The organism is Geodermatophilus sp. SYSU D00965, assembly GCF_054050075.1.
Genome location: NZ_JBJGYQ010000002.1, coordinates 55690 through 112244 on the forward strand (window position 1 = coordinate 55690; position 56555 = coordinate 112244).

General features: G+C 75.3%; 51 protein-coding genes (1 of these 51 running past the window's edge). 29 read left to right on the forward strand and 22 right to left on the reverse strand.

Translation table 11 applies throughout. From position 1 onward, the window contains the following. Nucleotides 1-12: 12 nt before the first annotated feature. The 7 genes from ACI789_RS01955 (at nucleotide 13) to ACI789_RS01985 (ending at nucleotide 6980) form a co-directional block, all read left to right on the forward strand. Nucleotides 13-984: a helix-turn-helix transcriptional regulator gene (locus tag ACI789_RS01955; RefSeq protein WP_457006460.1), complete on the forward strand. Its 972-nt coding sequence runs from the start codon at nucleotides 13-15 to the stop codon at nucleotides 982-984. 40 nt (nucleotides 985-1024) lie between these two features. Beyond that, complete coding sequence (locus tag ACI789_RS01960; RefSeq protein WP_456919927.1) at nucleotides 1025-1231, forward strand: hypothetical protein; 207 nt, start codon at nucleotides 1025-1027, stop codon at nucleotides 1229-1231. Nucleotides 1232-1306: 75 nt separating this feature from the next. Beyond that, on the forward strand, nucleotides 1307-2113 hold the full coding sequence (locus tag ACI789_RS01965; RefSeq protein ID WP_457006461.1) for an SDR family oxidoreductase: 807 nt from the start codon (nucleotides 1307-1309) through the stop codon (nucleotides 2111-2113). 128 nt (nucleotides 2114-2241) lie between these two features. After that, nucleotides 2242-3261, forward strand: coding sequence for a BMP family protein (locus ACI789_RS01970; protein WP_457006462.1), 1020 nt, complete (start codon nucleotides 2242-2244; stop codon nucleotides 3259-3261). Beyond that, nucleotides 3258-4895: an ABC transporter ATP-binding protein gene (locus tag ACI789_RS01975; protein WP_457006463.1), complete on the forward strand. Its 1638-nt coding sequence runs from the start codon at nucleotides 3258-3260 to the stop codon at nucleotides 4893-4895. The genes ACI789_RS01970 and ACI789_RS01975 overlap by 4 nt, the downstream gene beginning before the upstream one ends. Further along, on the forward strand, nucleotides 4892-5977 hold the full coding sequence (locus ACI789_RS01980) for an ABC transporter permease (RefSeq protein ID WP_457006464.1): 1086 nt from the start codon (nucleotides 4892-4894) through the stop codon (nucleotides 5975-5977). The genes ACI789_RS01975 and ACI789_RS01980 overlap by 4 nt, the downstream gene beginning before the upstream one ends. A gap of 73 nt (nucleotides 5978-6050) precedes the next feature. After that, complete coding sequence (locus ACI789_RS01985) at nucleotides 6051-6980, forward strand: ABC transporter permease (protein ID WP_457006465.1); 930 nt, start codon at nucleotides 6051-6053, stop codon at nucleotides 6978-6980. A gap of 55 nt (nucleotides 6981-7035) precedes the next feature. On the opposite strand, the gene ACI789_RS01990 is transcribed toward ACI789_RS01985, so the two are convergent. The 4 genes from ACI789_RS01990 to ACI789_RS02005 form a co-directional block, all read right to left on the reverse strand. Continuing rightward, nucleotides 7036-8433 carry an FAD-dependent oxidoreductase gene (locus tag ACI789_RS01990; protein ID WP_457006466.1) on the reverse strand — a complete coding sequence of 466 codons (1398 nt, stop codon included), beginning with the start codon at nucleotides 8431-8433 and terminating at the stop codon, nucleotides 7036-7038. 102 nt (nucleotides 8434-8535) lie between these two features. Then, nucleotides 8536-9933, reverse strand: coding sequence for an FAD-dependent oxidoreductase (locus ACI789_RS01995; RefSeq protein ID WP_457006467.1), 1398 nt, complete (start codon nucleotides 9931-9933; stop codon nucleotides 8536-8538). A 72-nt stretch (nucleotides 9934-10005) separates the two neighbouring features. Further along, entirely contained in the window at nucleotides 10006-10944 is a 939-nt protein-coding gene (locus ACI789_RS02000; RefSeq protein WP_457006468.1) for a GGDEF domain-containing protein, read from the reverse strand. A 104-nt stretch (nucleotides 10945-11048) separates the two neighbouring features. Further along, entirely contained in the window at nucleotides 11049-12002 is a 954-nt protein-coding gene (locus ACI789_RS02005) for a S1C family serine protease (protein ID WP_457006469.1), read from the reverse strand. Nucleotides 12003-12106: 104 nt separating this feature from the next. On the opposite strand from ACI789_RS02005, the gene ACI789_RS02010 reads away from it, so the two are divergent. Genes ACI789_RS02010 through ACI789_RS02030 form a run of 5 tightly spaced genes read left to right on the forward strand, consistent with a single transcriptional unit; the run spans nucleotide 12107 to nucleotide 18012 of the window. Continuing rightward, nucleotides 12107-14080, forward strand: a complete 1974-nt coding sequence (locus tag ACI789_RS02010; protein WP_457006470.1) for an alpha-amylase family protein — start codon at nucleotides 12107-12109, stop codon at nucleotides 14078-14080. Beyond that, nucleotides 14077-15213, forward strand: coding sequence for a carboxylate-amine ligase (locus ACI789_RS02015; protein ID WP_457006471.1), 1137 nt, complete (start codon nucleotides 14077-14079; stop codon nucleotides 15211-15213). Before ACI789_RS02010 ends, ACI789_RS02015 begins: the two co-directional genes overlap by 4 nt. A 37-nt stretch (nucleotides 15214-15250) precedes the next feature. Then, entirely contained in the window at nucleotides 15251-16042 is a 792-nt protein-coding gene (locus ACI789_RS02020; RefSeq protein ID WP_457006472.1) for an SDR family NAD(P)-dependent oxidoreductase, read from the forward strand. Nucleotides 16043-16046: 4 nt separating this feature from the next. After that, nucleotides 16047-17330, forward strand: coding sequence for an erythromycin esterase family protein (locus ACI789_RS02025; RefSeq protein ID WP_457006473.1), 1284 nt, complete (start codon nucleotides 16047-16049; stop codon nucleotides 17328-17330). A 7-nt stretch (nucleotides 17331-17337) separates the two neighbouring features. Continuing rightward, nucleotides 17338-18012, forward strand: a complete 675-nt coding sequence (locus ACI789_RS02030; protein ID WP_457006474.1) for an alpha/beta hydrolase — start codon at nucleotides 17338-17340, stop codon at nucleotides 18010-18012. A gap of 99 nt (nucleotides 18013-18111) precedes the next feature. Here the strand turns inward: ACI789_RS02030 and ACI789_RS02035 are convergent, their stop codons facing one another. Continuing rightward, entirely contained in the window at nucleotides 18112-19536 is a 1425-nt protein-coding gene (locus ACI789_RS02035; RefSeq protein WP_457006475.1) for an NAD(P)/FAD-dependent oxidoreductase, read from the reverse strand. 119 nt (nucleotides 19537-19655) lie between these two features. Here ACI789_RS02035 and ACI789_RS02040 point away from each other — a divergent pair, with 119 nt between their 5' ends. Beyond that, nucleotides 19656-20327, forward strand: a complete 672-nt coding sequence (locus ACI789_RS02040) for an alpha/beta fold hydrolase (RefSeq protein ID WP_457006476.1) — start codon at nucleotides 19656-19658, stop codon at nucleotides 20325-20327. Here the strand turns inward: ACI789_RS02040 and ACI789_RS02045 are convergent. Then, nucleotides 20298-20741 carry a hypothetical protein gene (locus ACI789_RS02045; RefSeq protein WP_457006477.1) on the reverse strand — a complete coding sequence of 148 codons (444 nt, stop codon included), beginning with the start codon at nucleotides 20739-20741 and terminating at the stop codon, nucleotides 20298-20300. The two genes, ACI789_RS02040 and ACI789_RS02045, sit on opposite strands and share 30 nt — an antisense overlap. 397 nt (nucleotides 20742-21138) lie before the next feature. Here ACI789_RS02045 and ACI789_RS02050 point away from each other — a divergent pair, with 397 nt between their 5' ends. The 6 genes from ACI789_RS02050 to ACI789_RS02075 all read left to right on the forward strand — a co-directional run bounded on the left by ACI789_RS02050 (nucleotide 21139) and on the right by ACI789_RS02075 (nucleotide 28718). Continuing rightward, complete coding sequence (locus ACI789_RS02050; RefSeq protein ID WP_457006478.1) at nucleotides 21139-22302, forward strand: ROK family protein; 1164 nt, start codon at nucleotides 21139-21141, stop codon at nucleotides 22300-22302. A 226-nt stretch (nucleotides 22303-22528) separates the two neighbouring features. Beyond that, nucleotides 22529-24085, forward strand: coding sequence for a sugar ABC transporter ATP-binding protein (locus tag ACI789_RS02055; protein ID WP_457006479.1), 1557 nt, complete (start codon nucleotides 22529-22531; stop codon nucleotides 24083-24085). Next, entirely contained in the window at nucleotides 24082-25269 is a 1188-nt protein-coding gene (locus ACI789_RS02060) for an ABC transporter permease (RefSeq protein WP_457006480.1), read from the forward strand. The genes ACI789_RS02055 and ACI789_RS02060 overlap by 4 nt, the downstream gene beginning before the upstream one ends. A 125-nt stretch (nucleotides 25270-25394) precedes the next feature. Next, nucleotides 25395-26447, forward strand: coding sequence for a substrate-binding domain-containing protein (locus ACI789_RS02065; protein WP_457006481.1), 1053 nt, complete (start codon nucleotides 25395-25397; stop codon nucleotides 26445-26447). 65 nt (nucleotides 26448-26512) lie between these two features. Next, nucleotides 26513-27697 carry a Gfo/Idh/MocA family protein gene (locus tag ACI789_RS02070; protein ID WP_457006482.1) on the forward strand — a complete coding sequence of 395 codons (1185 nt, stop codon included), beginning with the start codon at nucleotides 26513-26515 and terminating at the stop codon, nucleotides 27695-27697. 13 nt (nucleotides 27698-27710) lie between these two features. After that, complete coding sequence (locus ACI789_RS02075) at nucleotides 27711-28718, forward strand: sugar phosphate isomerase/epimerase family protein (RefSeq protein ID WP_457006483.1); 1008 nt, start codon at nucleotides 27711-27713, stop codon at nucleotides 28716-28718. A 91-nt stretch (nucleotides 28719-28809) separates the two neighbouring features. On the opposite strand, the gene ACI789_RS02080 is transcribed toward ACI789_RS02075, so the two are convergent. The 3 genes from ACI789_RS02080 to ACI789_RS02090 form a co-directional block, all read right to left on the reverse strand. After that, the gene (locus tag ACI789_RS02080) at nucleotides 28810-29295 is read right to left on the reverse strand and encodes a cupredoxin domain-containing protein (protein WP_457006484.1); all 486 of its coding nucleotides are present in this window, start codon (nucleotides 29293-29295) and stop codon (nucleotides 28810-28812) included. Between the two features lie 153 nt (nucleotides 29296-29448). Then, nucleotides 29449-30363: an alpha/beta hydrolase family protein gene (locus ACI789_RS02085; RefSeq protein ID WP_457006485.1), complete on the reverse strand. Its 915-nt coding sequence runs from the start codon at nucleotides 30361-30363 to the stop codon at nucleotides 29449-29451. Between the two features lie 2 nt (nucleotides 30364-30365). Further along, entirely contained in the window at nucleotides 30366-30713 is a 348-nt protein-coding gene (locus ACI789_RS02090; RefSeq protein ID WP_457006486.1) for a hypothetical protein, read from the reverse strand. A 55-nt stretch (nucleotides 30714-30768) separates the two neighbouring features. Between ACI789_RS02090 and ACI789_RS02095 the strand changes: the two genes are divergently transcribed. Continuing rightward, a complete protein-coding gene (locus tag ACI789_RS02095; RefSeq protein WP_457006487.1) occupies nucleotides 30769-31299 on the forward strand; it encodes a helix-turn-helix domain-containing protein in 531 nt (176 codons plus the stop codon). A gap of 74 nt (nucleotides 31300-31373) precedes the next feature. Here the strand turns inward: ACI789_RS02095 and ACI789_RS02100 are convergent, their stop codons facing one another. The 3 genes from ACI789_RS02100 to ACI789_RS02110 form a co-directional block, all read right to left on the reverse strand. After that, nucleotides 31374-31877 carry a hypothetical protein gene (locus ACI789_RS02100; RefSeq protein ID WP_457006488.1) on the reverse strand — a complete coding sequence of 168 codons (504 nt, stop codon included), beginning with the start codon at nucleotides 31875-31877 and terminating at the stop codon, nucleotides 31374-31376. Nucleotides 31878-31981: 104 nt separating this feature from the next. Continuing rightward, complete coding sequence (locus ACI789_RS02105) at nucleotides 31982-33613, reverse strand: DEAD/DEAH box helicase (protein ID WP_457006489.1); 1632 nt, start codon at nucleotides 33611-33613, stop codon at nucleotides 31982-31984. Between the two features lie 214 nt (nucleotides 33614-33827). Then, nucleotides 33828-34826, reverse strand: coding sequence for a GlxA family transcriptional regulator (locus tag ACI789_RS02110; RefSeq protein WP_457006490.1), 999 nt, complete (start codon nucleotides 34824-34826; stop codon nucleotides 33828-33830). Between the two features lie 144 nt (nucleotides 34827-34970). Here ACI789_RS02110 and ACI789_RS02115 point away from each other — a divergent pair, with 144 nt between their 5' ends. Further along, nucleotides 34971-36299, forward strand: a complete 1329-nt coding sequence (locus ACI789_RS02115; RefSeq protein WP_457006491.1) for an MFS transporter — start codon at nucleotides 34971-34973, stop codon at nucleotides 36297-36299. 56 nt (nucleotides 36300-36355) lie between these two features. Here ACI789_RS02115 and ACI789_RS02120 read toward each other — a convergent pair whose 3' ends face one another. From ACI789_RS02120 to ACI789_RS02135, 4 genes are all read right to left on the reverse strand, one after another. Continuing rightward, entirely contained in the window at nucleotides 36356-37186 is an 831-nt protein-coding gene (locus ACI789_RS02120) for a DUF2182 domain-containing protein (protein WP_457006492.1), read from the reverse strand. Nucleotides 37187-37196: 10 nt separating this feature from the next. After that, on the reverse strand, nucleotides 37197-37832 hold the full coding sequence (locus ACI789_RS02125) for a DUF1326 domain-containing protein (protein WP_457006493.1): 636 nt from the start codon (nucleotides 37830-37832) through the stop codon (nucleotides 37197-37199). A gap of 104 nt (nucleotides 37833-37936) precedes the next feature. Continuing rightward, nucleotides 37937-39517, reverse strand: coding sequence for a GMC family oxidoreductase (locus ACI789_RS02130; RefSeq protein WP_457006494.1), 1581 nt, complete (start codon nucleotides 39515-39517; stop codon nucleotides 37937-37939). A gap of 104 nt (nucleotides 39518-39621) precedes the next feature. Beyond that, on the reverse strand, nucleotides 39622-41133 hold the full coding sequence (locus ACI789_RS02135) for an aldehyde dehydrogenase family protein (protein ID WP_457006495.1): 1512 nt from the start codon (nucleotides 41131-41133) through the stop codon (nucleotides 39622-39624). A 131-nt stretch (nucleotides 41134-41264) separates the two neighbouring features. On the opposite strand from ACI789_RS02135, the gene ACI789_RS02140 reads away from it, so the two are divergent. From ACI789_RS02140 to ACI789_RS02160, 5 genes are all read left to right on the forward strand, one after another. After that, nucleotides 41265-42146 carry a PaaX family transcriptional regulator gene (locus ACI789_RS02140; protein ID WP_457006496.1) on the forward strand — a complete coding sequence of 294 codons (882 nt, stop codon included), beginning with the start codon at nucleotides 41265-41267 and terminating at the stop codon, nucleotides 42144-42146. 139 nt (nucleotides 42147-42285) lie between these two features. Beyond that, nucleotides 42286-43197 carry an SDR family NAD(P)-dependent oxidoreductase gene (locus ACI789_RS02145; protein ID WP_457006497.1) on the forward strand — a complete coding sequence of 304 codons (912 nt, stop codon included), beginning with the start codon at nucleotides 42286-42288 and terminating at the stop codon, nucleotides 43195-43197. Then, entirely contained in the window at nucleotides 43194-44087 is an 894-nt protein-coding gene (locus ACI789_RS02150; RefSeq protein ID WP_457006498.1) for an amidohydrolase family protein, read from the forward strand. Before ACI789_RS02145 ends, ACI789_RS02150 begins: the two co-directional genes overlap by 4 nt. Then, nucleotides 44084-45697, forward strand: coding sequence for an AMP-binding protein (locus ACI789_RS02155; protein WP_457006499.1), 1614 nt, complete (start codon nucleotides 44084-44086; stop codon nucleotides 45695-45697). The genes ACI789_RS02150 and ACI789_RS02155 overlap by 4 nt, the downstream gene beginning before the upstream one ends. Nucleotides 45698-45730: 33 nt before the next feature. Continuing rightward, nucleotides 45731-46198: a MaoC family dehydratase gene (locus ACI789_RS02160; RefSeq protein ID WP_457006500.1), complete on the forward strand. Its 468-nt coding sequence runs from the start codon at nucleotides 45731-45733 to the stop codon at nucleotides 46196-46198. A 79-nt stretch (nucleotides 46199-46277) separates the two neighbouring features. On the opposite strand, the gene ACI789_RS02165 is transcribed toward ACI789_RS02160, so the two are convergent. From ACI789_RS02165 to ppk2, 4 genes are all read right to left on the reverse strand, one after another. Further along, complete coding sequence (locus tag ACI789_RS02165; RefSeq protein ID WP_457006501.1) at nucleotides 46278-47873, reverse strand: FAD-dependent monooxygenase; 1596 nt, start codon at nucleotides 47871-47873, stop codon at nucleotides 46278-46280. Then, the gene (locus ACI789_RS02170) at nucleotides 47870-48844 is read right to left on the reverse strand and encodes an ABC transporter substrate-binding protein (protein WP_457006502.1); all 975 of its coding nucleotides are present in this window, start codon (nucleotides 48842-48844) and stop codon (nucleotides 47870-47872) included. The genes ACI789_RS02165 and ACI789_RS02170 overlap by 4 nt, the downstream gene beginning before the upstream one ends. A 127-nt stretch (nucleotides 48845-48971) precedes the next feature. After that, nucleotides 48972-49712, reverse strand: coding sequence for an SDR family NAD(P)-dependent oxidoreductase (locus ACI789_RS02175; protein WP_457006503.1), 741 nt, complete (start codon nucleotides 49710-49712; stop codon nucleotides 48972-48974). A gap of 67 nt (nucleotides 49713-49779) precedes the next feature. Further along, the gene (gene ppk2, locus ACI789_RS02180; RefSeq protein ID WP_456919887.1) at nucleotides 49780-50712 is read right to left on the reverse strand and encodes a polyphosphate kinase 2; all 933 of its coding nucleotides are present in this window, start codon (nucleotides 50710-50712) and stop codon (nucleotides 49780-49782) included. Nucleotides 50713-50769: 57 nt separating this feature from the next. Between ppk2 and ACI789_RS02185 the strand changes: the two genes are divergently transcribed. Next, nucleotides 50770-53790, forward strand: coding sequence for a sacsin N-terminal ATP-binding-like domain-containing protein (locus tag ACI789_RS02185; protein ID WP_457006504.1), 3021 nt, complete (start codon nucleotides 50770-50772; stop codon nucleotides 53788-53790). 33 nt (nucleotides 53791-53823) lie between these two features. Here the strand turns inward: ACI789_RS02185 and ACI789_RS02190 are convergent, their stop codons facing one another. Continuing rightward, complete coding sequence (locus ACI789_RS02190) at nucleotides 53824-54189, reverse strand: hypothetical protein (protein ID WP_457006505.1); 366 nt, start codon at nucleotides 54187-54189, stop codon at nucleotides 53824-53826. Nucleotides 54190-54406: 217 nt separating this feature from the next. Continuing rightward, the gene (locus ACI789_RS02195) at nucleotides 54407-54697 is read right to left on the reverse strand and encodes a hypothetical protein (protein WP_457006506.1); all 291 of its coding nucleotides are present in this window, start codon (nucleotides 54695-54697) and stop codon (nucleotides 54407-54409) included. Between the two features lie 214 nt (nucleotides 54698-54911). Between ACI789_RS02195 and ACI789_RS02200 the strand changes: the two genes are divergently transcribed. Both ACI789_RS02200 and ACI789_RS02205 read left to right on the forward strand, forming a co-directional pair. Next, complete coding sequence (locus ACI789_RS02200; RefSeq protein ID WP_457006507.1) at nucleotides 54912-55280, forward strand: STAS domain-containing protein; 369 nt, start codon at nucleotides 54912-54914, stop codon at nucleotides 55278-55280. 130 nt (nucleotides 55281-55410) lie between these two features. Next, nucleotides 55411-56555, forward strand: partial view of an acetyl-CoA C-acetyltransferase gene (locus ACI789_RS02205; protein WP_457006508.1) — the 5' portion only. The gene runs 67 nt beyond the window's last position; only the first 1145 of its 1212 coding nucleotides appear in the window; its start codon is at nucleotides 55411-55413; its stop codon lies beyond the right edge, outside the window.

Genomic DNA, 56555 nt, shown 5'->3' on the forward strand with positions numbered 1-56555 from the left:
AGGATCGGAGACGTGACCGATCCGGGCGCGCGCACGCTCCGCCTGCTCTCCCTGCTGCAGCAGCGCCGGTACTGGGCCGGCGCCGACCTCGCCGAGCGGCTGGAGGTGTCGATCCGCACGCTGCGCCGGGACGTCGACCGGCTGCGCGACCTCGGCTACCCGGTCGAGGCCCAGCGCGGGGTCGACGGCGGCTACCAGCTGGCGCCCGGTGCGGCCCTGCCACCGCTGGTGCTCGACGACGAGGAGGCGGTCGCGCTCGCCGTCGGCCTGCAGGCGGCGGCGCAGAGCGCGGTCGCGGGGACGGCGGAGTCGTCGGTGCGGGCGCTGGCCAAGGTGGTGCAGGTGATGCCGCCACGCCTGCGCCGCCGGGTGGAGGCGCTGCGCGCGGTCACCGAACCGGCGCCGTGGACGGGCACGCGCGACGTCGTCGAGCCGCTGACCCTGACCGCCGTCGCGCAGGCCTGTCGGGACACCGAGCGCCTGGCGTTCGGGTACACCGCCGCCGACGGGACGGCGACCGAGCGGGAGGTCGACCCGCACCGCCTGGTGGCGCTGGGCCGCCGCTGGTACCTCGTCGCCTACGACCTCACCCGCGGGGACTGGCGCAGCTTCCGCCTCGACCGGCTGGAGCGGCCGCGGCCCACCGGTGCGCGGTTCGCCCCGCGGCGGCTGCCGGCCGAGGACGCCGTCGCCTTCGTCCGCGCGGGGCTGGGTGCGGCGACCGGGACGCGGACGGTGGAGGCCCTGGTCGAGGCGCCGCCGGAGCGGGTGCGCCAGCGCATCGGGCGGTGGGCCACCGTCGAGGCGGACGGGCCCGGCCGCAGCCGGGTGCGGATGGAGACCGACTCGCTGGACTGGCCGGCCTTCGCCCTCGGCTCGCTCGGCGCGGAGTTCGCCGTGCTCTCCCCGCCGGACTTCGCCGACCTGCTGCGCGACTGGGCGGACCGCTTCACGCGGGCCGGAACCGTCGTACCCCCGGCCTAGCGTGCGGGTCATCAGGAGAGGCCCGCTCTCGGAGGTCACGATGACCCGCACCGTCACCAGCATCGACACCCTCGACCTGGAGATCGCCGTCGCCTACATCGCGCTGGGGGTGGCCCGCAGCGCCCGGGCGCACTGCCCGTCCGGGGAGAACGACCGGCGCGTGGCCGAGGCGGTGGCCGCGGTCGACGCGCTGCTCGACGAGCGCCTCGACGCCGCCGGGGTGCAGCCCCTCGACGCCGCGGCCTGAGGACGGCCCGCCTGCCGGGGCGCGCCGCGAGCGCACGGCCCTGCGGCGTCCGGTGGCGCGCCCTAGCGTCGGCCCATGACCCAGACCTCGCCCCGCATCGCGCTCGTGACCGGCTCGGACTCCGGCATCGGGAAGGCGACCGCCGTCGCCCTCGCCGAGTCCGGCTGCGACGTCGGGATCACCTGGCACCGCGACCGCGACGGGGCGGAGGCCACCGCCGAGGAGGTCCGCGGGCTGGGTCGGCGGGCCGAGGTCCGGCAGCTGGACCTCACCCGGCTGCCGGAGGCCGCGGACGTCGTCGACGACCTGGCCGAGGCCCTCGGCGGCGTCGACGTCCTGGTCAACGACGCCGGCACCGGCCACATGAGCACGATCCTCGACACCGACTTCGCCACCTGGCGGGAGGTGCTGGCCACCGACCTCGACGGCGCCTTCCTCTGCCTGCAGAAGGCGGCGCGGCGCATGGTCGCCGCGGGCCGCGGCGGCCGGATCGTCAACATCACCAGCGTCCACGAGCACCAGCCGCGGGTCGGCGCGGCCGCCTACTGCGCGGCCAAGGGCGGCCTGGGGCTGCTCACCCGGGTCGCGGCGATCGAGTTGGCCGAGCACGGCATCACGGTGAACGCCGTCGCCCCCGGTGAGATCGCCACGCCGATGACCGGCCAGGAGGACGAGGACCCGACCGCGCCCGGGCACGAGCGCCCCGGCGTCCCGCTGCGCCGTCCCGGGGACGCCCGCGAGGTCGCCGCGGTCGTGGCCTTCCTCGCCTCCCCGGCGGCCACCTACGTCACCGGCGCGTCCTGGCCGGTGGACGGCGGGATGCTGCAGATGGGCCCGATGGCGGGCTCCCACCTGACCTCGGACGACTGGCGCCGCCCGTGACGCGGATCCGGACCCTCCGGGGCCACATCACGGTTCTGTTGCAGTGCCGCGCGTGACCTCGGCCACAACCTTAGCGCTGAGGTAGGTCTGGGCGGTCTCGACGGTCGAACAGAGGATGGTGCCCGCCCATGCGATCCGCCCGACTCCGCGCGAGCGCGTTCGTCGCCGCGATGACCCTGTCCCTCGCCGCCTGCGGCGGAGGGGACGACGGTGGGGCCGGTGGCGGCTCCGGCGGAGGCGGCGAGGCCCCCCGCATCGCGGCCGTCTTCTCCGGGACCACGACCGACGCCGACTACACCTTCCTCGGGCTGCAGGCCCTGCAGGCCGCCGAGGAGGACCACGGCGCGGAGACCACCTACTCCGAGAGCGTCCAGGTGCCCGACGCCGAACGGGTGCTGCGGGAGTACGTGGCCGACGGCTACACCGTCATCTGGACCCACGGCAGCCAGTTCTACGACGCCACGGTCGCCGTCGCCCAGGAGGCGCCGGACGTCACCTTCATCGCCGAGCAGGACACCCAGCCGGCCGACGTCCCGGACAACGTGTGGGTGCTCGACCGCAACTTCCACCTGGCCTTCTACCCGCTCGGCGTGCTCGCGTCGGCGGCGAGCACGAGCGGCCGGATCGCCTACCTGGGCGGCGTGACCCTGCCCTTCTCCTACTCGGAGGTGCACGCCGTCGAGCAGGCCCTCGCGGACACCGGCTCCACGGCGACCCTGACCCCGGTGTGGACCGGTGACTTCAACGACCCCACCCGCGCCCAGCAGTTCACCAGCCAGCTGCTCGCCGACGGCAACGACGTCGTCCTCACGTCGCTCAACCTCGGGGCGGTGGGCGCCTTCGAGGGCGTGGCCGACGCCCCCGCGGGGGTCCTGATGACGGCCAAGTACACCGACAAGTCCAACCTGGCGCCGGAGCACTACCTGACGTCGGTGCTCTACGACTTCTCGCCGGTGCTCGACGACATCCTCACCTCGGTGGAGGACGGCGAGACCGGCGGCTACCTCGGCATGAGCTACGAGCAGGGCATCTCCCTGCAGGCCCCGACCAACGTCGACCAGGCCGTCATCGACGAGGTGAACGCGGTCGTCGAGCAGCTGCAGTCGGGCGAGGTCGAGGTCGAGCGCGACGTCACGCCGGTCGAGTGAGCACGGCGGCTGTCCCCGGGGCGGCTCGGGTCCCCGGACCCGAGCCGGCCCGGCCGCTGACGATGACCGGGGTCAGCAAGTCCTTCGGGCCGGTGCGCGCGCTGGCCGACGCCGACTTCGAGCTGGCCGCCTCCGAGGTGCACGGGCTGGTCGGTGGCAACGGCGCGGGCAAGACGACGCTGATGAACGTCCTCTACGGCCTCTACCGGCCCGATGCCGGCGAGATCCGGGTGGACGGCCGCGACGTGCACATCCGCTCGCCGCGCGATGCGATCGAGCTCGGGATCGGCATGGTCCACCAGCACCTGCTCCAGGTGTCGACGTACTCCGTGGTCGAGAACGTGGTCCTGGGCACCAGCGGCTCGTCGGGCGGGCTGCGCAACGCCGCGCGCCGGATCACCGAGCTCTCCGACCGGTTCGGCCTCGCCGTCGACCCGCGGGCACGGACCGACCGGCTCTCGGTGGGCGCCCGGCAGCGGGTCGAGATCCTCAAGGTCCTCTACCGCGGCGCGCGGATCCTCGTCCTCGACGAGCCCACGACGAACCTCACGCCGCAGGAGGTCGACGGCCTCTTCGCCTCGCTGCGCGGCATCGTCGCCGAGGGCACCAGCGTCGTCTTCATCTCGCACAAGGTGCGCGAGGTGCTGGCGATCTGCGACCGCATCTCGGTCATGCGTGACGGCCGCCGGATCACGACCGTGGCGCGCTCGGCGACCGACGCGACCGGGCTGGCCTCGCTCATGGTGGGGGAGCTGGCCGCCGAGCCGACCTCGGAGGTGGCCGCCGCTCTCGGCGTCGGCGCGGTCGGCGAGGCCGCGCCGACGGAGGACACCGCGCCGGAGGGCACGACGGGGCCCGCGGTCCGGCCGGAGGCCGAGCAGACCCGGTTGGCCGTCGCCGGCCTGGTCGTGCACAACGACCACGGGGTCCCCGCCCTGCACGGGCTCGACCTCGCCGTGGGAGCCGGTGAGGTCCTCGGCGTCGCCGGTGTGGCCGGCAACGGCCAGGTCGAGCTCGCCGAGGCGCTGGCCGGCGTGCGGGAGGTGCGTGCGGGCAGCGTGCGCGTCGACGGGATCGAGCTGGCCGGGGAGCAGACCCGTCGCTGGCTGTCGGCCGGCGTCGCCTACGTGCCCGAGGACCGGCACCGCGACGGCATCCTCGGAGCGGCCTCGGTGTCCGAGAACCTGCTGCTGGGCGCGCAGCACGACACCGCCTACCGCCGGGCCGGCCTGCTGGACTGGCGGCGGGTCCGCGAGCACGCCCGCGCGACCATCGACCGCTACACGATCAAGACGCCCGGGCCGGACGCACCGGCGGGCAACCTGTCCGGCGGCAACATCCAGCGCCTGGTGCTGGCCCGGGCCTTCGACCGGCAGCCGTCGGTCCTCGTGCTGCAGAACCCGACCCGCGGTCTCGACCTGCGGTCGACCCGGTTCGTCTACGACCGCGTGCACGAGGCCCGCGACCGCGGCTGCGCCGTCGTCCTCGTCTCCGAGGACCTCGACGAGCTCAGCCTGCTGGCCGACCGGATGGTCGTCCTCTACTCCGGCACGATCGTCGGCGAGCGCCGCCGCGGCCACTACGACGTCTACGAGCTCGGCCGGCTGATGGCCGGCGTCCGGGAGGACGCATGACCGCCCCCGTCCTCAGCGAACCGGAGGTGGCGGCGCCGCCCGGTTCCCGGGCCGGCGTCCGGCTGCTCCGGGGTGCGCTGCCCTACGTCCTCGCGCTGGTGCTCGCCTTCCTCGTCTCGGGGATCGTGATCGCGGCACTCGGCTACGACCCGTTCCAGGCGTTCCGCACGATCCTCACCACGTCGTTCCGCACGACCTTCGGGTTCACCGAGACGCTCACCAAGTGGGTGCCGCTGACCCTGCTGGCCCTCGGGTTCACCATCCCGCTGGCCGTGGGCCGGTTCAACATCGGCGGCGAGGGCCAGCTGCTCGTCGGTGCGACGGCGGCGGCCGGGGTGGGCATCGTCTACGCGGACCTGCCGGCCGCGGCGCTGCTGCCCCTGGTGGTCGTCGCCGGCGTCCTCGCCGGGGCGGTCTGGGCGGGGATCGCGGCGCTGCTCATGGGCCGGTTCCGGGTCAACGAGATCCTCAGCACCGTCCTGCTGAACTTCGTCTCCTTCCAGGTCCTCGACTACGCCGCGACGGAGGTGTGGCCCGATCCGGCCGCGGGTGTGGCGGCCACCCAACGGGTCGGCGAGGGCGGCCAGCTGCCCGAGCTCGGCGGCCCACCCGGCGTGCACGCCGGGATCCTCCTGGCCGCCCTGGTCGCGCTGGCCACGATGGTGGTGACCCGCCGCACCGCGGCCGGCTTCGAGCTGCGCGCCTCCGGCGTCAACCCCCGGGCGGCGGCGATCAACGGCATCCGGGTGGAGCGGATCGCGGTGCTCGCGCTGATCGTGGGCGGCGCGCTGGGAGGGCTCGCCGGTGCGCTCGAGGTCGGCGGCGTCCACGGACGGGCCATCGAGGGCATGCAGTCGAACTTCCTCCTGCTCGGCATCATCGTCGGCCTGATCGCCCGCGGCAGTGCCCTGTGGGTCCCGGTGGTCGCCTTCGGCATCGCGATCCTCGAGGTCGGCGCCAGCTCGATGCAGCGCACCGTCGGCGTGCCGGCGGAGATGGTGCTGATCATCGAGGCGCTGATCCTGATCTTCCTGCTGCTCTCCGACGTGATCGCGGGGCGGCTCGCGAGGAGGGTGACGTGACCGAGTCGGCGAGGTCACCCAGAGGCGCGGCACCGTCGGTCACGAGGCCGACGACCGCCGGCGAGGAGGACTCATGACCGAGTTCGCGGCCCTGGCCCAGCTCACGGTGATCGCGATGGTCCCGTACCTGCTGGCCTCCCTCGGCACCATGCTCGGCGGGCTGGCCGGCGTCTTCAGCGTGTCGCAGGAGGGCGTCATGCTGCTCGGCGCCGCCGTGGGCTTCCTCGTCAGCTACGGGACCGGCAGCAACACGCTCGGCGTGCTGCTCGCGGCGCTGATCGGCGCCGTGTTCGGCCTGGCCCTGGGCTGGGCGACCACGGCGCTGCGGCTGGACCAGTTCGTCGTGGGCCTGGCGCTGTTCTTCGCCGCGACGGGGCTGGCCGGCCTCCTGTACCGGATCGTCGTCGGGCAGGGCGCCACCACGCCCCGGGTCGACACGCTGCCCCGCATCGAGATCCCGCTGCTCAGCGACATCCCGGTCGTGGGCGTGGCGCTGTTCTCCCACAACCTGCTCGTGTACCTCGCCCTGCTGCTGGCCGCCGGCCTGTGGTTCTACCTGTACCGCACCCGGTCGGGGCTGGACCTGCGCTCGGTCGGGGAGAACCCCAAGGCCGCGGACAGCCTCGGCATCCGGGTGGCGAGCACCCGCCTCTGGACGACGACCGTCGGCGGTGCGCTCATGGCGGTCGCCGGCGCGTTCCTGCCGCTGGTCTACACCGGCACGTACACCGACACCATCGTCGGCGGCAGGGGCTGGCTGGCGATCGCGCTCACCTTCTTCGGTGGCTGGCGGCCCCAGTTCATCGCGCTGGGTGCCCTGTTCTTCGCCGCCATGGACGTGATCGCGCTGCGGGCCGAGGTGTCCGGCATCGACGTCCCCAGCCAGGTGCTGCTCGTCGTGCCCTACGTCGCGACCCTGCTGGTCATGGTCTTCGCGTTCCGGTGGGCCCGCGTACCGGAGTTCCTCGGCCGCAACTACGACCGCGAGTCCCGCACCGGCTGAGGGCGGCCCGCTGCCCCCGCCGCGAGCTCGTGAGCGGCGGGGGACAGCGGGTCGGTCACCCGGCGAGCAGGTCGAGCAGCTGCCGGCGGTCGGGGCCGGGCGCGACCGGCACCGGCTGGTCGGCGTACTGCGCGAGCCGCTCCCGCATCCCCGGCCGGGCCAGCACCTGCTCGGGCAGGGCCAGGCAGGTGATCATCTCGAGCAGCGCCCGGTAGGCCTCGGGATCGTGGACCGCCGCGGCGAGCAACTGCGCCCGCACCGGGTCCGGCGCCGGGGGCTCGCGACCCTCGCGGATCGCGTCCATCTCGGCGATCCGCACGCGGTCGGCGGCGAGCTGGTTCCGGAAGAACGGTGTCACGTCCCGCTCGGTGGCCTCGTCGAAGGCCCGCCCGAACGCGGCCGGGTCGGAGAGGTGCTCGCGGGCCGTGGCGCGCAACGTCTGGGCGTGCACCATCCCCACCGAGATGCCGCGGCCGGCCGAGGGGTTGGTGCAGGCCCACGCGTCCCCGACCGGGACGTAGCCGGTCACCACCGGCTCCCCGTCGACGACCAGCCGCCGGTAGCAGTCGAGGACGCCGGCCATCGCCAGCACCTCGGTGATCGGCTCGCCGTCCAGCCAGTGCGCCTGGCGCGGGCAGGCGGCCACCACGCGGGTGAACACCTCCGGGTCGCGCAGCGCCTTGAGCGGGGTGTCGTGGGTCGGGCCGAACACGGTCACCGACCAGGTGTCGTTGTCGCCGACCAGCGTGATGACCGAGATGCTCCCCATCGGGGTCAGCTGCGGGCCGATCCGCTGCGGCTGGCGCGGCCCCGTGTAGTAGCGCGTGTAGTAGACGAAGCCACCCGTGTCGCGCTCCACCTGCGGCGGCCGGGCACCCAGCTCGGCCAGCCACTCGCTGCCGCGCGTCCTGCGGCCGGTGGCGTCGACCACCAGGTCGGCGGGGACCGGGCCGCCGTCGTCGGTGCGGACGCCGGAGACGTGCGGGACGCCGGTGACCGCGGCCGCACCGGGCACCAGCCCGGTGGCCCGGACGCCGCGGCGCACGGTGACCCGGGGGTGCTCGGCCGCCATCGTCGCGACGACGGCCTCCGCGACCGGCCGCCGGCCGGTGACGAAGCGCAGCCGGTCGTCCCCGGCGCGCGGCGTGCGGTCCGCGATGCCCGGGGGGAGCGGGTCGGTGTAGTCCCCCCACGCGCACCCGCCGTCGGAGAGCCGGTCCACCAGACCGGGCAACTCCTCCTCGGCGACCACGCGGAACCGCGGGAAGAGCGTGTGCGGCTGCCGGAACTGGGCCACGCCCGTGCGGCGCCAGTCGTCCCACGCCCCGACCGGGGTGTCCGGCGGGTCGCGGGGGTCGGTCTCCAGGACGGTCACGTCGTGCCCGTCGTCGGCCAGCATCAGCCCCGCACACAGCCCGATGACCCCGCCGCCGCACACCACGATCGCTGCCATGCCGACCTCCCCGAGCAGCAGACGGCGCCACCCTCCGCCCGCGAGCAGGGCAACGGACAGGGCACGAGGACCCGGTCGGGCGGGTCGACGGCCGGACCGGGGTCACCCGGCGAGCAGGTCGAGCAGCTGCCGGCGGTCGGGGCCGGGCGTCGGGGGCGGGGCGCCGTCCGCGGCGGCCTCGATCCGCTCGCGCATCCCGGGGCGGGCCAGCACCTCGGCCGGCCGCGCCAGGCAGGTCACCGTCTCGACCAGGGCGCGGAAGACGTCGGCGTCGCGCATGGCCGCAGCGAGGAACCGGGCCTGCGCGGGGTTCGGCGCCGGGGGCTCGGTGCCGGACCGGATGGCCTCCATCTCCGCGAGGCGCGCCCTGTCGGCGGTCAACTGGTCGCGGTAGAAGGGCGCCACGTCGCGCTCGGTGGCCTCGGCGAACTCCCGCGCCAGCCGGCCGGGAGCATCGAGGTGCGCGGCCACGGCCCGGCGGAGCACCTGGGCGTGGACCGCGCCGATCGAGATGCCCCGGCCGGCCGAGGGGTTGGTGCAGGCCCAGGCGTCCCCGACCGGGACGAACCCGGTGACGACCGGCTCCCCGTCGACGACGTACCGGTGCGCGCAGTCCAGCACGCCGGCCATGGCGAGCACGTCGGTGATCGGCCGGCCGTCCAACCAGTGGGCCTGCAGCGGGCAGGCCCCCACGACGCGGGCGAACGCGTCGGGGTCGCGCACCGCCTTGAGGGCGGTGTCGGCGCTCGGGCCGAACACGGTCACCGACCACGTGTCGTTGTCGGCGATCAGCGTGAGGACCGAGAAGCTGCCCAGCGGGGCGAGCGCCCGGCCCCTCAGCCGCGGCGGCTCCGGGCCGGTGAAGTACCGCGTGTAGTAGACGAACCCGCTGTCCTCGCTCTCCACCTCCGGGAGCCGGGCGTGCAGGTCGGCCAGCCAGTCACCGCTGCGGGTGCGCCGACCGGTCGCGTCCACGACGAGGTCGGCCGGGATCTCCTCGCCGGTCGCCGTCCGCACGCCGCGGACGTGCGGCACCCCCGGAAGTGCCGACGGCCCGGGGAGCAGCCCCGACACCCGGACGCCGCGGCGCACCGTCAGGCCGGGCACCTCCACCGCCGCGGCCGCGACGACGGACTCGGTGACCGGCCTGCGCCCGGTGACGAAGCGGACGCGGTCGTCCCCGGGACGCGGCGCGCGGTCGGTGACGGACGGCGGCATCGCCTGGAGGTAGTCCACCCACGGGCACCCGGCCGCGGCGAGCCGGTCGGTGAGCCCCGGGAGCTCGGCGTCGACGACCTCCCGGAAGCGGGCGAACAGGTTGTGCGGCTGCCGGAACTGCGCGACGCCCCTGCGCTGCCACGACGTCCAGGCCTCGGTGGCCGTCGTCGGTGCGCCGTCCGGGTCGGCCTCAAGCACGGTGACGTCGTGCCCGTCGCGCGCCAGCATCATCGCGGCGGTCAGCCCGATCATCCCGCCGCCGCACACCACGACCGACCCCATGGCGACCTCCCCTCGGGGACGCCGACACCGTGCTCCCGGGAGTGCGGCCGCGGACAGAGCCGGACGGCCCGCCTACGCGCTTCGGCGGGCCCGGCGGTGGCGCTTGTTCCGGTACAGCTCGGCGTCGGCCCGCACCACCAGGTCCGGGAGCGTGTCGCCGGGCCGGGCGGTGGCCGTCCCCGCGGACCAGGACGCGGTGTGGCTGGCCCGCAGCCGGGTCAACAGCTCCCCGGCGTGGGACGTGTCGGTGTTCGGCAGGCACAGGACGAACTCGTCGCCGCCCTGACGACCGAGCAGGTCGGCCATCCGCAGCTCGGAGCTCCACGCCCGCGCGAGGGACTGCAGGAGGGCGTCGCCGGCGCCGTGGCCCTGGTGGTCGTTGACGGCCTTGAAACCGTCGAGGTCGATCACCGCCACCGTCAGGGGCTCGCCGGTGCGCTGGGCGTGGGCCAGGCTGCGGGTGGCGTCGGCCTCCCAGGCGCGCCGGTTGGCCAGCCCGGTGAGCGGGTCGGTCCCGGCGGCGCGGTGCAGCTGGGCGGCGATGCGGACCTGCGCCTCGGCGACGGTTCCCACCGTCACCACCATCGTCAGCCACGGCACGGCGAAGCCGGCGGGCACCGCGGCGGCCGCCCCGGCCGTGGTGGCGGCGACCAGGTAACCGACGTGCAGACGGGCGGCGCGGGCGCCGAGGTAGTGGGCGCAGAACAGCCCCACCGCGACCATGCACGGGCCGAGGCCGACGATGCCGACCGCGGTGGCCGACTGCCACGCGAGGACGGCGACCAGCGTCGACATCAGCCCGACCGCGGCGTGCACCGACCGCGCACCGAGCCCGGCCCGGCGCCACCACAGCAGCGCACCGCCGAGCAGGCCGACGCCGGCCAGCACCCAGGCGAGGCCCACGGGGGTGTCCGGGGACATGGGGTTGAGCGCCCCCACGACGCACAGGGCCCCGCTGACCGCGTACAGCAACGCGAGCAGCGCGATCCCCGTCGGCCGATCCCCGCCCACCTGTGCTCCCGTCGTGTCCGTGCTGGTCGCGGAGAGGATCGACCGGACCGGGAACGGTCTGGAGCGCAGCGTGACGGCAGGCCCCCCATCGGGGGAGGAGCGGGTCACCCGCCGGTGAGCTCGGTGGGCACCGTGATGACGTCGACCATGGCGCCGCGCCGGTACACCGTCACCGGCAGGGCCCGGCCGATCGCCTCCTCGAACAGCAGCCGCTGCAGGCTCTGCGCCTCCGCGACCGGCCGCCGCCCGGCCTCGAGCACCAGGTCGCCGGCCTTGAGCCCGGCCCGGTCGGCCGGCGAGCCCGGGACGACGTCGACGACCCGCAGCCCCCGCCGGCGACCGGTGCGCTCCGCCAGCGGTGCCGGCAGGGGAGCCGGGGTGCTCACCAGCCCGAGGAAGGCCCGGCGCACGCGGCCGTCGCGGGTCAGGGCGGCCACGATCCGCCGGGTGGTGTCGTTGATCGGCACCGCGAGCCCGAGGCCCCAGCCGGCGACGGCGGTGTTGACGCCCACGACCCGGCCGGCGGAGTCGGCCAGCGCCCCGCCGGAGTTGCCCGGGTTGAGCGCGGCGTCGGTCTGGATGACGTCCTCCACCACCCGCGCCGTCCGGCCGTCGCGGGTGGGCAGGGACCGGCCCAGGCCGCTGACCACCCCGGCGGTGACCGAGCCGGCCAGGCCGAGCGGGTTGCCCACCGCGACGACGAGCTGGCCCACGCGCAGCCCGGCGGCGTCCCCGAGCTCGGCCGGCGGCGGCGTCGCCGAGCGGGCGCGGACCACCGCGAGGTCCGACAGCGGGTCGGCGCCGACGACGTCGACGTCGGCCTCGGTGCCGTCGCTGAAGACCGCCCGGCCGCGGCGGGACCGGCCGACCACGTGGGCGTTGGTCAGCATCAGCCCGTCGCCGGGGACGACGACCGCCGACCCCGCGCCGCCGGTGACCTGCAGCGCGGCCACGTGCGGGGTCAGCTCGGCGGCGACGGCGGTGACCACGCGGGAGTAGGCGTCCAGCGCGGCGCCGTCCGTGACGCCCTCGGCGGACGGGCCCGAGAGCAGGCTCATGGCGGACCTCCTCGATTACAGGCTTACACGTCTCAGTGAACTCCTCCGGGGGCCGGTGTGGCGGGCGTCATGCCGTGGGCGAACACCGCCCCGATACTGGGCCGATGACGGTCTCGGCGGCCGACCGCAGAGCTGCGGCGGCACGGTCGTGGGCGGCCCTGCGGCCGCGGGTGGCGAAGGAGGCGGTCGCCGCGCTGGGGGAGGCCGAGGGCGACGCGTTCCTCGCCCGGGCCGACCTCGCGGTGTTCGACGTCGGTGAGCCGCTCGCGGAGCTCTACGGGGACGCCGCCGACGAGCTGTTCGAGCGGGCGCTGCGGGTGGTCCTGGCGGCCGCGGCCGAGCGGCCCGAGGAGCTGCGCCGCATCGACCGCCGCCGCGAGATCGACCCGGCGTGGTTCCAGCGGGCGCGGGTGCAGGGCTACGTCTGCTACGTCGACCGCTTCTGCGGCACCCTCGACCGGCTGCCCGACCACCTCGACCACCTCGCCGAGCTGGGCACCACCTACCTGCACCTGATGCCGCTGCTGCGGCCCCGCCCCGGCGAGAACGACGGCGGGTACGCGGTGGCCGACTACCGCGCCGTCGACCCGCGGCTGGGCAGGATGGCCGACCTCGAGCGGGTCGCGGCCGCCCTGCACGAGCGGGACATGAGCCTGTGCATAGACCTGGTCCTCAACCACACCGCCCGCGAACACCCGTGGGCGCAGGGCTGGCTGGCCGGCGACCCGGCGTACGCCGGCTTCTACACCGCCTTCCCCGACCGCACCCTGCCCGACGCCTACGACGCCACCATCCCGGAGGTCTTCCCCGACCGGGCGCCGGGTTCGTTCAGCTGGGTGCCCGAGGCCCGCGGCGGTGCCGGCGGCTGGGTCTGGACGACGTTCTGGCCCTACCAGTGGGACCTCGACTACGCCAACCCCGAGGTCACCCTGGCGATGCTCGGCGAGATCACCTGGCTGGCCAACCGCGGTGTCGACGTCTTCCGCATGGACGCCGTCCCGTTCATGTGGAAGCGGCTGGGCACCTCCTGCCAGAACCTGCCCGAGGGCCACTCGCTGCTGCAACTGCTGCACGCGCTGACCCGGCTGGCCGCCCCCGGCGTCGTCTTCAAGGCCGAGGCGATCGTGTCGCCCGACGACCTGGTGCCCTACCTCGGCGGGCACGACCGCTTCCGGCCCGAGTGCGAGCTGGCCTACCACAACTCGCTCATGGTGCTGCTGTGGAGCAGCCTGGCCACGCAGGACGTCCGGCTGGCCCGGGCCGCGCTGGGCCGGATGCGGCCGATCCCGCCGTCGTCCACGTGGGTCACCTACGTGCGCGGCCACGACGACATCGGCTGGGCGGTCACCGACGAGGACGCCGCCGCCGTCGGCCTGGACGGGTTCGCCCACCGGCGCTTCCTCAACGACTTCTACGCCGGCCGCTTCCCCGGCTCGTTCGCCCGCGGGGCGCTGTTCCAGGAGAACGAGACCACCGGCGACGCGCGCATCTCCGGGTCCGCCGCCTCGCTGTGCGGCATCGAGCAGGCGCTGGCCGACGGGGACGACGAGGGCGTGGAGGCCGGGATCCGCCGGCTGGTGCTGCTGTACTCGGTGGTCTACGGCTTCGGCGGGATCCCGCTGCTCTACATGGGCGACGAGCTGGCCCTGCGCAACGACCCCGGCTACCTGGCCGACCCCGAGCGGGCACCGGACAACCGCTGGATGCACCGGCCGCCCATGGACTGGCCCGCCGCGGCCCGCCGGAACGACCCCACCACCGTCGAGGGCCGCGTCTTCTCGCGGATCCGCCGGCTGGGGGAGGTGCGCCGGTCTGTCCTGGCGCTGCGCGGGGGCGTGGAGTCGGTGCTGCTGGACGCCGGCGGCGACGCGGTGCTGGCGTGGTCGCGGCGGCACCCGCGCAGCGGCACGTTCGTCGGGCTGGCCAACGTCAGCCCCGAGCCGCAGGAGGTCGACGCCGACACCGTCACCGGCTTCGGCACCTTCCCGCTGGTGCACGGCAGCGACGGCCCCCTGGAGGTCCGCGACGGCCGCCTGCTCGTCCCCGGCCTCGGCTTCGCCTGGTTCGCCGAACCGTGACCGCACCGGCCGGCTCGCCGGGCCCGGTGCCGGCCGGGGCCACGCTGGGCGTGGAGGAGGAGTTCCACCTCGTCGACCCGGACACCCTCGCGCTCACCCCGGCGCCGGAGGTCGCCGCGGCCGCGCTGGCCGGCGAGGCCGGGGCGCACGTGCACGCCGAGATCACCACGACCCAGCTGGAGACGGCGACCGGCGTGTGCACCACCCTCGCCGAGCTGCGCGCCGCGCTGGTCGCCACCCGCAGGGAGGTCGCGGCCGCGGCCGCCCGCGGAGGGGTGGCGGTGCTGGCCGCCTCCACCCACCCCTTCGGCACCTGGCGCGACCAGCCGATGACCCCCGACCGGCGGTACGACGACATGGTGGCCCGCTGGGCGGTCCTCGCCCGCCAGCAGGACATCTGCGGCTGCCACGTGCACGTCGGCGTCCCGGACCTGGAGACGGCGGTGGCCGTGATGGACCGCGCGCGGCCCTACCTGCCGGTGCTGCTGGCCATGACCGGCAGCTCGCCCTTCCACGACGGCGTCGACACCGGCTACGAGAGCTTCCGCACGCCGTGGTGGTCGCGCTGGCCCAACGCCGGGCCGCCCGAGCACCTGGGCAGCGCCGACCGCTACCGGGCGGTCGTCGACGCCCTGGTGCGCGGCGGCGTCATCGGCGACGCCCGGCACCTCTACTGGGACCTGCGCCCCTCGAGCCGCTACCCCACGGTGGAGTTCCGGCTCGCCGACGTGTGCACCGCCCTCGACGACGTCGTCCTGCACGCGGCGCTGGCCCGCTCCCTGGTGCGGGTGCTCGCCGCCCGTGCCGGGCACGGCGAGCCGGTGCCCGAGGTGCGGCCCGAGCTGCTGCGCGCGGCGCGCTGGCGGGCGGCGAAGGACGGCCTCGGCGGCGAGCTCTACGACCCGGTCCACGGCGAGCCGGTGCCGGCGCGCGCCGCCGTCGACCGGCTGCTCGCCGAGCTCGCCGACGACCTCCGCGCCCACGACGAGGAGGACGAGGTCGACCGGCTGCTCGTCCGGCTGGAGCGGCGAGGGACGTCGGCGGCCCGCCAGCGACGGACGTGGGAGGCCACCGGGGACCTGCGGGCGGTGGCCGCCGAGCTGGTCAGGGACAGCGCGGTCGGCGACGGCTGACGCGCGTGACCTGCGGCGACCCGGGTAGGGGAGTCCCATGACCGAACCGCGCCCCCTCGCCCTCGTGACCGGTGCCTCCAGCGGGATCGGGCTGGAACTCGCCCGCCAGTTCGCCGGCGCCGGCTTCGACCTCGTCGTCAACGCCGAGGACACCGAGCTGACCACGGCCGCCGCACAGCTGCGCGAGGGCGGGACGACGGTGCAGGAGGTCCGCGCCGACCTGCGCACCGCCGCCGGGGTGGACGCCGTCTGGGCCGCCGTCCAGGCGACCGGGCGCCCGCTGGCGGCGGCCGCGCTCAACGCCGGGGTCGGGCAGGGCGGCCCGTTCGTCGAGAACGAGCTCGACGAGGAGCTCGAGATCATCGACCTCAACGTCACCTCGACGGTGCGGCTGGCCAAGCTGGTGCTGCGGGACATGGTGGCCCGCAACGAGGGGCGGGTGCTGTTCACCTCGTCGATCGCCTCGACGATGCCCGGCTCGTTCCAGGCGATCTACAACGCGTCCAAGTCGTTCATCCAGTCGTTCGCCGAGGCGCTGGTGGAGGAGCTGAAGGACACCGGGGTCACGGTGACCTCGCTGATGCCCGGGCCCACCGACACGGAGTTCTTCGACCGCGCCGAGATGCAGGACACCAAGATCGGCGCCGGCAAGAAGGACGACCCGGCGCAGGTCGCCAAGCAGGGCTTCGAGGCGCTGTTGAAGGGTGAGGACAAGGTGGTCGCGGGCTCGCTCATGACCAAGGTGCAGGGCGCCGCCAACGCCGTCATCCCCGACCGGCTCAAGAGCAGGGCGCACCGGCAGATGGCCGAGCCCGGGAGCGCGGAGTAGCGCCGTGACCTCCGGCGTCCGCGACCTCGCCCTCCCGCTGCGGGGCCCGGCCGACCTCGACCCGCTGCTGGAGCGGGTCGGGGACGCCCGCGTCGTCGCGATCGGCGAGGCCAGCCACGGCACGCACGAGTACTACGCCTGGCGGGCGGCGCTGACGCGCCGGCTGGTCACCGAGCGCGGCTTCGGCTTCGTCGCGGTCGAGGGCGACTGGCCCGACTGCTACCGGGTCAACCGCAGCGTCAAGCTCCGCCCCGGGGCCGACGCGGACCCGCACGACGCGCTCGACGCCTTCTCCCGCTGGCCGACCTGGATGTGGGCCAACGACGACGTCGTCGACTTCTGTCGCTGGCTGCGCGACGTCAACGCCGAGCGCCCTGACGACCAGCGGGTCGGCTTCTACGGCCTGGACGTCTACAGCCTCTGGGACTCCGTGCAGGAGCTGGTCGCCTGGCTGCGGGAGAACGAGCCCGAGCACGTGGAGACGGCGGTCCGCGCGCTGCGCTGCTTCGAGCCGTTCGGGGAGGACGGCGCCGAGTACGCCTTCGCCAGCCGGTTCGCGCCGACCTCCTGTGAGCAGGCCGTCGTCGACCTGCTGCACCACCTGTGCGAGCAGCGCGGGGAGGCGTCGTTCGACGGCGACCCCGAGGTGCGCTTCTCGGCCGAGCAGAACGCCGCCGTGGTCGTCGACGCCGAGCGCTACTACCGCGCGATGGTGCGGGGCTCGGCCGAGTCGTGGAACGTCCGCGACGTGCACATGGCCGACACCCTCGACCGGCTGCTCACCCATGCCGGGGACAAGGCGGTCGTCTGGGAGCACAACACGCACGTCGGCGACGCCCGGGCCACCGACATGGCCGACTCCGGGATGGTCAACGTCGGGCAGCTGCTGCGCGAGCGGCACGGCCGGGACGACGTCGTCCTCGTGGGCTTCGGCGGTCACGCGGGCGGGGTGGTCGCAGGGTCGGAGTGGGGCGCGCAGATGCAGCGCATGCCCGTGCCCGACGCCCGCCCCGGCAGCCTGGAGGCGGTGCTGCACGACGGGGTGGGGCGCGACGCGCTGTTCGTCGTCCCCCGCGGGCCGCGGCCGGCCTGGCTGGACCGGCGGCTCGACCACCGCGCGATCGGGGTGGTCTACCGGCCCGAGCGGGAGCGCTGGGGGAACTACGTGCCCACGGTGGTGGGGGAGCGGTACGACGCGTTCCTCTACCTCGACGACACCCGTCCGCTGCAGCCGCTGCACCTCGAGCGGCCCGAGGAGCACGTGCCGCCTCTGGCGCACATCGTCTGAGGCGCCGGTGGACCTGCGGCCGGCGGCGGACGGGCGCCTGCAGAGCCGGCCGTCGGCCGCGGCGCCCGGGAAGCCGTTCCCGGCCGGGACGGTCTCGCTCGGCCTGGACGCACGGGCCGAGGCGCTGCTGGCCGTGCCGGACCGCGCGCCCGGCCCGCGGCCCCTGCTGGTGTTCTGCCACGGCGCCGGGGGCACCTCCGCGCAGAGCCTCGCGGCGGTCGGTGACGTCGCCGCGCGCCGGGGCGTGCTAGTGCTGGCGACCACGTCGGTGGGCCGCACGTGGGACCTCATCGCCGGGGGACTCGGCCGGGACGTCGCGCTGCTCGACGCCGCCCTCGAGCGCGTCTTCGCCGCCCAGCCGGTGAGCCGGGTCGCCGTCGGCGGGTTCTCCGACGGGGCGTCCTACGCGCTGTCCCTCGGACTGGCCAACGGGGACGTCGTCGACGCCGTCCTGGCCTTCTCGCCGGGCTTCGTCGCCCCGCCCGGCCGCGCCGGCCGGCCGCGCATCTGGATCTCCCACGGCACCGCCGACCGCGTGCTCCCCGTCGACCGGTGCGGACGGCGGGTGTCCCGGCTGCTCGCCGACTCCGGCTACGACGTCACCTACGAGGAGTTCGCCGGCGGGCACGTGGTGACACCCGACCTCGTCTCCGCCGCGCTCGACCACTGGCTGGACGACTGAGCCGCCGCCTCGAGACGCCGAACCCCGGACGCGGTGTGTGCACTCATCGTGGTCCGACGGGGCCGATGGCCACGACGGGTGCACACACCGCGGACCGGCTCAGGCGGACCTGCGCTCGGTGACGTCCACGTCGGGCGCGGCGTCGTCCTTGGGGCCGCCGGTCTTGGACACCGAGAAGCCCGGCCCCAGGTGCTCCAGTGCCAGCCGGCCGTAGACCTGCTGCTGGGTGGCGACCCGCTCGGCCCGCCCGCGGCCGAGGAAGCTGACCATCCAGTGCAGCACCGTGGTGAGCCGGTTCTTGAACCCGACGATGTACATCAGGTGGACGACCAGCCACAGCACCCAGGCGATGAAGCCCTGGAACTTCAGCTTGCCGATGTCGGCGACCGCGGAGAACCGGGAGATGGTCGCCATCGAGCCCTTGTCCGTGTAGCGGAACGGGCCCCTGGGCTCGCGGCCGGCGAGCTTGCGCTTGATCTGGTCGGCGGCGTACCGGCCGCCCTGGATGGCGACCTGCGCGACACCCGGCAGCCGGTCCAGGCTCATCATGTCGCCGACGACGTGCACCTCGGGGTGGCCGGGCAGGGTGAGGTCCGGCTGGACCGAGACCCGGCCGGCGCGGTCCACCTCGGCGCCGGACTGCTCACCGAGCATCCGGCCCAGCGGGGAGGCCTGGACGCCGGCCGCCCAGATCTTGGTGGCCGCCTGGATGCGCCGGGTCTGCCCGTCGGCGTCCTTGACCTCGAGTCCGTTGGCGTCGACGTCGGTGACCATCGCGCCCAGCTGGACCTCCACGCCGATCCGGTTGAGCTGGCGGCGGGCGCGGTCACCGAGCTTCTCCCCGAACGACGGCAGGACGGCGGGGGCGGCGTCGAGCAGGATGACCCGCGCCTGGGTCGGGTCGATGTTGCGGAAGTCCCGGTGCAGGGTCCGGTGGGCCAGCTCGGCGATCTGCCCGGCCATCTCGACCCCGGTCGGGCCGGCGCCGACGACGACGAACGTGAGCAGCCGGTCGACCTCGGCCGGGTCGGTGGCCAGCTCGGCCAGCTCGAAGGCGCCGAAGATCCGCCCGCGCAGCTCGAGGGCGTCGTCGATGCTCTTCATGCCGGGGGCGAACTCGGCGAACCGGTCGTTGCCGAAGTAGGACTGCCCGGCCCCGGCGGCGACGATCAGCTCGTCGTAGTGGTGCACGGTGCGGCGGCCGAGGATGGTCGAGGTGACGGTGCGGTTGGCCAGGTCGATGTCGGTGACCTCGCCGAGCGCCACGCGGGCGTTCTTCTGCCCGCGCAGGATCTCGCGGGTGGGCGGGGCGATCTCGCCCTCGCTGAGGATGCCGGTGGCGACCTGGTAGAGCAGCGGCTGGAACAGGTGGTGGCTGGTCTTGGCGACCAGGGTGACCTCGACCGGCGCGTTCCGCAGCGCCCGGGCGGCGAACAGGCCACCGAATCCCGAGCCGATGATGACGACCCTGGGACGGTCGGACGGGGGAGTGCCGACGGGTTCGGTCGCAGGTGATGTCGTCATGACGAATGAGTCTCCCATCCCGCCGTCTCGGAACCGTGTGCGGCCCCGAGGGATGCAGGCCACAGTCTGGCCCTACCCGTCGAGCGGCGCCTCACGCGGCGGGCAGGTAGACCGTTGACGTGGAGGTCCCCACGGTCCGGCCGGTGCTCGTCCCCGGGCTGGGCCTCGACGCCCGGTCCTCGGCGCGGCTGCGCCGGCTGCTGCCCGGCGAGGTGGTCGTCCTGCCCGGCATGGGCCGCGCCGCGCCGGTCCCACCGCTGGACGACCTGGCCGCCCGGCTGCGGGACCGGCTCGGGACCGGACCGGTGGTGCTCGTCGGTCACTCGCAGAGCTGCCAGGTCGTGGCCGCCGCGGCGGCCGATCCGCGCGTGGCCGGGCTCGTGCTGCTCGGGCCCACCACCGACCCCCGGCTGCGGTCGGCCCCGGTGCTGGCCCGGCGGTGGCTCGGGACGGCGCTGGGCGAGCCGTGGTGGCAGGTGCCCCTGGTCCTCGCCCAGTGGTGGCACACCGGCCCCCGGGCCATGCGGCAGCTGTGGCGGGCAGCCGCGCCGGACCGGATCGACGTCCGGCTGCGCGGCACCGGCGTGCCGGTGACCGTCGTCCGCGGCACCCGCGACCGGCTGTGCCCGCACGCCTGGGCCGCCGCCGTGGCCGCCGCCGCGCCGCTCGGCCGGCTGGTCGAGGTGCCGGGCGCGGCGCACATGACCGTGCAGACCCACCCGCGGGAGGTCGCGGCCGTGCTGCGCGAGGCGGTGGACGGGTCAGCCGCCGGCGGCGTCCGGGTCGGGTGACGGGCCGGCCGGCTCTCCCTGCGCCATCGGCCGCGACGCCGGCCGGCCGGGGATCCGGGCGGCGACCGGTGCCGTGTGCTGGGCGACCCAGGTGCCGGCGGCCACCGCCAGCGCCACCGGCCACTCGAGCGCGCCCATCGCGCCCGCGGCCGCGACGCCGCCGTAGAAGACGACCTTCTGGAACGTGCCGCGGTCCCGCGGTGCCGCCGGCGGCGCGGCCGTGGGTGCGGGGGCGGCCGGCAGCGGGCCGACGGTGATCGTGACCAGCGGCAGGCGGACGGTGAGGGTGCGCGGCGCCTGTACCTGGGGAGCCGGCTCGGCGGTCCTCGGCGCGGGGACGGCCGTGGCGGTGCGGCCGGACTTCCCCGCCTGGTCCCGCTCCGTGGTGCTCCGCGGCTGCCTGGTCTCGGTCATCCCGGTCCCTCCCGGCGTGCGGGTCGGCCACCGGCCGGGCCTGCGTGCTCCGTCCCGGCGGCGCGGCGTGGAGGGCTCTTGCCTACTCGCCGTCCGGCCGGCGGGCAACCGTCCCGACCCCGGGGCGCGGGCTCAGGTCGCGGGGGTGCGCAGCACACGCCGGACGCCGGCGACCAGCAGGGCGATGAGAGCGGCCGCAACCGCCTCGGTGAGCACGGCGAGCAGGATGTCGGACACGGGCGCTCCCAGCCGGTGGAGGGACGCCCCAGGATCGGCCGCGTCCGGGGAACCGCGGGGGGCCGGTCGGTGAACAGTCGGCCACGAGCGGACGCCGGGAGCGGGTGAGCCGCGGCTCCGGACGCCGGGAGAGCGTGCGGGTCCGTGCCACCATGACCACATGGCGCACACCTCTGCCTCCGCCGGAGCGCTGCTGCGTCACGTGCGGACCGGCCGGGCGCGCAGCCGCGCCGAGCTGGTCGTGCTCACCGGCGCCTCGCGGAACACCGTCAGTGCCCGGGTCGACCAGCTGATCGCCGCCAACCTCCTGGAGGAGGGCGGGCGCGGCGGGAGCACGGGCGGGCGGCCGCCGACCCTGCTGCAGTTCAACAGCCGGGCCGGGTGCGTGCTCGCCGTCGACCTCGGCGTCACGAGCGTCGACGTCGCCGTCACCGACCTGTCCGCGCAGATCCTCGCCACCGCCGGCCACGACATCGACGTCGCCGAGGGGCCCGGCCCCGTGCTCGCCGAGGTGGACCGGCTGGCGGAGAAGGTGCTCGCCGAGGCCGGCCTGACACCGGCCGACGTCTGCGCCGTCGGGGTGGGCGTCCCGGGCCCGGTGGAGCACTCGACCGGGCGGCCCTCGCACCCGCCGATCATGCCGGGCTGGCACGACTACCCGATCCCCAGCGCCTTCGGCCGCTACGAGTGCCCGGTGTTCGTGGACAACGACGTCAACGTGATGGCCCTCGGGGAGATGGGGGTCGGCGGCTCGGTCCAGGACGTGCTCGTCGTCAAGGTCGGCACCGGGATCGGCTGTGGCGTGATCGTCGACGGCCACGTCTACCGCGGCGCCCAGGGCAGCGCCGGCGACATCGGGCACATCCAGATCCCCCGGCCCGACGGGCGCACGGTCGTCTGCCGCTGTGGCCAGGAGAACTGCCTGGAGGCGATCGCCGGCGGCGGGGCGCTGCTGCGGGACGCCGTCGCCGCGGGGCTGCCGGTGACCACGACGCGGGACCTGGTGCGGCTGGCCGTCCAGGGGAACGGCCCGGCGCTGGAGCTGGTCCGGGACGCCGGCCGCACCATCGGCACCGTGCTCGCGGCGCTGGTCAACTTCTTCAACCCGCACCGCATCGTGGTGACCGGTGGCGTGGCCCGGGCCGGCGTCCCCCTGCTGGCGGGCATCCGCGAGGCCGTCTACCGCCGGTCGATGCCGCTGGCCGCCCGGGCGCTGGAGATCACCGTCAGCGAGGCCCCCGACCTCTCCGGCCGGGTCGGCGCGGCGCTGATGGCCATCGAGGGCTACCTCGACGACGAGTCCGTCCAGGCCCTGGCCCGCTAGGGCCCCCCGGCCCCGCCCGCCGCTCCGAGGCGTGTCGCGCACCCTCCGCGGCCGCCGCGTGCCAGCGGAACGTCTCGGTTCGACAACACCCGTGACGTGGCCTTGACCACACCTGCGCCGGGACATATGTTCCACGCTGAACCGACTAATGGTCAGCGTTGAGCAAAAGTCCGGGTGGTGACGCCGTGTCCTCGGTCCTTCCTCCGACTCCCAGCGGGTGTCGGTCGTGACGGCCCCGCTGCTGGAGATGCACGGGATCGTCAAGACCTTCCCGGGGGTCCGGGCGCTCGACGGCGTCGACCTCGACGTCCGCGCCGGAGAGGTGCACTGCCTCCTCGGCCAGAACGGCGCCGGCAAGTCCACGCTGATCAAGGTCCTGGCCGGCGCGCACCAGCCCGACGCCGGGCGCATCTCCTGGCGCGGGGAGCCGGTCGACCTGGCCACGCCGCAGGCCGCCATGTCGCTGGGCATCGCGACCATCTACCAGGAGCTGGACCTGGTGGCCGGGCTGACCGTCGCCGACAACGTCTTCCTCGGGCGGGAGTTCTCCCGGCTGGGCATCACCCGGCCGGCCGAGGCCAACCGGACCGCCAGTGAGCTCCTCACCCGCCTCGGCCACCCGGAGATCCGGCCGACGGCGGAGGTCGGGTCGCTGTCGGCCGCGTCCCAGCAGATGGTCAGCATGGCCCGGGCGCTGTCCCAGGACGCGAGGCTGATCGTCATGGACGAGCCGTCCGCCGTCCTCGACAACGAGGAGGTCGAGCGGCTGTTCGCGGTCATCCGCGAGCTGCAGGCCTCCGACGTCGCCGTCGTCTACATCTCCCACCGGCTCGAGGAGATCCGCACGATCGGCGACCGGATCACCGTGCTCAAGGACGGCCGCACCGTCGCCACCGGGCTCCCGGCCCGCGAGACGCCGACCCGCGAGGTCATCACGCTGATGACCGGCCGCACCATCGAGTACGTCTTCCCGGAGCGGCGGGCACTGCCGCACACGGACGAGGCGCCGCTGCTGGAGGTCGAGGGGCTGGGCCTGCGCGACTCCTTCAGCGACGTGTCGTTCCGCGTCCGCCCCGGCGAGATCGTGGGCCTGGCCGGCCTGGTCGGCTCCGGCCGCTCGGAGATCCTCGAGACCGTCTTCGGCGCCCGGCACGCCACCACCGGCACCGTCCGGGTGGGCGGTCGCCGGCTGCGCCCCGGGGACGTCGGCGGCGCGGTGGCCGCGGGGGTGGGCCTGGCCCCGGAGGAGCGCAAGAGCCAGGCCCTGCTGCTCGGCGAGTCGGTGTACCGCAACATCAGCATCTCCAGCCTGGCCCGCTTCGCCCGCGCCGGCTTCCTGTCCGGGGCGTCGGAGAAGGACGCCGCCCGGCAGCAGGTCGAGTCGCTGGACGTGCGGCCCGCCGACGTCGACCGCGAGGTCCGCACGCTGTCCGGCGGCAACCAGCAGAAGGTCGTCCTGGCCCGCTGGCTGCTGCGCGACTGCCGGGTGCTGCTGCTCGACGAGCCCACCCGCGGGGTGGACGTGGGCGCCCGCTCGGAGATCTACGCGCTGATCCGGGACCTGGCCGACCGCGGCGTCGCGGTCGTCGTCGTCTCCAGCGAGATCCCGGAGGTCCTCGGGCTGGCCGACCGCGTCCTGGTCGTCGCCGAGGGCCGGGTGCTCGCCGAGGAACCGGCCGACGCGCTCGACGAGCACCGCGTGCTCGACCTGGTCATGGAGGGGATCGGCCACCGGGGCGCCCCCCTTCCCGGAACAACGCAGCACGAAGGGGACGTGGCATGAGCGGGAGCACCACCGCGACGACGGGGGGAGCGGCGAACACGGCCGCGGGCCCGGCGGCGCGCGGCCGGAACGGCGGGGGACCGGGCTTCATGTCCGGCCCGGTCGGCCGCAACCTCGGTCTGGTCGTCGCCTTGGTCATCCTGTGCATCGTCGGCGTGGTCACCGCCGGCGACCGGTTCGCCAGCGTCGACAACGTGCTGACGATCCTGCGGCTGGCCGCGGTCATCGGCGTGGTCAGCATCGGCATGACGTTCGTGATCATCGGCGGGGGCATCGACCTGTCGGTCGGCGCGCTGGTCGCCCTGTCCTCGGTGTGGGCCACCACGCTGGCCACCCAGCAGATGGCCGAGGACTTCCACTGGATCGTCATGGTGTTCACCGCGATCGTCGTCGGCTCGGTCGCCGGGCTGGTCAACGGCGTGGTCATCGCCTACGGAAAGCTCGCCGCCTTCATCGCCACCCTGGCCATGCTGGCCGCGGCCCGCGGCCTGGCGGAGATCATCGCCAACCGGCGGACGCAGATCATCCAGGACCGCGCCTTCCTCGACTTCTTCGCCGGCAGCATCCTCGGCGTCCCGACGCTGGTGATCATCTTCGCGCTGGTCGCGATCGCGGGATGGGTGCTGCTCAACCGCACCACGTTCGGCCGACGCACCTTCGCCGTCGGCGGCAACGCCGAGGCCGCGCGCCTGGCCGGCATCCGCGTGCAGCGGCACACGGTCAAGCTCTACGTCCTGTCGGGCATCACGTGCGGCATCGCGGCGGTCATGATCATGGCCCGGACGACGACCGGCAGCTCCACCCACGGCACCCTGTACGAGCTCGACGCGATCGCCGCGGTGGTCATCGGCGGCACGCTGCTCATCGGTGGCCGCGGCACCATCGTCGGCACCGTCCTGGGCGTGCTGATCTTCACCACGCTCGGCAACGTCTTCACGCTGAACAACCTGTCCAGCTCGGCGCAGGCGGTCGCCCGCGGCGTGATCATCGTGCTCGCCGTCCTGCTGCAGCAGCGCCTGGCCACCGGCGGTTTCAGCTTCCGCCGTCCGACCGCGGGCAGACCCGCGGCCGGCACCCCGGCCGTGGCGGGAGCGCCGGCCGGCGCGGCGTCCGGCGGGACCACGGCGGACGGCGGCCCCGGCGGGACCGGCCCCGGCGCGGCACCGGACCGCCCCTCGACGTGACCGGTGCGCCGCGGGGGCGCGCACCGGTCCGCACCACCCCACCGGGCTCCCGGCCCGTTGGGCGCACCAGCACCCGACAGACCACCTGGCCAGAGCAGCCAGTGAGGCCCATCCGAGGAGAGAACATGTCCGCAGCGAGGCAGCGTCCGTTCCGCCGCCTGTCCTACACCGCGATCGCCCTGGTCGGTGCCGGCGCCCTCGTGGCCGGCTGCACCAGCAACACGCCGGAGAGCTCCGGGGAGGAGGGCGGCAACAACGCCGCCAGCCCCAACGACGAGGCCGGCGAGACGGTCCGCATCGGCTTCTCCGCGCCGGCCGCCGACCACGGCTGGATGGCGGGCATCAGCCAGGCCGCGCAGGCCGAGGCCGATCGCTACGAGGACGTCGAGCTGAGCATCGCCGAGGGCACCAACGACGTCAGCACCCAGATCAGCCAGGTCGAGACCTTCATCAACGAGGGGGTCGACGCGATCGTGCTGCTGCCCTTCGACGGCGCCGCACTGACCCCCGTCGCGCTGCGGGCCATGGAGGCCGGCATCCCGGTCATCAACGTCGACCGCGAGTTCAACAGCCCGTTCGCCGCCCAGGCCACCGTCCTCGGCGACAACTACGGCATGGGTGTCTCGGCCGGCCAGTACATCTGCGGGCAGCTGGGCGACCAGCCCGACGCGGTCGTCGCGGAGATCGCCGGCATCGACTCGCTGCCGCTGACGCAGGACCGCAGCCAGGGCTTCGCCGACGCGCTGACCGAGTGCGGCCTCAACGTCGACAACCGGGTGGCGGCGGACTTCACCGTCGAGGGCGGCGAGGAGGCGGCGGCCAACCTGCTCCAGGCCGCCCCGCAGATCGACGCGATCTGGAACCACGACGACGACCAGGGCGTCGGCGTCCTGGCCGCCATCAACAACGCCGGCCGCAGCGAGTTCTTCATGGTCGGCGGCGCGGGCTCCGCGAACGCGATGCGCGAGATCCAGTCCGGCGACTCGGTGCTCCAGGCGACCGTCATCTACCCGCACACCCAGGCTGCGGACGGGATCGCGCTCGCCCGGCTCATCGCGCAGGGCAAGAGCCTGTCCGACCTCACGTCCCAGGGCGTGCCGCAGCGGATCGTGCTCGACGCACCGGTCGTCACCACGGAGAACGTCGACCAGTACATCGACGCCGCCTTCGAGTCCTGACCGCTGACGCGGGGTCGCCGGAGCCCGGTGCTCCGGCGACCCCGCTCCACCCCCGGAGCGACCGCATGACCTCCACCCTCGGCACACCCCCTCTGCGCGTGGCCCTGATCGGCTACGCCTTCATGGGCGCCGCCCACTCCCAGGCCTGGCGCACCGCCCCCCACTTTTTCGAGCTGCCCCTGCGACCGGAGCTGACCGTGCTCGCCGGCCGGGACGCCGCCCGTGTCGCCGACGCCGCCGGCCGGCTGGGCTGGTCGAGCACCGAGACCGACTGGCACCGGGTCGTCGAGCGGTCCGACGTCGACCTGGTCGACGTCTGCACCCCCGGTGACACGCACGCCGAGATCGCCATCGCCGCCCTCGAGGCCGGCAAGCACGTGCTCTGCGAGAAGCCGCTGGCCAACACGGTGGCCGAGGCCGAGGCGATGGCCGAGGCCGCGGCGCGGGCCGCCACCCGCGGCGTCCGCTCGATGGTCGGCTTCACCTACCGCCGCGTGCCGGCCATCGGGCTGGCTCGGCAGCTGGTCGCCGAGGGCCGGATCGGGCAGATCCGGCACGTGCGCGCGCAGTACCTGCAGGACTGGATCGCCGACCCGGCCGCGCCGATGTCGTGGCGGCTGGAGAAGGACAAGGCCGGCTCCGGGGCGCTGGGCGACATCGGCGCGCACATCGTCGACCTCACGCAGTACATCACCGGCGAGCGGCTCACCGGGGTCAGCGCCCTGCTGGAGACCTTCGTCAAGGAGCGGCCGCTGCCGGTGTCCAGCGGCAGCCTCAGCGGCGTCGGCGGCGAGGAGACCGGCGAGGTCACCGTGGACGACGCGGCGGTCTTCCTCGGCCGGTTCTCCGGCGGCGCGCTGGCCAGCTTCGAGGCCACCCGGTTCGCGCTCGGCCGGAAGAACGCCATCCGCATCGAGGTCAACGGCTCGGCCGGCAGCCTGGCCTTCGACTTCGAGGACATGAATGTGCTCGAGTTCTTCGACGGCGCCGAGCCCGCCGCGACCGCCGGCTTCCGCCGGATCATCGTCACCGAGCCCGAGCACCCCTACGTCGCCGCGTGGTGGCCGGCCGGCCACGGCCTCGGCTACGAGCACGGCTTCACCCACCAGGTCGTCGACCTGGTCACCACGATCGCCAAGGGCGAGGACCCCACGCCGTCCTTCGCCGACGGGCTGCAGGTGCAGCGGGTGCTCGACGCCGTCGAGCGCAGCGCGGCCGCGGACTCCGTCTGGACCCCCATCCCCGCCTGAAGGAGGACCTGCGATGCCCCGTCCCGTCACCCTGTTCACCGGCCAGTGGGCCGACCTGCCGTTCGAGGAGGTGGCCCGGCTCGCCTCGGAGTGGGGCTACGACGGCCTGGAGATCGCCTGCTGGGGCGACCACCTCGACGTCGAGCGCGCCGCGAACGACGACGCGTACGTGCAGGAGAAGCTCGACCTGCTCAAGCGCTACAACCTGCAGGTCTTCGCCATCTCGAACCACCTCAACGGCCAGGCCGTCTGCGACGACCCGATCGACGAGCGGCACCGCGGCATGGTGCACCCGCGCGTGTGGGGCGACGGCGACCCCGAGGGCGTCCGGCAGCGGGCGGCCGAGGAGATGAAGACGACCGCCCGCGCGGCCGCGAAGCTCGGCGTCAAGACCGTCGTCGGGTTCACCGGGTCGAAGATCTGGAAGACCGTCGCGATGTTCCCGCCGGTGCCCGAGTCGATGATCGAGGACGGCTACCGCGACTTCGCCGACCGCTGGAACCCGATCCTCGACGTCTTCGACGAGGTCGGTGTGCGGTTCGCCCACGAGGTGCACCCGTCGGAGATCGCCTACGACTACTGGACGACGGTCCGCACGATGGAGGCCATCGGCCACCGGGAGGCCTTCGGCCTGAACTGGGACCCGTCGCACTTCGTGTGGCAGGACCTGGACCCGGTGTCGTTCATCTGGGACTTCAAGGACCGGATCTACCACGTCGACTGCAAGGACGCGAAGAAGCAGGTCGGCAACGGCCGCAACGGCCGGATGGGGTCGCACCTGCCCTGGGCCGACCCGCGGCGCGGCTGGGACTTCGTCTCCACCGGGCACGGCGACGTCCCGTGGGAGGCCTGCTTCCGGATGCTGAACACGATCGGCTACGACGGGCCGATCTCGGTCGAGTGGGAGGACGCCGGCATGGACCGCCTGGTCGGCGCCCCCGAAGCCCTGCAGTTCGTCCGCCGGCTGGCGTTCGACCCGCCCGCGGCCGCCTTCGACGCGGCCTTCGCCAGCGGGAACTGAGAGCCGGGACGGTGGGCGGCGGTCGGGGGCCCGCCGCCCACCGTCCCGGGGCCGGACCGTCGGGGCGCGGCTGCGCGCCGGCGGTGTGCGGTCAGGCGGAGACCGAGACGGGCACCTCCATGCCGTTGGCCCGGTGCTGGCCGACGCCGCAGTAGAAGACGTAGTCGCCCTCCTCGAGGGTCACCTCGAGGGTCGCCGTGCCGCCCGGCTGGAGGACCTCGGTGGCGGCGACGTCCTCGCCGTCCCGCTCGACGACGAAGTCGTGCGGCATGTTGCCGGTGTTGGTGACCTCGAAGGTGTAGGTGCCGGCCGCGAAGGAGTCCTCGGACAGCTCGAAGTCGAAGTCGACGGCGTTCACCGTCACGGTCTCGCTCTCGGCGGCCGGGGCCTCCGCGGACGAGGGCGCCGCAGCCGCGCTGGAGCCGGTGTCGGCGGCGCTGCTGGACGTGCCGCCGGCAGCGGCGCCGGCGTCGTCCTCGCCCCCGCCGCAGGCAGTGAGGCCGACGCCGAGACCGAGGGCGAGGACGGCGGCCGCGGTGCGGCGGGCGGGGCGGGTGGAGCCGGTCAGGCTGAGCACGGGACCTCCTCGGGGCCGGCGGTGACCCCGCCCCGACGGCGGGTACCGCTGTGGCCGCAGATACTGCAACCTTGAAGGACCTCGCCGGTACCCCTTCACAGGGGGTTCACAGGGAGCCGACAGGCCGTCGCCAGGGAGCGGGCCGGGGCCGGTTCACGACGCGGGAACCTGCCGGCACCAGGCCACGACGGTCGCGAGCACCTCAGGGTCGACCGGACGGCGCAGCTCCTCGCGGTAGGCCCGCAGCGAGGCGCGGCCCGGCTGGCGGCGCAGCGTGTGGGTCAGGTCGGCCACGCGGTGCACCTCCACCGGGCCGGGCACGGTCGCGGCGAGGACGTCGAGGTCGGCGGCGGGGACCTGGAGGTCCTTCTCGCCGGTCACCGCCAGCACCGGGACGGTCAGCCGGGCGAGGTCGGCCCGGGGGTCGTGCGCCATGAACTCGCGCGTCCAGCGGGCGTTGACGCGGACGCCGCCGACCCGGGCGACGTCGGTCGTGGTGGCCTTGATCCGCGCGTGGTTGGCGGCGACCTTCGCCTCCAGGTCGGTGCGCAGCAGGCGCAGCAACCCGCGCACCGGTGCGGGCAGCGTGGGTGCGAGCTGCCGGGCCTGCCAGCGCAGCAGTTCCTCGCCGGGGGTGGCGCTCGTCGACAGCAGGACGACGCCGGCGACCGGCTCCCCCCGTGCGGCCAGCGCGGCGGCCAGGAGGGCGCCCTCGCTGTGCCCGGCGACGAGCACCCGGCCGGCGTCGACCTCGGGCCGGGCGGCGAGGGTGTGGAGCGCCCGGGCGAGGTCGTCGACGTTGTCGTGCAGGCCGGCCGCGCGCCAGTCGCCGGGGGTCTCGCCGACGCCGCGCTTGTCGTAGCGCAGCGAGGCCAGGCCGCCCGCCGCGAGGGCGTGCGCGAGCTGTCGGGTGACGTCGAACCGGGCGCGCCGGTGGTTGGAGTCCCGGTCGAGCGGGCCGGACCCGGAGGCGAGGAGCACCGCCGGTGCCGGGAGCGGGGTCGCGGGGAGGGTGAGCGTGCCCGCCAGTGCGGGCTCGCCGGGGACCCGGATGGGCAGGTCGTGCACGCTCAGCGACCCGGGGCGAGGTCGGCGGCCAGCGCGGCGGCGTCGTCGGCACCCACCAGCAGCGTGTCGTACCGCTGGCCGGTCAGCCGGACGCGCACGGCCGGCTGGCCCCGGCGCACCGACACCAGCGACCTCTCGCCGCGCGCCCGCCAGGTGCCGATCTTGCGGACGCCGGGCAGGCCGAGGCCGGGAGCGCGCAGCCCGCGGGCGCCGGCCAGCCCGTCGGGGACCGCCTCTGCCGACGTCACCGACGCGCGCGGCACCTCCAGGTCGCCGAGGAGGCCGAGGACCTTCTCGGCCGTCGTGAGGGTGACGCGGAGGGTCTGCGGAGTGGTGGTCACGGTTGCCATGGCGCTATCATTCTCGAAATCGATACCGTTGTCAAACACGAGAATGGTGGTGGCCGTGGCAACCGCGGACCTGCTGCTGCACCCGGTCCGGCTCCGGATCGTGCAGGCGTTCCTGGGGGAGCGGGTCCTCACCACCGCCGACCTGCGCGCCGAGCTGGCCGACGTCCCGCCGGCGACGCTGTACCGGCACGTCGGGGTGCTGGCTGAGGCGGGCGTGCTCGCGGTGGCGGGGGAGCGGCGGGTGCGCGGCGCGACGGAGCGCAGCTACCGGCTGGTGACCGAGGCGGCCTCGGTGGACGGCGCGACCGCGGCCGCGATGCCGGCCGACGAGCACCGGCGGGCGTTCGCGACCTTCGTCGCCGCGCTGCTGGCGGACTTCGACCGGTACGCCGACCGCGCCGACGGCGGTCGGCTCGACCCCGCCGCCGACGGGGTCGGGTACCGGCAGGTGGCGCTGTGGCTCAGTGACGAGGAGTTCACCGAGCTGGTGACCGAGCTGCGGGCGGCCCTCACCGCCCGCATGGCCAACGAGCCGGCCGGCGCGCGCCGGCGGCGCGTCGTCACCCAGGTGTTCCTGCCCGGGTGACGGCGCGCCCGGGGAGTGGCCGTTCCCGCCCCCGCTCGGGGCACGGCCCGAGCGGGGGCGGGCGGTGTCCTCCCTCAGGCGGCCTCGCGCCGGGCGGCGCGGGCGGCCTTGCGGTTGGCCTTGGCGAGGGTCTTGGCGGCCTTGCGGACCTGTCTCGGCTTGCGGTCGATCGTGCCGCGGGTGAGCAGGCCGACGCCGATGCCGAGCAGCCAGACGTCCTTGGCGATGGCCAGGCCCTCCTGGGTCGGGGCCAGGCTGCCGGGCTTCCGCATCCCCGGGGTGTTGAGGTACAGCCCCAGCAGGCCGCCCGAGAAGCCGGTGAGCACGGCGCCGGCCAGCGCCGTCGGCACGAACGGGGTCAGCAGCGCGGTCCCGACGGCGATCTCGGCGTAGGCCAGGCCCTTCACGAACTGCTGCGGCGGGACGTTCTTCAGGAACGGATAGGTGCCCGACGCGAACCCGTGCAGGCCGGCGGCGGTGGCCTCGTCGGCACCGCGCTTGCCCAGGCCGCTGTTGAGGATGAACGCGCCAGCCGAGATGCGGGGGCCGATCTCGGACAGGGTGATGGGCAGGGCCATGGTGGGGTACCTCGCAGGTCGGGTCGGGCGGTCAGGGGCTCGACCAACCCTGGACGACACCTGCCGTGCCCACCACCCCGGGCGTCAACCGGAGTGGACGGCGGTCAGCGGCCCCCGCGCCGGGACCGGCCGCTGAACGACGCGGCGGAGTGGGTGCCGGCGCGCGCGGCCAGCTCGGCCCGGGTGCGGGCCGGACCCGCGGGCCGACCCGTGCCGCCCCGTCCGCCGGACGTCGCGGCCCCAGCACCCGTCGGAGCCCCGGTCGAACCGGCGCCGGCACCCCCGCCGGACCGGCGGCGCCGGCCGCCGCCCTGGCCCTGCGGCTGGGGAGCCGGCGCCGGGGCGGGCTCGACGTGCGGGGCGGGCGGGCCGGTCAGCGCGGCGATCTCCGGCGCGCCCGGGCGCACCACGCTGACCGTCGGGGTGATGCCGGCCTGCCGGGCGAGGGTGCGCACCTCGCCGGCCTGGTCCTGCGTCGCGACGGTCACGACCGTGCCACCGGCGCCGGCCCGCGCGGTGCGGCCCGAGCGGTGCAGGTAGGCCTTGTGCTCGGCCGGCGGGTCGACGTGGACGACGAGCGCGACGTCGTCCACGTGGATGCCGCGGGCGGCGATGTCGGTCGCGCACAGCACCCGGGTGCTCCCGTTGCTGAAGGCCTCGAGGTTGCGCTCGCGGGCGTTCTGGCTGAGGTTGCCGTGCAGGTCCACCGCCGGCACGCCGGACGCGGTCAGCTGCTTGGCGAGCTTCTTGGCCTGGTGCTTGGTGCGGGTGAACAGCACGCTGCGGCCGAGCCCGGAGGCGAGCTCGCGGACCACGGCGGCCTTGTCCGCGGCCTCGACCCGCAGGACGTGGTGGGTCATCGTCGCGACCGGCGCCACGGCCGGGTCGACCGAGTGGGTGACCGGGTTCGAGAGGTAGCGCTTGACCAGGACGTCGACGCCGTTGTCCAGCGTGGCCGAGAACAGCAGCCGCTGGCCGGTCTTCGGCGTCCGGTCCATGATCCGCTTGACCCCGGGCAGGAAGCCCAGGTCGGCCATGTGGTCGGCCTCGTCGAGGATCGTGATCTCCACGGCGGACAGGTCCGCGTGGCCCTGACCGATGAGGTCCTCGAGCCGGCCGGGGCAGGCGATGACGACGTCGACGCCGGCGGCCAGCGCCTGCACCTGCGGGTTCTGGCCGACGCCGCCGAACACGGTGGTCGCCTTCATGCCCAGGGCGCGGGCGAGCGGGTCGACGGTGGCCAGCACCTGGTTGGCCAGCTCGCGGGTCGGCACCAGCACCAGCGCGCGCGGCCGCCGGGCCTGGCGGCGGCTGTCGGAGGCGGCCAGCCGGGCCACGAGCGGCAGGCTGAAGGCGAGCGTCTTGCCCGAGCCGGTGCGGCCCCGGCCGAGGACGTCGCGCCCGGACAGCGAGTCCGGCAGCGTGGCCACCTGGATGGGGAACGGCGCGGTGATGCCGCTGGCGGCGAGCACCTCGACCAGCGGCGCGGGGACGCCGAGCGCGGCGAAGGTGGTGTCGGTGGCCACGACGGTGGCGGGGGCGCCGGCGGGGACGACGGCCGGGGCGACGTCCACCGGGGCGAGGTCCACCGCGGCGGCGGCGGCCGGCGCGGATCGGGTCGGCTCGGCGACGGGGGAGGCCGGACGGGCGGCGCCGGAGCGGCCGCGGCCGCGGCTGCCGCGACGGCGACGGCCGGCGCTGTCGCGGGCAGGGGTGGACGGGTCGTGCGAGGTCATTCGGTCTTCCTGACGGTCGGGATGGCCGCCGTCGATCCCGGGCGCGGCGCACCTGCGCGGAGCAGGGCGAGCTCGCGTCGTCCGCGGGACGTCCGACGACCGGGCGCGCCTCGGTGGCGCTGCCTCGGTCCGACGTCGGGTCCTGCAGCTCCGGATGAGCGGAGGGCGGCGCCGGTACGTCGTACTCAACCAGATGCGGACCGCGTCTGTGCCATCACCCCGTGGAGTGTCCGGTCACACCCGCGCCGCGGTAGGTGCGCCGGTAGGTGCCCGGGGCGACGCCGATGCTGGCCCGCAGGTGCTGGCGCAGCGAGGCCGGTGTGCCGAACCCCGCGTCGGCGGCGACCCGGTCGATCGGCGCGTCGGTGGACTCCAGCAGGTGCCGGGCCAGGGCCAGCCGCTGCCCGGCCAGCCAGCGCAGCGGGGACACGCCGGTCTCCTCGCGGAACCGGCGGGTGAAGGTGCGCACGCTCATCCGCGCGTGCGCCGCCAGGTCGGCCAGGGTGAGCGGCTCGCCCAGCCGCTCGGTGGCCCAGGCCCGGGTGGCGGCGGTGCCCGCCTCGCCGGCCTCCGGCAGCGGTCGTTCGACGAACTGCGACTGGCCGCCCTCCCGCCACGGTGCGACGACGTTGCGCCGGGCGACCCGGTTGGCGACCTCGCTGCCGTGGTCGCGGCGCACCAGGTGCAGCAGCAGGTCGATGCCCGCGGCGACACCGGCGGAGGTCAGCACGTCGCCGTCGTCGACGAAGAGCACGTCCGGGTCGAGGTGCACGGAGGGGAAGTTGCGGCGGAAGGCGTCGACGTCGCGCCAGTGGGTGGCGGCCGGCCGGCCGTCGAGGAGGCCTGCGGCGGCGAGCACCGACGACCCGGTGCAGATCGACACCATCCGGGCGTGACCGGCGGCTGCACGCAGGGCCTCGCGCAGCTCCGGCGGGATGCGGCCCTCACGCACCGCCGGGCCGCCCATGATCCCGGGGACGATCACCGTGCCGGCCGTCCGCAGCACCGAGCCGTCGTGGTCGGGCTGGATCGAGAACCCGTCTGCCGTCCGGACCGGCTGCCCGTCGAGCGTGGCGATCCGCACGTCGTAGAGCGGCGAGCCGTCGTCGGCCTCGGCCAGCCCGAGCAGCCGGTAGGGCAGCCCGAGTTCGAAGCCGACGACGCGGTCCACCGCGAGGACGGCGACCTCGTGCCGACTCCGGCCCGGCGTCATGGCCGGACTCGGGCCTGGCGGCATGGCCGGACTCGGCCCCGGGGACATGGCCGGACTCGCGCCTGGAGGCATGGCCGGATCGTTGCACATGTTGGCCTCCGGGCCACTGTCGGTCGGTCGCCGCCGTCGGTCATGCTCGGCGCCGTGACGACGACCGACCACCCCCGCACCGCCGCCACCCACCGCATCCACCCGGCCTGGTGGGTCGCGGCGGTGACCTTCCTGGCGCTGGTGGGCGCCGCGGCGTTCCGGGCCGTGCCGGGGGTGCTCATCGACCCGCTGCGCGCGGAGTTCGGCTGGTCGGTGACGACCATCTCGGCGGCCGTCGCGGTCAACATGGCGCTGTTCGGACTCACCGCGCCCTTCGCCGCGGCGCTGATGGAGCGGTTCGGCATCCGGCGGGTCGTCGTCGCCGCGCTGCTGCTCACGGCGACCGGCAGCGGGCTGACCGTCTTCATGACCGCCAGCTGGCAGCTGGTCCTGCTGTGGGGCGTGCTGGTCGGCCTGGGCACCGGGTCGATGGCGCTGGCGCTGGTGGCCACGGTGACCGGCCGCTGGTTCGTGGCCCGGCGCGGGCTGGTCTCCGGCGTCCTCACCGCGGGCAGCGCGACCGGTCAGCTGGTCTTCCTGCCGCTGGTCGCCTGGGCCGAGCAGACCTGGGGCTGGCGGGCGGCCTCGCTCGGGACGACGGCGGCGGCGCTGGCCGTCGTCCCGCTGGTGGCGTGGCTGATGCGCGACCGGCCGCGCGACCTCGGGGTGGCCCCCTACGGCGGAACGCCGGACGACGACGTCGCCCCGGTGCGCACCGGGGCCGCGCGCGCAGCGGTCCGCGGCCTGGTCGAGGGTGCCCGCACCCGGCCGTTCTGGCTGCTGGCCGGCGGGTTCTTCATCTGCGGGCTGTCCACCAACGGGCTGGTGCAGCCGCACTTCATCCCGGCCGCGCACGACCACGGGATGCCGGTGACGACCGCCGCGGGGCTGCTCGCCGTCGTCGGGGTCTTCGACATCGCCGGCACGGTGTTCTCCGGCTGGCTCACCGACCGGGCCGACCCGCGGGTGCTGCTGCTGGCCTACTACGGGCTGCGGGGGCTGTCGCTGTTCTTGCTGCCGACCCTCTTCGGGCCGCACCTGCACGCCAGCATGATCGCGTTCATCGTCTTCTACGGCCTGGACTGGGTGGCCACGGTGCCCCCGACCCTGGCGCTGTGCCGGGAGCACTTCGGGCCGCGGGCGCCGGTGGTGTTCGGCTGGGTGTTCGCCTCGCACCAGGTCGGGGCGGCGGTCGCCGCGTTCGGCGGCGGCGTCATCCGGGACGTGACCGGCTCCTACGACCTGGCCTGGTTCGCCGCCGGTGCGTTGTGCCTGGTGGCCGCGGCGCTGTCCATCTCGATCCGGCGCTCCCGCCCGGCGGCGTCCGACGTCGGGCTGCCGCCGTCGCCCACCCAGGCCGCGGCCGGCCAGGCGCACGGCTGAACCACGCGCCCGAGGGGCAGAGATGGCCATCTCTGCCCCTCGGGCGGCGGAGGGCGTCAACGGGAGGTGCTGACCGGCGGCGCTGCGCAGGCCCCGTGGTGGCAGGCCGGCGCGGCGGGGGAGAACAGCGCGGAGGAGCAGACCGCGACGCCGCACAGCAGCAGCGCGAACCCGACCGGGCGGACCAGCCGCGCGCCCCAGCGGGCGGTCTTCTCGGTGACCATCACGGCGGTGAGGGCGAGCATCCAGCCGAGGCTGGCGACGCCGGTGGCGGTCAGCAGCAGCATCAGCGCCCAGCAGCAGCCCAGGCACCACAGCCCGGCCCGGACTCCGAGGCCGGCCGCGGCCCGGGTCCCGCGGCGGTAGTGCTGCCAGAGGAAGGACGCCGGTGACCGGCAGGTGGTCAGGCAGGCGTCCTTGAGCCGGCTGAACTGGTAGCCCCCGGCGAGGAGGAGTGCCGCGCCGAGGACCAGCCCGTCGCGGGCGGCGAGCCACGGCCACGCCGCCACGAGCCGGTCCACCGCCCAGGCGGCGAGGAGCGCCGGCGCTGCCGCGGCGGTCCAGGTGGCCAGGTAGCCGGCATACAGGCCGGTCCGGGCGGCGCGCGGGTGCGGCGCCCGCGCGCTGACCGCCACGAACAGGCGGGCCAGCGGCACCAGCGTGGGCAGCATCATCGCGCCGAGCATCACCGTCCAGGCGGCCAGCGCCGTGGCCACCCGCACGCCCCACGGCGCGGCGCCGTCCGCCGCCGCGTGGCCGTGCCCGGCTGCCCCGGCGAGCACCAGCGCGAACGTGACCGCCCAGCAGGCGCCGGCGACGCCCCACAGGAGCGGCGCGGGGTCGCGCGGCCGGCGGGTCGGGGGCGCCGCCCGGGACGCCGTCGTCACGCCGGGCCGCTCAGCCGGTGAAGCGGAAGTGACCCTGGATGGCGTTCTTGCCGGAGATGTCGATGTCGGGCCGGCCGAGCATGCGACCGGCCTGCCGGTAGACGGTCGCCTTGCCGGGGAAGGCGGGGGAGCCGGGGATCGTGCTGAACACCGTCTCGTTCAGCGTCGTCGTCCGGCCGGTGGCGCCCTGGAACGGCGCGAGCTGGGCCTCGACGACGTCCCCGATCCGCAGCGTGCCCGCGCCCTTCTCCACGGTGAAGGTCAGCGGGGCCTTCTGGACCGAGACGACCTCGCCGATCAGCGCGGCGAGGTCGGCGATCGGGCCGCCGAGCTGCCCGGTGAACACGTCGAGCAGCGCCTGCTGCTGCTCGTCGGTGCAGCGGTCGTCCACGTAGAGGGCGACCCGCCAGTTGCCGGCCAGGACGTTGCCCGGGATGTGGGTCACCGACGCCAGTGCCCGGTCGGAGACGTCGACCCCGCGCACCGTGCCCGAGTCGACGTACCAGGCCAGCGACGAGTCGCAGACGCCCCCGTCGGGGTCCTCACCCACCCAGCAGGGACAGATCGCGTCGCACGTGCACACCTCCAGGAGTCGGCCCTCGAGGGTGTAGGTGGTGGTCTCGGTGGCTTCCGCGGTGGCGGTCATGGGGGTCCCCCTGCGCGCGAGGTCTGCGGGCACGGTCATCGCAGCACCGCGGGCCCGCCGGGGGCAGGGTCGCCGGGCCCTGCCGGGCAGGGACCGGCCGCCGGTCAGGCGGTGCCGGCGAGGGCGGGGTCGACGGTGCGGCCGGTGACCAGGTCGGCCGCCCGCTCGGCGACGAGCATCGTCGGGGCGTTGGTGTTGCCCCGCACCAGCGTCGGCATCACCGAGGCGTCGGCCACCCGCAGCCCGTCGAGGCCGTGCACCCGCAGCTCCGCGTCGACCACCGCGCCGTCGTCGGTGCCCATGCGGCAGGAGGACACCGGGTGGTACAGCGACTCGAGGGTGTCGCGCACCGCCCGGCGCAGCCCGTCGGGGGAGTGCACGGTGCCGCCCGGCGACCACTCCTCTCCGAGGACGGCGGACAGCGGGCCGGTCGCGGCGATCTCGCGGGCGACCTCCACCCCGCGGACGAGGGCGTCGAGGTCGCGCTCGTCGGTGAGGTAGCCGGGGTCGATCGCCGGGGCCCACGTCGGGTCGGCCGAGCGCAGCCGCACCGAGCCCCGCGAGTGCACCCGCACCAGCACGGCGGCGGCGGTGAAGGCGTCGACGTCGGGGTCGACCTCCGCCTGCCGCCAGTACTTGACCGGCAGGAAGTGGACCTGCAGGTCCGGGGCGGGCAGGTCGGGCCGGGAGCGGGTGAACAGCCCCGCCTCGGCGAGGTTCGACGTCAGCGGGCCCCGCCGGGCGGCGAACCACCGCGCGTACCCCGACGGCGACTCGGCGCGGAACAGCGACCGCCCCGAGCGGGTGTGCCAGACCACCGGCACCAGCGGGTGGTCCTGCAGGCCTGCCCCCACGCCGGGCAGGTCGTGGACGACGTCGACGCCGACCTCCCGCAGGTGCGCACCCGGGCCGATACCCGAGAGCAGCAGCAGCTGCGGCGAGTTGACCGCCCCGCCGGCCAGCACGACCTCGGTGGCGGCGTGCGCGGTGTGCGTCCGCCCGCCGCGGCGGTACTCGACGCCGGTGGCCCGCCCGCCGGAGACCAGCACCCGGGTGGCCAGCGCGCCGGTCCGCACGGTGAGGCCGGGACGGCCCAGCGCGGGCCGCAGGTAGGCGTCGGCGGCCGACCAGCGCCGGCCGCGCCGCTGGGTGAGCTGGTAGAGCCCGGCGCCCTGCTGGGTGGCGCCGTTGAAGTCGTCGTTGCGCGGGTGGCCGGCGGCGATCGCGGCCTGGACGGCGGCCCGTGACCACGGGTGCGGCGAGCGCGGGTCCTCCACCCGCAGCGGGCCGCCGACGCCGTGGAAGCGGTCGGCGCCGCGGGCGTTGTCCTCCATCCGCCGGAACAGCGGCAGCACGTGCTCGTAGGACCACGACTCGTCGCCGGTGAGCGCGGCCCACTCGTCGTAGTCGCACGACCCGCCGCGCACGTAGATCATCGCGTTGATCGACGAGGACCCGCCGACGAGCTTGCCCCGCGGCCAGAACAGCCGCCGGCCGCCCAGGGCCGGCTGCGGCTCGGTGGTGTAGTTCCAGTCCCGCCGGGTGCGCCAGTTCTTGTACAGCGCCGCCGGGATCTGCACCTCGAGCGCGTCGTCGGAGCCGCCGGCCTCGAGCAGCAGCACCCGCCGCGACGGGTCCTCGGTCAGCCGGGCGGCCAGCACGCAGCCGGCCGACCCCGCGCCCACGACGACGACGTCGAACTCCTCGGCGCCGTCGGGAGGGCCGAGGGGGCCACGAAGGTCGCCCTCAGGGGGACGGCAATGGCCATTCCCGCCCCGTGGGGCCGCGGTCACCGGTGCCGCCCGTGCACCAGGCCCATGACGCGGGCCAGCGCGTCGGCGGCGGCGGCCGGGCGGCGGAAGCTCATCAGGTCGACGGGGAGCGGCACCCGCTGCCGGGTGATCGCCTTGGCCCGGGTGAACTCCTTGAGCCCGTCCGGGCCGTGGATGCGGCCGAAGCCGCTCTCGCCGACGCCGCCGAAGGGCAGCGCGGGCACCGCGGCGAAGGTCAGCACCGAGTTCACCGAGGTCATCCCGCTGCGCATCCGCCGGGCCAGGTCCATCGCCCGCTCTCGGGACCGGGAGAAGACCGCGCCGGCCAGGCCGTGCGGGTTGGCGTTGGTGCGCGCCAGGGCCTCCTCGGCGTCGCGCACCCGCGTGACGGTGAGCGTCGGGCCGAAGGTCTCCTCGCGCACCGCCGCCGAGGTCTCCGGGACGTCGAGCAGCACCGTCGGCGCCACGTACCGGCCCTCCACGGTGCCGCCGGCCACCACCCGCCCACCGGCGGCGACGGCGTCGTCCACGTGCCGGCGCACCACGTCGGCCTGGGACGGCATGGTCATCGGCCCGTAGTCGGCGGCGTCGTCCGACCCCGGGCGCAGGCCGCGCACCCGCTCGGTCACCTCGGCGACGAAGGCGTCGTAGACCCGCTCGGTGGCGTAGACCCGCTCGATGCCGATGCAGGTCTGCCCGGCGTTGCTCATCGCGCCCCAGACCGCGGCGTCGGCGGCGGCGGCCACATCGGCGTCGTCGTCGACGATCATCGCGTCCTTGCCGCCGAGCTCCATGAGCACCGGCGTGAGGGTCTCGGCACAGGCGGCCATCACCCTCCGCCCGGTGGGGGCCGAGCCGGTGAAGGCGAGCTTGCCGACGCCGGCCTGGCACAGCGCCGCGCCGGTCCCGCCGTCGCCGGTGACGACCTGGAGGACGTCGGCGGCATCCGGCACGGCGGCCCGCCAGGCGGTGGCCAGCCACGTGCCGACCGCGGGGGTGTGCTCGGAGGGCTTGAAGACGACGGCGTTCCCGGCCGCCAGCGCGTAGGCGATCGAGCCCATCGGCGTGAAGACCGGGTAGTTCCACGGGCCGATGACCCCGACGACCCCGAGCGGCTGGTACTCCAGGTACGCGGCGTGGTTGGCGGCGAGCAGGCCGGGGTTGACCCGGCGCGGGCCGAGCACCTTGCGCGCGTGCGCCCCGGCCCAGGCCAGGTGGTCGATCGCCAGGCTGATCTCGAGGATCGCGTCGGCGTGCGGCTTGCCGTTCTCGCGGTGCACCAGGTCGGCCAGCTCGTGCAGGCGCCGGGCCAGGTAGCCGCGGTAGGCGGCCAGCCGCCGGCGGCGGCCGTCGAACCCGAGGCCGGCCCACGCCGCGGCCGCGGTGCCGGCCCGCTCGACCGCGGCGCGCACGTCCGCGGCGTCCTGCACCGGGAAGACCCCGACCACGGCGCCGGACGCCGGGTCGGTGGACTCGAAGGTCGGCGCCCCGGAGCCCGCGGGGACGTCCTGGCGCGCGGCGAGCGACATGGGCACGCACGCTACCCAGCGGTGCGGTGCGCTGCCTCTACGGAGGCAGACCTCTGGCGCGCGTCAACGATCTGCGTATCGTTGTCGGCCATGACGAGCGCGACCGCACCGCCGGCGGGGAGCGCGGGGCCGTGACCGCCGCCGACGCCCTCCCCGGTGGCGGGGTGCTGGAGGAGGCCCTCGGGGACGCCGGTCCGCCGCAGGTGCGCCCGCAGACCCACGTGCTCATGTTCTGCGGCGTGCACCTGACCGACCCGGGCGTCGCCGTCCCGACGCCGGGGCTGGTCGAGGTGCTGGCCCGGACCGGCGTCGGTGAGCACGCCGCCCGCTCCACGGTCAGCCGGATGCTCCGCCGCGGGACGCTGCAGGGGCACCGGCGGGGCAAGCGGGTGCTGCTCTCGCCGTCCCCGGGCGCGCGGGCCGAACTCGCCCAGGGCGGTGAGCGGGCCTGGCGGTCGCCGGTCAACCGCACCTGGGACGGGCAGTGGACGCTGCTCGGCTTCTCCCTGCCGGAGAGCCGGCGGGCCGACCGGCACCTGCTGCGCTCGCGGCTGCAGTGGGCCGGCTTCGGCATGCTGCAGAACGGCCTGTGGGTGGCGCCGCGGCGGGTCGACGTCGAGGCGCTGCTGCGCACGGTCGACGTCCTCGACTCGCTGAAGGTCTTCCGCGCGCAGGTGGCCGCGCCCAGCCAGGTCACCGACCTCATGGACGACGCGTGGGACGTGGCCGGCATCGCCCGGGGGTACGCGCGCTTCCTCGAGCGGTGGGACCGGCCCGACCCGCTGCCCGACGCGCCCGACGACCTCGCCCGCCAGCTGTGGCTGCACGGGGAGTGGACCCTGCTGGCCCGCGCCGATCCAGGGCTGCCCATCGAGTACCTGCCGGCCGACTGGCCCGCCGTGCGCGCCGAGCACGTGGCGCTGCGGCTGCGCGCCCGCTACGAGGCGGGCGCCGCCGCGATCGCCGCGGGGCTGGTCGAGCGCCTCGACCCCGCCGGCGACGCGCCGCGCTGACCTGCGGACCTGTCGCGCACGGTCCGTTGTCGACGCACGTGCGTTGACGTCCGACACGAAAGTGAATAACTTCGCGGGCATTGGTCGACGTGGCGCGGGCCACGTCCCCCCATCCCCGGACTCGTTCGAGAGGACTCCCATGCAGCTCAACGGCAAGGTCGCCGTCGTCACCGGGGCCGGTCGCGGCCTCGGCCAGGCCTACGCCAAGGCGCTCGCCGCGGCCGGTGCCGCCGTCGTGGTCAACGACCTCGACGTCGAGCTCGCCGAGGAGACAGTCAAGGCCATCCAGGCCGCGGGCGGCACCGCGGTCGCCGAGGGCTCGGCCATCGGCTCGACCGAGGCGGCCGACGCGATCGTCGCCAAGGCGGTCGAGGAGTTCGGCCGGCTCGACATCATGGTCACCAACGCCGGCGTCCTGCGGGACCGGTCGCTGCTGAAGATGGAGGACGCCGACTTCGACGTCGTCGTGCAGACCCACCTGCGCGGCACCTTCACCTGCGGCCGCGCCGCCGCCCGGCAGTTCAAGGAGCAGGGCGGCAACGGCCGGCTCATCCTCATCGGCTCCCCGGCCGGCCAGCGGGCCAGCTTCGGGCAGACCGGCTACACCGCCTCCAAGGCCGGCATCGTGGGCCTGGTGCGCACCTGGGCCGCCGAGCTCGAGCGCAGCGGCAGCACGGTCAACGCGGTCATCCCGGTGGCGCTGACCCGGATGGTCGCCACCATCCCGGGCTTCGCCGAGCTGGTCGAGAAGGCCGACCGCGGCGAGCCGATCCCCGCCGAGGTCCGCGCCAGCGGCCTGGGCACCCCCGACGACGTCGCCGGGCTCGTGGTCTTCCTCGCCTCCGACGAGGCCGCCGGCGTCACCGGCCAGGCCATCGGCGCCGGCGGCGACCGCATCTCCATCTGGTCGCACCCGAGCGAGGTCGTCACCGAGCTGCGGGACGGCGGCTGGACCGCCGACGCGATCGCCGAGGCCTTCCCGACCGCGTTCGCGCCGCACCTGCAGGCCTTCAAGCCGGACACCATCCCCGGCGTCCCCGAGGGGAAGTGACCACCGGCATGGGCATCGACCTCGACGGGATCGTCGCCATCGACGTGCACACCCACGTGCACAAGTCCGTCCACGGCGCCGCGCACACCGCGGACGCCGAGGACATGGGGGAGTACTTCGGCATCGGGAAGATGCCGCAGTACTCGCTGCCGGAGCTGGCCGACTACTACCGCGAGCGCAAGATGGCCGCGGTCGCCTTCGGCGTGGACAGCGTCTCGCAGACCGGCGAGGAGCCGGTGCCGACCAACGAGGAGGTCGCCGAGCTCGCCGCCGAGCACAGCGACGTCATCATCCCGTTCGGCAGCATCGACCCGGCCCGCGGCGCGGCCGGCGTGCGGGCGGCCCGGAAGCTGGTCACCGAGTACGGGGTCAAGGGCTTCAAGTTCCACCCGAACACCCAGGCGTTCTTCCCGAACGACCGGATGGCCTACCCGCTCTACGAGGTCATCGCCGAGCACAACCTGGTCGCGCTGTTCCACACCGGCCAGACCGGTGTCGGCGCCGGTCAGCGCGCCGGCGGCGGCATCCGGCTGAAGTACTCCAACCCGATGCACGTCGACGACGTGGCCGTCGACTTCCCGGACATGAAGATCATCCTGGCCCACCCGTCCTTCCCCTGGCAGGACGAGGCGCTGTCGGTGGCCACGCACAAGCCGCAGGTCTACATCGACCTGTCCGGCTGGTCGCCGAAGTACTTCCCGCCGCAGCTGGTGCAGTACGCCAACTCGCTGCTGAAGAACAAGGTGCTCTTCGGGTCGGACTTCCCGGTCATCACCCCCGAGCGGTGGATGAAGGACTTCGACGGCATCGCGATCAAGGACGAGGTGCGGCCGAAGATCCTCAAGGAGAACGCCGCCCGGCTGTTCGGGTTGGACGGGTCCGGGGCGTGAACGAGAGCTTCGCGACCGTCCTGGAGACGGTCGGGGACCTCCGCCGCGACCGGCTGGCGGTCAGCCACGGGGAGCGCACCCGCACCTGGGCCGAGCTCGACGAGCGGGCCGCCCGCCTCGCCGGGCACCTCGCCGCCCGGGGGATCGGCCCGGAGTCCCGGGTGGCGGTCGCGCTCTACAACGGCATCGAGTACCTGGAGAGCGTCTACGCGATCCTCAAGCTGCGCGCGGTGCCGCTGAACGTCAACTACCGGTACCGGCGGGACGAGATCGTCGCGCTGCTCGAGGACGCCGGGGCCGAGGCGGTCGTCTTCGACGCCTCGCTGGCCGAGCGGTTCGGCGAGGCCCGCCCGGCCCTGCCGCGGCTGCGTGCCCTGGTGCAGGTGGGCGGGGCGGACGACGTCCCGGAGTGGGCCGACGACTACGAGCGGGCGGTGGCCGGCGCGGAGCCGGCGCCGCGCATCGAGCGCGGCAACGACCTCTGGCTGATGTACACCGGCGGCACCACCGGCCGGCCCAAGGGCGTGCTCTCCCGGCACTCCGGGCTGTTCGGCACCTGCAGCGCCAACGGGTTCCTGCTGCTCGGGGAGCCGTTCCCGCAGACCCTCGAGGAGCTGCGGGCCACGCTGGAGCGGCTCGGTCTGGACCGGGACGCGATGGTCTGCCTGCCGGCGCCGCCGCTGATGCACGCGACCGGCATGTACACCACGTTCGGCGCGCTGCTGGCCGGCGGCCGGGTGGTCTACCTGCCGTCGCGGTCCTACGACCCCGACGAGCTGGCGGCCACCGTGCAGCGGGAGCGGGTGGACACCGTGTCGATCGTCGGCGACGTCTTCGCCCGGCCGCTGGCCGACGCGCTCGACGCCGCCGAGGCCGCCGGCCGGCCCTACGACCTGTCCACGCTCAAGCGGATGATCAGCGTCGGCGTGACCTGGAGCGCCGACGTCAAGGAGCGGCTGCTCCGGCACGCCGACATGGTCTGCCGCGACCTGGTCGCCTCCTCGGAGGGCGGTCCCTACGCCGTCGTCGAGACGCGGCGCGGCGAGCCGACCGAGACCGCCCGCTTCCGGCTCTTCCCGGGTGCGGCGGTCATCGACGACGCGGGGCGGCCGGTCGAGCCGGGCTCGGGCGAGATCGGGCTGCTGGCCGCGCCGGTGGACGAGCACATCCGCTACCAGGGGGACGACGCGGCGACCGCGGGCACGTTCCGCGAGATCGGCGGGCGGCGGTGGGTCGTCCCCGGCGACATGGCCAGCCTCGAGGCCGACGGCACCGTCGTCTTCCACGGCCGCGGCAGCCGGGTGATCAACACCGGCGGCGAGAAGGTGTTCGCCGAGGAGGTCGAGCAGCTGCTGCTCACCCACCCCGCCGTCCGGGACGCCATGGTCGTCGGCGCGCCCGATCCCCGCTGGGGGTCGCGGATCGTCGCCGTCGTGGCCCTGCAGCCCGGGGCGCAGCTCACCAGCGAGGAGGCCCGCGCCTACGTCGGGGAGCGGCTGGCCGACCACAAGCGGCCCCGTGAACTGGTCGTCGTCGACGAGTTGAAGCGCAGCCCCTCGGGCAAGGCAGACCTGACCTGGGCCCGGCGCGTCGCCGGGTCCGCCGGCTAGACCGGACAACCAGTCCCAACACGAGGAGGACCCATGGCCACCCCCATCACCGTCGACGGCATCGAGGGCGTCAAGAGCCTGGTCGGCCAGGAGCTCGGCCCGACCGACTGGGTGGAGATCACCCAGGAGATGGTCAACCAGTTCGCCGACGCGACCGGCGACCACCAGTGGATCCACGTCGACGTCGAGCGGGCCAAGAAGGAGAGCCCCTTCGGCGGCCCGATCGCCCACGGCTACCTGACGCTGTCGCTGTGGCCGCGGCTGGCGCCGGAGCTGATGGAGTACACCGGCTTCAAGCTGACCGTGAACTACGGCACGGAGAAGGTCCGCTTCCCGTCGCCGGTCCCGGTCGGGGCCAAGCTGCGCGCCAAGGCCGTCATCGACTCGGTGACCGAGGTCGGTGAGGGCGTCATCCAGGTGCTGCAGACCGCCACGTTCGAGGTCGAGGGCTCGGCCAAGCCGGCGCTGGTCGCCGTGATCGTGCTGCGCCACTTCGTCTGACCGCACACCCGTTCCACGAGCGAGGCCCCCTGACCTGCCGGTCAGGGGGCCTCGCTCGTTGGTGCGTCGGGGCTCGAGGTCAGCCCGCGGCGCGCCCGGTGACCGTGGCGAGCACGCCGTCGGCGTCCGCGACGGCGTCGCCGACCCAGGCGACGTACTGGTCGGGGCGCACCAGCACCAGGTCCGCGCCGTAGGCGGCCCGGACGTCGGCGCCGACGTCCACCACGCGCAGCGGGACCGACGCCCGCTCCGCGGCCGCCAGGAGCTCCTCGCCCCCGGTCCCGGCGCGCAGCAGCACGAACGCACCGCCGGTCAGGTGGTCGAACAGGTCGACGTCGGCGCCCTCGGGCTGGGCGGCCAGGTGGTGCCCGGGCCGGGCCCGCGTCTCGTGCCGGCCCAGGGCGCTGGGCGTCCCGGTCCCGTCCCCGGCGACGACGGGCGAGCCCTCGTAGTTGGGCTCGAACGCGTCGACCTCCTCGGGGGAGCCGGAGGCCCGCTCGTCCCACGCGGCCTCGAAGGCCTCGAGGTCCTTCTCGGGGTCGTGCGCGGCGAGGAAGTCGCGGTCGACCTCGATGGACTTGTTGATGAAGTCGTCCCGGGTGGAGGCGAAGACCGGCCGCCGCTCGGCGTCGTAGGAGTCCAGCAGGTGCTCGCCGGCCCAGCCCTCGAGCGCGGCCTGCAGCTTCCACGCGAGGTTCGCGGCGTCCTCGAACCCGGTGTTGATCCCGAAGCCGCCGTAGGGCGGGTGGCTGTGCGCGGCGTCGCCGGCGATGAACAGCCGGCCGGCGCGGTAGGAGTCGGCGAGGGCGAAGCGCAGGTCCCAGAAACCGACGTGCTGGAACTCGATGTCGAACTCCGCGCCGACCGTGCCGAAGACCAGCGGGCGGAAGTCGGTGTTCGCGTCGGTGGTCGCCCGGTCGACCGGCGCGTGGAAGAACCAGGTCTCCGTGGCGTCGACGCGGCCGAGGAACTGCCAGTAGCCCTGCAGCTCCGGGTTGAGCACGTTGAAGTACGACCGGCCACGGTAGCGCTCGAGCAGGCCGTCGAGCTCCCGCGAGCGGAAGACGAGCAGCACCATGAGCTGGTCGTGGTCGGAGCGGGTCTGCGGGATGCCGGCCGCCTCGCGGACCAGCGACCGGGCGCCGTCGCAGCCCACCGCGTACTCGGCCTCGACCTCGAGCACCCCGCCGGAGCCGTCGGTGGCGCGGATGCGCACGCCCCCGTCGTCCTGGGTGACCTCCTCGGCCTTCCAGCCGTAGTGCAGCGAGACGCCCGGCACCTCGGCGACGCGCTCGCGCAGCGCCTGCTCGGTGGCGTACTGGGGGAGGCGCTCGTTGTCGGCGGCGTAGAAGCGGCGGACGGCGGCCCGGCGGTGCCAGTCGTAGGCGTACGGGCCGAGCAGCGAGCCGTAGGCGGTCATGCCCCCGATGCCGTACTCGGTGGGGATGCGCCGGCCCGCGCGCACGCGGTCCTCGACACCCCAGGCCCGCATGTGCTCCATGGTCCGCTGGGTCAGGTTCTGCCCCTTGGGCACCGGCTGCGGCTCGGGGCGGCGCTCGATGACGGCGCAGCGGATGCCGCGCTGCCCCAGGGCGATGGCCAGCCCGGTCCCGACCGGCCCGCCGCCGACGATGGCGACCTGCGTCTGCACGGTCTGCGCGATCTGCTCGGTCATCCGACGACGACCTCGTCCAGGTCGACCGGCGCCTCGATCAGGCCGTAGCTGACCATCCGGTCCTGGATGAGCTCCACCGACTCCCGGTCGGTGGCGCCCTGCCAGGTGTTGATCCGCACCTGCGAGGCCAGCTCGGGGGAGATGTCGCTGATCTCGGGCAGCGCCGCGCGGAACGACTCCGGGTCCTGCTCGATGGCGTCGGCGGTGGCCTGCACGCCCTGGAGGAAGGCCTCGGCCACCTCGGGGTTCTCCTGCACCGCCTGGGCGCTCATCACGTAGGTGCCGATCTGCAGGCCCGGCCGCAGCTCGGAGTACGGGTGACCGACGATCTTCATGCCCTGCTGCTCGGCCGCGGTGACGAACGGCTCGATGACCACGGCGGCGGCGACGTCACCACCGAGCACCGCCGGGGCCATGTCGGGGAAGGGCAGCTCGACGAACTCGACGCTGTCGGGGGCCAGCCCGGCGTCCTCCAGCATCGCGCCGACGACGACGTCGTTGATGTTGCGCAGGGTGTTGACCGCGATCCGCTGACCCTCCAGCTGGGAGATGTCGGTGACCGTGCTGTCGGGCGCCACCATGAGGGCGGAGAAGTCCTGCTCCGGGTCCTCCGACGTGCTGGTGCCGCCCGCGACCATGCGCACGGGCAGTCCCTGCTCGGCGGCCACGAGGACCGAGACGATGTTCGAGCCGGCGACGTCCAGGTCGCCGCCGAGCAGCTGCGGGATCACCGTGGCCCCGCCGGCGGAGGCGGAGACCTCCAGGTCCAGGCCCGCGTCCTCGAAGAAGCCCTGCTGCTGGCCGTAGGTGAGGAAGTTCAGCGGGGCGCCGGCGGTGTCGGCGACGGTGATCGTGGTGAGGCCGCCCTCGCCGGCGGGTGCGGAGGCGGACTCGGAGTCCCCTCCGCATCCGGCGAGGAGCAGCGCCGCTGCGCTGAGCGCGGCGGCGGCGGGGCGGAACCGGGCGGACACGGGGTCTCCTCTCGGACGGGGTGGCGACATCCGTGACCGACGCCACCCGACTGGTCTCGACGGTAGCTGGCGTTCCGCACTATGGACGCCATGTCGGGAGAAGTTCCGCAGGGTCGAACGCCCCGCGTCAGTGCAGGTGGCCGCCGCCGTCGCAGATGAGCGTCTGGCCGGTGACCATGCGGGCGTCCGGGCCGCAGAGGAACGAGACCAGGCCGGCGAGGTCCTCGGGCCGGACCCGGCGGCGGATGGCCTGCTGCGCCATCGTGCGGTCGAAGTCCTCCTCGGTGTTGTACTGCTCGGTGCCGGGGGTGGCGACCTGCCCGGGCATCACCGCGTTGACGGTCACCTCGTGCGGCCCGAGCTCACGGGCGAGCACCCGGGTCATCCCGATGACCGCGCCCTTGCTCGCCACGTACGCCAGCTGGCCGGGGCTGCCGGTGAAGAAGGTCCGCGAGGCCACGTTGACCACGCAGCCGCGGCCGCTGGCCACCAGCCACGGGTGTGCCGCCTGGGTGGCCAGCGCGTAGCCGACGGCGTTGACCGTGAGGTAGCGCAGCAACTCGTCCTTGCCGGACTCCAGGTAGGGCCGGCGGGGCGAGATCAGCCCCGCGTTGTTGACCAGGACGTCGATGCCGCCGGTGCGCCCGGCGACCGTGGCCATGGCCGTCTCCAGCTGGTCGGGCTCGGTGACGTCGCAGGCGAGGAAGTCGCTCGTCGCGCCGTCCTCGGGCTCCAGGACGTCGAGGACGGTGACCCGGTGGCCGTCGGCGGACAGCCGCTCGGCCAGCGCCCGGCCGATGCCGCGCGCGCCTCCCGTGACCACGGCGGTGGTCCCGCCGTCCCGACCGGACCCGGGCGAGCTGGGCATGCGCGGGGTTCCTCCCTCTCCGGCGGGCGGGGTGCCCGCGGCCGGGCAGGATCCTCCCGGAGCGGTCTCAGCTCGCCGGGACGAGGTCCTCGCGCTGCAGCGCCTCGCGGTCGGACTCCAGGACGTCGGCCGCCGCCACGACGATGTTGGGGTCGGGCGTGCCGACCGCTGCCTCGTCCTTGTCCGTGTAGGGCAGCAGGGACAGCACGTGGCGCATGGCCTCCAGCCGGGCCCGCTTCTTGTCGTTGCTCCTGATGACCGTCCAGGGCGCGACGTCGGTGTCGGTCGCGGCGAACATCGCCTCCTTGGCCGAGGTGTAGTCGTCCCACTTGTCCAGCGAGGCGAGGTCGGTGGGGGAGAGCTTCCACTGCCGCACCGGGTCGATGGCGCGGACGATGAACCGGGTGCGCTGCTCGCGCCGGGACACCGAGAACCAGAACTTGACCAGGTGGACGCCGCTGTCGACGAGCATCCGCTCGAACTCCGGGCACTGCCGCATGAACTGCTCGTACTGCTCCTGGTCGGCGTAGCCCATCACCCGCTCGACGCCGGCGCGGTTGTACCAGGAGCGGTCGAACAGCACGATCTCGCCGGCCGCCGGCAGGTACTGCACGTAGCGCTGGAAGTACCACTGGGTCTGCTCGCGCTCCGACGGCTTGTCCAGCGCGACCACCGACGCCCCGCGCGGGTTGAGGTGCTCGGTGAACCGCTTGATGGTGCCGCCCTTGCCGGCGGCGTCCCGGCCCTCGAAGAGGACGACGAGCTTCTGCCCGGTGTCCTTGACCCAGCCCTGCAGCCGGAGCAGCTGGATCTGCAGGCGGCGCTTCTCCCGCTCGTACTCCCGCCGCGGGAGCTTCTCGTCGTACGGGTAGTCCTCGCGCCAGGTCTCCACCCGCTGCCCGTCGGGGCCGAAGAGCTCGCCGTCGTCGTCCCAGTCCTCGTCGGAGTCGTCGCCGGGGAGGGCCTGCAACCGGTACCGGGAGACGTCGATCTCGCTCACGGTCCTGGAGTACCCGGGAACGGGCCGTGTCCATGCCCCGCTGCCATGCTGACCGGCGTGTCCGACCCCTTCGAGACCGCGGAGCTGCGGCGGCGGGTGCTCGCCGCCTGGACCGACTCCCCGGCCCGCTTCCGCGAGGACGCCAACGCGGAGGAGGACCTCGTCCGCGGCGGCTACCGCGACCGGCTGCTGGTCGAGCTGGCGCAGAACGCCGCCGACGCCGCGCTGCGGGCGGGGGTGCCCGGGCGGCTGCGGTTGGAGCTCGACGGTGACGGGGGAGACGTGCTGCGCGCGGCCAACACCGGGGCGCCGCTGGACGCGGCCGGCGTCTCGGCGCTGGCCACGCTGCGCGCCTCGGCCAAGCGCGACGCGGTCGGCACCGTCGGCCGCTCCGTGGTCGAGGGCGGGCCGCCGGTGCAGACGATCGGCAGGTTCGGGGTCGGCTTCGCCGCGGTGCTGGCCGTCAGCGACGAGCCGGCGCTGCTGTCCACCACCGGCGGGGTGTCGTTCAGCGCCGCGCGCACCCGCGCCGAGGTCGCCGCCGTCCCCGCGCTGGCCGAGGAGCTGACCCGCCGCGAGGGCGGGGTGCCGGTGCTGCGGCTGCCCTGGCCGGCCGAGGGCGGCCCGCCCGAGGGGTTCGCCACCGAGGTGGTGCTGCCGCTGCGCGCCGGGACGCGGGCCGCCGTCCGCGCCGCACTCGAGGAGCTCGAGGCCGAGCTGCTGCTGGCGCTGCCCGGGCTCGCGGCGGTCGACGTCGTCCTCGACGGCGCGGTCCGGTCCCTCGCCGTCCGGCACCGCGACTCCGAGGCCGACCTCACCGACGGCGCCCGGACGACGACCTGGCGGCTGGCGCGGCGCACCGGCGAGCTGCCGGCCGAGCTGGTCGCGGACCGGCCGGTGGAGGAGCGCGGACGGCGTGGCTACGCGGTGACCTGGGCGGTGCCGCTGGACGGCGACGGGCGCCCGGTGCCGCTGCCGCTGCCGCAGCGGGTGCACGCGCCGACTCCCGGCGACGAGCCGCTCACCCTGCCCGCCCGGCTGGTCGCGCCCTTCCCGCTGGGCCCCGACCGCCGGCACGTGCTGCCCGGCCCCGTCACCGACGCGCTGGTCGACGTCGCCGCCGACGCCTACGCGGACCTGCTCGCGGGCCTGCCGCCCGACGCGGCGGTGCTCGCGCTGGTGCCCCGCATCGGCCTGGCCGGCGCGGAGCTCGACGCCGCGCTGGGCACCGCCGCCCTCGACCGGCTGCGCGCCACCGCCTGGCTGCCGGTCGCCGGGGCGGAGCGCGAGCGGCAGCCGCCCGGCCGCGCCGCGGTGCTGGCCGAGGCGACCGACGAGCGGGTCGCGGCGCTCGCCGGCGTGGTGCCCGGGCTGCTGCCGGCGGACTGGTCCCGGCGGAGCGACGCCCCCGCCCTCGCCGCGCTGGGCGTGCGGCGGGTGGGCACGGCCGAGGCGGTGGAGGCGGTGCGCGGGGTCGACCGCCCGGCGTCGTGGTGGGCCCGGCTGTACGCCGCCCTGGACGGCGCCGACCGCGAGGAGCTGGCCGCCCTGCCGGTGCCGCTCGCCGACGGCCGCACCTCGCACGGCCCGGCCGGGGTGCTGTTGCCCGACGCCGGCCTGCCGGTGCAGCGGCTCGGCCCGCTGGGCCTGCGGGTGGCCGAGCCCGCGGCCGTCGCCCCGCCCGCGGCCCGGCGGCTGCTGGAGCGCCTGGGCGCCCGGCCCGCGACGGCGGCGGGCGTGCTGGCCGACCCCGAGGTGCGCGCGGCGGTCGAGCGCTCGGTGGACGCGGTCGAGGACGGCTGGGACGACGACGCCGGGCCCGAGGCGCTGGCCGCGGCGGTGCTCGCCCTCGTCGCCGCCGCCGGCACCGCCCCCGGCGAGCTGCCGTGGCTGGCCGAGCTCGCCCTGGCCGACGCCGACGGCGGGTGGGCGCCGGCCGGTGAGCTGGTGCTGCCCGGCTCGCCGTTCGCCGCCGTGCTGGAGCCGGGGGCGCTGGGCGTGCTCGACCCCGCGGTGGACGCCGAGCCCGCCGTCCTGCGGGCGGTCGGCGTGCTCGACGGGTTCGCGCTCACCACGGCGGAGGACCCCGACGACCTCGACGTCGACGGCGCCGCGGACTGGGCCGACGCGGTGCTCGACCGGCTGCCGCCCGGCGGACCGCCCCCGCGGTGGCCCGCGGTGACCGCCGTCCGCGACCTCGAGCTGGTCGTCGACTGGCCCGGCGCGCTGCGGCTGCTGTCCGGGCTGCCTGCCGCGGCGTGGGCGGACGTGCTGCTCGACGGGGTGGCGGTGCCGGGCTACCTGCGCTGGTGGTTGGGCAGCCACCCGGTGCTCGACGGCTGCCGTCCGGACCGGCTGCGGCACCCCGACGGCGCGGAGTTGCAGGGACTGTACGAACCGGCGCGGGCCGACCCGGTCCTGCTCGACCTGTTGCGCCCGCCGGCGACCGCGGCCGACGTGCTGGCCGACGTCGACGGCGCACGCGACCTGCTCGACCGGCTCGGCGACCCGCGGCGCACGGTGCCGCCGGCGACCCTGCGCACGGTCCACGCGCGGCTGGCCCGGGCGCTGGACGGGGTGGACGTCGAACCGCCGGAGCGGGTGCGCGTGGCGACCGACCGCGTGGTGCCCGCCGAGGAGGCCGTCGTCCTGGACGCACCCTGGTTGCAGCCACTGGTCGACGGCGCGCTCGTCCCCGCCGGGGGAGCGCCGGGCCCGGTGGCCGACCTGCTGGACCTGCCGCTGGCCTCGGAGGTGGTGCGGGCGCGGGTGGACAGCCGCCCCGCGCGGCGGCTGCGGTGGGCCGACGTCCCGGGGGCGCGCCTGGCCGCGGCCCGGCTCGGGGCAGCCGAGCTGGCCGGGGAGGTCGCCGTGCACGAGCCGCTGCGGGCAGGAGGCCGGACGGTGCCCTGGTGGCCGGGCGAGGACAGCGACCACGTCGACGGCACGCCCGCGGCGCTCGGCCGGGCGCTGGCCTGGCGGGCGGGCGCCTGGTCGTTGCGCCAGGCCCTGGCCGAGGCGTTCGCCCATCCCGACCGGGCGGGGGACCTCGCCGCCGAGGACGCTGTCGGCCCGTAGGCCGACAGCGCCTCCCTCGGTAGCGGGTCCTGTTCAGCTGCCCCAGCGCGGGATCGCGTGCGCGCCGGGAGCGTGGCCGTGCGCCGATGGCCGGCCGGTGCGGCGGCCGGGGGCGCCCGCCACCGGGACGGCCCCGGTGCTGGTCCAGCAGCGGTACAGCGACAGCCACTGCTCGGCGGTGAGGTCGGCCGCCCGGGCGGTGGGCGGCAGGCCCACCGAGTGCAGCCAGCGGACGCCCTCGGTGCCGGGCAGCTGGGCCCGCAGCACCGCGCCGAGTGCGGCGCCCGGCTTGGCGAGGACGGCGTGCGTGAGGCGGTCGAAGGCGGCCGCCTCCGGATCGGGCAGGGCGGCGCGGGCGGCGGCGGGCGCGCCGTCCAACGGGCGGGAGGGTCGTGACACGGGGGCCTCCGGAGGAGGGCAGGGCTGGGCGCAGCCGGGAGAGGGGGACGGGCGGCGCCCCCGGTCGGGGCGGGGCGCGGACGGCGGGGAGCAGCGGCTCGACCCGCGGCAGGGGGGCGCTCAGGCGCACTCAGGACCGCATGCCGACGACGCTAGGGACGCCGTCCCGCGGCGTCGACCGGTTTTCGCCCGGGGCTGCTTGCGGCCGCCCCCGGGCTCAGCTCTGCGAGCGGCGGGCCTTGCGCTGCTGGTGGGTCTCCCAGCGGGCGCGGTCGCGGGCCCGCGCCTCCTTGCCCTTCTCCCGGTGCTCGGCGCGACGGCGGGACCGGACGAGCTCCCGCTGCTCGAAGGAGGGGTGCCGCTCCCAGTCGGAGGCGAGGAGGGCCACCCCCCACAGCGACAGGCCCAGGATCGCGACGAAGGCGGCGAGGATCGGGTCCAGCGTCAGGAAGGCCGCCACCGTGACGGCCAACCAGATCCCGCCCCACACCACCAGCCGCTTGGACACGTCTCCCAGTATCCCCGCGTGGCGGAGCGTGCCCGGTCCCGGGCGCACCGTGGTCGTCGCGGCCGGGGGCCCTTGCTTCCGGGCCGTCGGGTCCCTACCGTCGGGGGCAGCGGTTCAACAGTCAGCCGTCGCCCCCAGTGCCGGACTCCTCGCCGCGCCTCGGCCCCACTGCCGAGGGCCTCGGCCGGGTTCGCTCTCCTCGAGAGGCGCAACCGTGACCGCTACCCACCTCCCACCCGCCGACGAGCTCATCTCCGTCGGCGTGGCCGCCACCGACACCTCGGTCCGTCTCACCGTCAGCGGCGAGGTCGACTCCTCGTCCGCGCCGTCCCTGCGCACCACCGTCGACGAGGCCTTCGCCGCGGGCGCGCGGGAGATCACCGTCGACCTCGACGCGGTGACCTTCCTCGACTCCGCCGGACTGTGCGTGCTCGCCGCCGCGCACCGCCGCGCCGAGGAGGACGGCGTCCGCCTCCGCGTCCTGGCCTCCAACCGGGCCGTCACGCGCCCGCTCCAGATCACCGGCCTGTGGGAACTGCTGGCCGTGGAGCAGGTCGAGCCCGGAGCCGACAGCGTCGCCTGAGTTCCTCGTCCCCCGTCGTCCCGGTCCTGACCTGGGCCGGGCTTCCGGTCAGCGGGAGCCCGCTGCGGTCACGGCGGCCCGGCTGGCGCACACTCGTGTGCGCTGACGTGGACTGACGAGGAGGACCCCCGTGCGTGATGCGGTCATCTGCGAGCCCCTGCGGACCCCGGTGGGCGGCTTCGGCGGCTCACTCCGCGACGTACCCGTGCAGGACCTGGCCGCGACGGTCATCCGTGCGGTGATGGAGCGCACCGGGCTGCCGCCGGAGTCGGTGGACGACGTCCTGCTCGGCCACTGCTACCCGACGATGGACGCCCCCGCGCTCGGCCGGGTGGCCGCCCTGGACGCCGGCCTGCCGGTCACCGCGAGCGGTCTGCAGATCGACCGGCGCTGCGGCTCGGGCCTGCAGGCGGTCATCTACGCCGCGATGCAGGTGCAGTCGGGCGCCTCCGACGTCGTCCTCGCCGGTGGCGCCGAGTCGATGAGCAACGCGCCCTTCTACACGACCGCCATGCGCTGGGGCGTCAAGGCCGGGCCGGGTGTGATGCTCCAGGACGGGCTGGCCCGCGGCCGGGTCACCGCCGGCGGCCAGAACCACCCGGTGCCCGGCGGCATGCTCGAGACGGCGGAGAACGTGCGCCGCGAGTACAAGATCTCCCGCGAGGAGCAGGACGAGTACGCCGTCCGCAGCCACCAGCGCGCCGCGGCCGCGACCGAGGAGGGGCGGTTCGCCGACGAGATCGTCCCGGTGACCGTCACGAGCCGGAAGAGCGAGACCGTCGTCGACCGCGACGAGCACATCCGTCCCGACTCGAGCGTGGAGACCCTGGCCAAGCTCCGGCCGATCCTGGGCAAGGACGACCCCGAGGCCACGGTCACCGCCGGCAACGCCAGCGGCCAGAACGACGGCGCCGCGGTCTGCGTGGTCACCTCCCCGGAGAAGGCCGCCGAGCTGGGGCTGCGGCCGCTGGCCCGGCTGGTGTCGTGGGGGGTGGGCGGCGTCCCGCCGAAGACGATGGGCATCGGCCCGGTGCCGGCGACGGCCAAGGCCCTGGACCTGGCCGGGGTCGCGCTCAAGGACGTCGACCTGATCGAGCTCAACGAGGCCTTCGCGTCCCAGGTGCTCGCGGTGACCCGCGAGTGGGGCTTCACGCCCAGCGACTTCGACCGGATGAACGTCAACGGCTCGGGCATCTCGCTGGGCCACCCGGTGGGTGCCACCGGCGGCCGCATCCTGGCCACGCTCACCCGCGAGATGGCCCGCCGGGACGCCCG

What these genes read in the sequence shown, in the direction of transcription:
- ACI789_RS01980 (WP_457006464.1), top strand. Translation starts at nt 4,892, where the DNA reads ATGACCGCCCCCGTCCTCAGCGAACCGGAGGTGGCGGCGCCGCCCGGT.
- ACI789_RS02125 (WP_457006493.1), bottom strand. Translation starts at nt 37,832, where the DNA reads ATGACCGCCACCGCGGAAGCCACCGAGACCACCACCTACACCCTCGAG.
- ACI789_RS02005 (WP_457006469.1), bottom strand. Translation starts at nt 12,002, where the DNA reads ATGAGCCTGCTCTCGGGCCCGTCCGCCGAGGGCGTCACGGACGGCGCC.
- ACI789_RS02045 (WP_457006477.1), bottom strand. Translation starts at nt 20,741, where the DNA reads ATGACCGAGACCAGGCAGCCGCGGAGCACCACGGAGCGGGACCAGGCG.
- ACI789_RS02075 (WP_457006483.1), top strand. Translation starts at nt 27,711, where the DNA reads ATGCCCCGTCCCGTCACCCTGTTCACCGGCCAGTGGGCCGACCTGCCG.
- ACI789_RS01970 (WP_457006462.1), top strand. Translation starts at nt 2,242, where the DNA reads ATGCGATCCGCCCGACTCCGCGCGAGCGCGTTCGTCGCCGCGATGACC.
- ACI789_RS02035 (WP_457006475.1), bottom strand. Translation starts at nt 19,536, where the DNA reads ATGACGACATCACCTGCGACCGAACCCGTCGGCACTCCCCCGTCCGAC.
- ACI789_RS02060 (WP_457006480.1), top strand. Translation starts at nt 24,082, where the DNA reads ATGAGCGGGAGCACCACCGCGACGACGGGGGGAGCGGCGAACACGGCC.
- ACI789_RS02070 (WP_457006482.1), top strand. Translation starts at nt 26,513, where the DNA reads ATGACCTCCACCCTCGGCACACCCCCTCTGCGCGTGGCCCTGATCGGC.
- ACI789_RS02105 (WP_457006489.1), bottom strand. Translation starts at nt 33,613, where the DNA reads ATGACCTCGCACGACCCGTCCACCCCTGCCCGCGACAGCGCCGGCCGT.
- ACI789_RS01985 (WP_457006465.1), top strand. Translation starts at nt 6,051, where the DNA reads ATGACCGAGTTCGCGGCCCTGGCCCAGCTCACGGTGATCGCGATGGTC.
- ACI789_RS02010 (WP_457006470.1), top strand. Translation starts at nt 12,107, where the DNA reads ATGACGGTCTCGGCGGCCGACCGCAGAGCTGCGGCGGCACGGTCGTGG.
- ACI789_RS02175 (WP_457006503.1), bottom strand. Translation starts at nt 49,712, where the DNA reads ATGCCCAGCTCGCCCGGGTCCGGTCGGGACGGCGGGACCACCGCCGTG.
- ACI789_RS02135 (WP_457006495.1), bottom strand. Translation starts at nt 41,133, where the DNA reads ATGTCGCTCGCCGCGCGCCAGGACGTCCCCGCGGGCTCCGGGGCGCCG.
- ACI789_RS01995 (WP_457006467.1), bottom strand. Translation starts at nt 9,933, where the DNA reads ATGGGGTCGGTCGTGGTGTGCGGCGGCGGGATGATCGGGCTGACCGCC.
- ACI789_RS02050 (WP_457006478.1), top strand. Translation starts at nt 21,139, where the DNA reads ATGGCGCACACCTCTGCCTCCGCCGGAGCGCTGCTGCGTCACGTGCGG.
- ACI789_RS02090 (WP_457006486.1), bottom strand. Translation starts at nt 30,713, where the DNA reads ATGGCAACCGTGACCACCACTCCGCAGACCCTCCGCGTCACCCTCACG.
- ACI789_RS02020 (WP_457006472.1), top strand. Translation starts at nt 15,251, where the DNA reads ATGACCGAACCGCGCCCCCTCGCCCTCGTGACCGGTGCCTCCAGCGGG.
- ACI789_RS02145 (WP_457006497.1), top strand. Translation starts at nt 42,286, where the DNA reads ATGCAGCTCAACGGCAAGGTCGCCGTCGTCACCGGGGCCGGTCGCGGC.
- ACI789_RS02110 (WP_457006490.1), bottom strand. Translation starts at nt 34,826, where the DNA reads ATGACGCCGGGCCGGAGTCGGCACGAGGTCGCCGTCCTCGCGGTGGAC.
- ACI789_RS02065 (WP_457006481.1), top strand. Translation starts at nt 25,395, where the DNA reads ATGTCCGCAGCGAGGCAGCGTCCGTTCCGCCGCCTGTCCTACACCGCG.
- ACI789_RS01990 (WP_457006466.1), bottom strand. Translation starts at nt 8,433, where the DNA reads ATGGCAGCGATCGTGGTGTGCGGCGGCGGGGTCATCGGGCTGTGTGCG.
- ACI789_RS02160 (WP_457006500.1), top strand. Translation starts at nt 45,731, where the DNA reads ATGGCCACCCCCATCACCGTCGACGGCATCGAGGGCGTCAAGAGCCTG.
- ACI789_RS01960 (WP_456919927.1), top strand. Translation starts at nt 1,025, where the DNA reads ATGACCCGCACCGTCACCAGCATCGACACCCTCGACCTGGAGATCGCC.
- ACI789_RS02100 (WP_457006488.1), bottom strand. Translation starts at nt 31,877, where the DNA reads ATGGCCCTGCCCATCACCCTGTCCGAGATCGGCCCCCGCATCTCGGCT.
- ACI789_RS02165 (WP_457006501.1), bottom strand. Translation starts at nt 47,873, where the DNA reads ATGACCGAGCAGATCGCGCAGACCGTGCAGACGCAGGTCGCCATCGTC.
- ACI789_RS01965 (WP_457006461.1), top strand. Translation starts at nt 1,307, where the DNA reads ATGACCCAGACCTCGCCCCGCATCGCGCTCGTGACCGGCTCGGACTCC.